Below are 44,140 nucleotides of genomic sequence, written 5' to 3'. Positions count from 1 at the left end.
GGACTGGTCGGGCTGGTCATTCATCGACTGGATGGTGTCAGGCGGCGAGAGCGGACCGAAGGCCCGGATCTCCCGGCCGGAGTGGCATCGGGCGACGCGCGACTGGTGCGAGGGCGCAGGGGTGCCGTACTGCTTCAAGCAATGGGGGGCATGGCTGCCGCGCGAGCGCGAAGGCCAATGCACCGGGTTCATCAATGTGGGCAAGCGTGCTGCCGGACGGCTGCTGGACGGCCGTCTTCACGACGCGATGCCGCTCACCGTCTGAACAGGAGAATACCGATGACGACACATGTGAAGTTCCGATTCGACGCAGCCGGATTCCGCGTCCATATCGGCGCGTCCACCCACTGAGGACCGACCATGCCGAAACCGCTTCGAATTCTGATTCCCGTCGTGGTCTTCCTGCTGATCCTGGGCGGCTTCGCGTTCCTTGGCCAGTTCGCCGCCGGTGAGCTTTTCCGGAAGATGCAGAAGCTGCCGCAGGGCAGCGTGGGCGTGTTCACGCTGTACGACTACTGGCATGCCTACGGCGACGTGCCTGCGGTGGTGCGCGCGCTCAAGGTATGCACGCTGCTGTCGGTGGTCATCACCGGCCTGCCAGTGGTCGTGATCACGATGGCGCTCGTGTCGGGCCGCAAGCGCCTCGCGCAGTTTGGCGAGGCCCGGTTCGCAACCCGTAACGACATTGTGAAAGCGGGCCTGCTGGAGAGGAAATAACGATGACCACTTCACAACATCTGTATCCGCCGTTCATTGTCGGCAAGTACAAGGGTGAATACCTGAAATACTACGGCCAGGACTTCCTGATGGCGGCCGCCGGCACCCGCTCCGGCAAGGGCACGTCACTCGTGATCCCGAACCTTCTCACCTATCCCGATTCCGTCGTGGTCGAGGACATCAAGGAAGAGAACTACCTGTACACGTCGGGCTACCGGCGGGCGTGCGGTCACGAAACCTATCTGTGGGCACCGTTCTCGGAAGACGGTCGCTCGCACGCATACAACCCGCTCGAATACATCCAGCGCCGAGCGCCCTACACGCGTGTGGGCGACGTGATGACGATCGGCGAACATCTGTATCCGTCCAACGTCGACGCGAAGCTGAAATACTGGAACGACAACGCGCGCAACCTGTTCATCGGGATCGTGCTGTATCTGCTGGAAACGCCCTCGCTGCCGTGCACGTTCGGTGAGGTGCTGCGGCAGGCCTCCGGCAAGGGCAGGGCGATCCGTGAACACATCTCGTCGATCGTCAGCACGCGCCTGAATGCGACGGACGGGCTGCCGGTGCTTACTTTCGAGTGTCTCGATGCGCTGAACCGCTTCCTGTCGCAATCGAAGGAGGCCTTCGCGAACATCGTATCGACGATGACAGCGCCGCTGAACGTTTTTAGCAATCCGGTGGTCGACGCGGCAACCAGCCGCTCGGACTTCGATCTGGTCGATGTGCGCAAAAAGCGCATGTCGATCTATGTGGGCATCAAACCGGGCGACCTGAAGGCCGGCGCGCTGCTGGTCAATCTCTTCTTCTCGCAGCTGATCGACCTGAACACGCGCGAGCTGCCCGCCGAGAATCCTGCGCTGAAATACCAGTGCGCGCTCGTGCTGGACGAATTTGCAGCGCCCGGCAAGATCGACATCATCGATACGGCCAACCCGTTCATCGCGGGCTACAACCTCAGGCTGATGCTGATTTTCCAGGGCATGTCCCAGCTGGAGGATCCGAAGCTGTACGGAAAGCACGGCGCCGAAACGCTGGCAATCAACTGCAAGATGCGCAGCCTGTATGCGCCGCGCACAGTGAAGGAATCGGAAGAGTACTCGAAGATGCTGGGGACCTTCACGCATATGGCGCGCTCGCGCAGCCGCAGCCGCGGCCGGAGTTCGTCGACGAGCACCAATGAGTCGGAGCACGGCAGGCCTCTCATGTTGCCGCAGGAGCTGCGTGCACTGAAGCACAACAAACAGATCATCACGATGGAGGGGTGCGAGCCGATCCTGTGCGAGAAGGCGTTTTTCTATGAAGACGCCGAGCTCGTCGACCGGCTCGTGCGACAGAGCCCCTACCTGCAGGGGGTGATGGCGAAGCTGGAGAAGACCAACCGCCGGCGCGCCTGGTTCGGTTTCTCCCCGAAGTTTCCGGACGAAACGCAGATGAAACACGCCGCGTTCGTCGCGCGCGAGCTGTGCGCACCCGTGCCAAAGATCGATGTCGAGCAGTGGTGGCAGACGCAGAACGCGGCCCGCCGTGCGCAGCAGGCCGCAGACGCAGTCAGGCAGTCAGCCGGTCAGGCGCGTGACGTCCGCGAGCACGAGATCGGCGTGCTCGCGCCTGTTCACTTCGCCAACCGTCACAGCATCCGCGCGTCGCTCTTCCAGCTGATGCCTTACCTGCGCGAAGTCCTGCCGGACGCGGCTGCCGCCGCTGCGTCGAGTGCGAACGCGCAAACCTCAGTCGCCCCGTCCCAACCTGAACCGCAAGGAGTCACCGTATGAACGAGATCGAATTTCCCGCCGACCTGATTGATTACCGCGAGCGTGGCGCGGCCAATGCCGACGATGCGTCGGCGATACGTGCCCGGTCGACGCTGCCGGCGAACGAGCCGGACGCGGGCACTCTGCCGGGCAATCCCGAGACCCCTGTTGACCGCGAGACGGAAGAGCGGTTGAAAAGAATCCGGGCGGCGGACCGCGAGAAAGTCGAGGCGCTGCTCAAACGCGACTCATCGACCAACACAGCGACCGACGAAGCGGTGAAACCGGCCGCTGGCACCGGCAAGCCGCTCGGCAAGAAGGGCGACGAGCCGGACAACACCATCCGGCCGAAACCGATTTTCGAGAAGACCGGATACGACGTGCCGAAGTCGGTTAGCAACCAGTACGTGGCGCACGAAGGCAAGTTTCTCGATCGAAAAAGCGAGACGGTGCACTTCGAGGACAAGGGCCGATCGTTGTCGACGGCCAGCGAGGACCGCGACGTGATCGCGCACATGGTCGAAGTCGCGAAGGCGAAGAACTGGGGTGAGTTGCAGATCAAGGGTAGCGATGAATTCCGTCGGCAGGCGTGGATTGCGGCCGAGCTTGCCGGCGTGCCGACGCGTGGGTACAAGCCCAAAGAGCAGGATCGCGCCGCACTGACCGCCGCGCGCGAGGCGATGCGTATCGGGGCAGGCGAGAAATCGAATGATGCGGACAAGGCACGCACGAATGAAATGGAGTCCGCGACCGCCGCAGGGCAAAAGCAGCCAGCTTCGCCGGAGTCGGCGAAAACGGGCACGCCGGGTCGTGAAAGCGCCGCGCCCGAAGGCGACCGGACGCCCGCCGCGCAACCGTCGTCAGCCACACCGGCCAGCCCCGTTCAGGACACGCCCGCGCCAGCCGGTGTCACGGCGGGGGTGCTGGTTGCGCACGGGCCCGCTCCTTTCAACCACGATGAAAAGCAGAACGCCAGCTACTACGCGACCGTACGTACGCAGGCCGGCGAGCGCACCGCCTGGGGACTGGACCTCGAGCGCGCCATCGCAGAGAGCGGCGTGCAGACGGGCCAGCAGATCGAGCTGGAAAAGGGCGGCAGCCGCAGCGTGACGGCCCAGCAGCGTCAGTTCGATGAGAAGGGCAAGGAGCTCGCGCCGAAGACGGTCACGAGCCGGCGCAACGAGTGGTTTGTGTCGTCTCCCGATGTGCCAGGCCTGCCCACGCGTGAGCAGCGCGAAGCGCTTGCCAGCGCACGGCGTGAAGGTGACGAGCGGCGGCGGATCGTCGAGGCGCGCGAACGGTTTCTGAAGGGCGAGTGGAAATTCTCGAAGGAACAGCAGGCGACGCTCGATGCGGCACGCGAGCGGATCAAGGCGCAGGCAGCGCGCGAGGTGCTGCGTGACGAGATCAAAAACCTGCCGGAGCAGCAGCAGGAGAAGCTGATGGGGGAGTTCGAAAGCGCCGTGGCCGCGGCGCGCGCTGCTAACCGGTCGCTCGACGTGCCAATGCCTCAAGTGAGCGAGGCGACGATCGAGGCGGTACGCGAGCAGATCGAGCGCGAGCGCGCCGGGCAGGACAGGGCATCGGAACCGCGAGAACAGACATCGGATCAGCCAACGCATGAGGCAGGGCATGACGCGCCGACGCTCGAACTCGAACCATAACGCAACGCGTGTTTGCGACAGCGTCGCGACCGCCCTGATTGATCAACAGGAGAGACACACCATGAAAATCGCAGTCATCAATTTCTCGGGCAACGTTGGCAAGAGCACCGTTGCGCGTCATCTTCTCGCGCCGCGTCTGGACGGGGCGGAAGTCATCGCGATCGAGTCGATCAACTCTGACGATCGCGAAAAGAGTGGAGCCCTTCGGGGCGCGCAGTTCGACGAACTGCAGGAACAGATGATGATGCTCAATAACGTCGTGGTCGACGTGGGCGCATCGAACGTCGAGGATTTCATCAGCCTGATGCAACGGTACGATGGTTCTCATGAGGACTTTGATCGCTTCGTGGTGCCGACCGTGCCAGTTACGAAGCAACAGGTCGACACGATCGCGACGCTCGACGAGCTGCGCGATCTTGGTGTGCCGCCTGAAAGAATCCGCCTGCTGTTCAACACGGTCAACACGAAGTCCGACCTTCGCAAGGCGTTCACGCGGATATTCGACCATCACGAGAGAAAGGGTGGTTTCGTGCTGAACAGCGAAGCTGTCATCTACGAGAATCCGATTTTCGAAAAGATCAAGCCATTCGACAAGTCGATTATCGAGATCCGCGACGATCCAACGGATTACGTCGCCTGGAACGCCAAAGCGATGGAAGAAGGCGCACCCGATAGTCAGCGGGCCTACATACGGCAGATGGTCGCTCTGAAGCGTCTGGCGAACCGGGCTGCGTCGGAACTGGACGCAGTCTTCAAAATGCTGGTGCATTGATGGGCGCTCCGGACGATTCGATCCGCGAGGAACTGATCGGCGCGGTGCTCGGCGAGCTGTCGCTGCTGCGCCGCGACGTCGGTGAACTGCGCACGGCGCTGCAGCAGGCGGGCGATCAGTTCAAGGATAGTAGCGACCTCGCGATGCTCCGGCTTGCTGCGCGCTCCGACCAGTTTCTGGCTGACTTTCGGGATAGCACTGCCGGCGTGCTCGACAAGGCCCGGCAGTTTGGCGAGGCGCGTGAGCAGCTGCTGGGCGAGATTGCAATCCGCCAGTACGACGCCGCCCATGACCGCAGCCTGGACGAGATCAGGCAGATCCTGCGCGAACCACTCGCTCGCCCGTCGCTGACCCGTCGTGAGATGGCCCTGTGGGGTATCGGTACGGCGCTGCTGTCAGCAGCACTTGCCGTCATCGTGGTCGTGGTGCTGGTGCGCTGAGACGGACATCGCCACGACTTGTGGCACACATGGACGCATGAATCATGAAACCATATTTTGCGATTACGACAACAGCGGCAATCATCGCCGCTGCATCGATAGCGCCGGCTACGGCGCGCGCAGATGACAATCCCTCGGCGTGCGGCGCGGTACTGTGTCTCGCCGGCCTGATCGCCGGTGGCAGTGCCGGCGGGGATTGCAAAAACTATATGACGGGTTACTTTTCCATCGTGAAATTTCACCACGGCCATTTCGACGAGACAGGCACGTCGAACGCCCGTAGCGATTTTACGAACCAGTGCCAGAGCGTTGGAGGGGATACAAAGAAAGGCGTCAACGATAAGTATGGAAATGTTCAATCCGGTCCATGACGCGCAGCCGGTCTCTCAGGTTCTGGCACACTTGTTCACCCTCGGACGCCAGAACCTTTTCAGCGTCGGCTCAATGCCGCCGCTCTTTTCCATCCACGGCCACGCAACATGAAACTAACTCCGACCAATCTTCTCAGCCTGCATGCAGGCCGGGTGCGCCTACTCGGCGACAGACCTTGCTCAATACTTTGATGAGCCAACGACTGTCGTTCGCGATATGTTGTGTACGCTCGCCGAAGAGGGGCGCGTCGGAATGACGAGCCAGTCCTCCCGGATCATCCGGTTCCAGCGGTCGCAGGCACATACTGCCGCCTCACCGGTCGACCTCAGCCGCGCGGCGTGTGTTAAATCTGTAGGATAACAAACCATATGTTGCAACGAACGCGCCTCGCGACAGCCTGTCTCAGTGCCGCGCTGACCGCCGTCACGCCACTTGCCTTCGGCCAGTCGTTCACCGACAGACTGGTCGATCAAGTGCGCGGCCTCGTCTCGCCGGCGTCTCAAATATCCCCCGACTACCAGCGCGCTTCCACGCCTCGATCGCGGCTGTCTGGTGCGGCAGCGCTGCGCGCTTACCCGTGCCTTCGTCTAGTCCGTCCGTATCCACGCCTTCGATTCCTTCGAGACTCACTGTTTGCAGACGTTTCTTTGCAGCCTCCGGAAAAGGGACGATCTCCACGCCCGCCACAGTTCCGGCCCACAGTCGCTCGAAATAGCTATCATGGCGCTCCACACGCTGTCCCTCAGCCCCTTCTCGCCAGCTACAGAATACCTCTATTGCCTCGTGGTTTCCCCTGTTATGCCAGCCATTCCAGGTCTCATTCGCTGATCCAAGGAAGCTGACTCGATTTCCATCTGCATCCCGAAATATTCCAATTTTCTCATGATAGAGCCCGTACCATTCCGGCCGAAGAGCCAGCCGGATATCCAGCGCACCGACGGAAATCAAAGTTGCCAGAACACGAGTGCGATAAGCGGTATTTTCGGAAGCCAGCATCCGGTCTATTTCGACCTCAAGATTCGTCGCAACGCGTTCAATACGTGCTTCGTAGCCAGCTTCGATGCTCTCCATATCCTCCGTTGTGACGGATGGCGAGCAAACCAGTCGAATCTTGCCACCCCTTCTCGCAAACTCCACGGTGGCCGGTCCAACGATGAGATAGACCGAGGAACGGAAATACCCTACCGCGCGCTTATAGTCCGTGGCATTCAGCAGGCACGGGCGATAGAACCCCTGGACTGGATCGAGATCACCCGTTCTGTATTCGGTAGAAAAGTCAAATTTGGCCAACCCCGTATTTTGACGCATGCGTGCCTCTTGTCTGGCCCTTCCGACACGGCGGAATCTCCACAAACCGATTCTCTATGTAATTATATTGAAAGGTTTTCGCCGCCTGTTAGATTATACAAATACTTGGAAAGATTCTTCAGGTCTTTACGGCAAGCGGTGACCTTCAATGTGGTTGGGGCGAACAAGGTACGCAGCTTATGCTGCAGCACATAAGCTGCGTGTCCCGGCCAACTCCCAATAGCGGCTCTGTGCGGCGAATTGTCAGTCAAATGAACTTCTGCTAGCTTTCCCCCAACGCGGACGTAACGCGGACGTGGGGAGGGAAACATTGAGCAACGTTTACAACTTCGGCATACATACAGGGCTAACGCCGCCCGAGTTGTTCTTCCTTGTTATGCTGGATGAATCAGCAAAAGAGCTTGGCGTCGAAGACATCGCATCACTCGGCGCGGTCATCGCCGGTCTTCCGCTGGTGCCCACCCGTGCGAAACCGACGGGCGCCACGAAAGGCACGTCAATCGCGTCACTGGTGTCGCGCAGGCTGCTGCCCTTTGAGATACGTCAAAGGATCTTGCCGACGCTGACGCTGGCGAGCGTCAAAAACCTCAAATTCATCTTTACCCGCAACATCGGTGCGTTCGTCGGCCGCACTATCCCGGTAGTTGGCGAAGTACTGCTCGCGCGAGACGCGTGGCTGATTTCGGTCAACACGGTTCACAGCTACAACCGGCTCGTGAAGCCTGATGACAAGGTGTTGTGATGGACAAGTTCTGGGCCGAGATCGAAGCGTTTGTGCGCAAAGAGACAGGTGCGCGGGCGAGTCATGTGATCACCCCGATGACCAGACTCGAAGACGACCTGGACGTCACGGGTGACGATGCAGACCAGTTCATGGAGCGTTTCTTCGACCACTTCCAGATCGACACGGGCGATTACAATTTCAACCGCTACTTCCTCACGGAAGGGTCGGGACTGACACTGTTGCTGACGATGTTCTCGAAAAAGCGGCGTGAAAATCTGGAACGTGTTCCGCTGACGGTCGGTATGCTCGCGAATGCGGCGCGACTGGGGCGATGGGAGTCGAGCAAGCTCGAAGATCTGAGCGGCACGTAGAGCGCCGCCGTTACGGTCGTCCGAGATGACGCGATCTCTCATGCGTCAGGATGGATGCGTCGATCGCACGCGCTTGGCAACGATTGCCGTCTATGAGTCGCAGCGCGACGTTGGCACCCGCGTCGCCTTCAGTCGCCTGCGATACCTTTCCGCCTGGTTCCAGCAGCCTGCAATTGAGCAATCTCCAGCCGCACGCGATTCACGAACGCAGTAGCAGCGGTGCAATTTGCATTCACCGCTTTTGCCCGGGTTTCCGGTAGATTTGTGCGGTTACGACGTCAACCGCGATGAGGAAGACAGTAATGAAGTTCGAATGGCTCCGGCCTGCCTGCAAGCTGTTTGGCTTGCGGAGCAAGCCAAGACGCATTTGTCGAAGAGGGTAAAGCGGCGCTTGCCGAAACTGCGGAAATATTCGCTGGCTCGTCCTGTCACTGCGATACTGCACTCATCAGTACCGAGCAGACAGGAGACGACATCGCCCACGCGATCGTTCGCCAGGCAGGTCACTGGAATGCTGACCTCCTGGTCATGGGCACGCATGGCCGACGCGGGGTAGCGCGATGGCTGCTGAGCAGTGTCGCGGGCCGTGTCGCGCATATTACGCAGACGCCGTTGCTACTCGTACATGCGAAAGACTCGTGACACAATGTGGCGACGAGGCACCGGTGTGAATGAACACGTCGGGCCACTCAAACAGATCTTGCGACTTTGCGAGAGTCTATGGCGAGCTGGGGGACTGGGCGGCTGGAAACCGGATCTCGACACCCAACCCTCGGCGATCAATGCCCGATGTATAGGTTAGATGTCCGTCAAGGCGAACCACAATCCGAGCGACGATCGAGAGACCCAATCCACTACCGCTTTGACGACTTCCTCCAGCCCGGAAAAAGCGATCGCTCAGACGCACCCGGTCCTGCTCCGTCACACCTGGACCGTTATCTCGCACAAGCAGTAGGGTCGCCTCCGACGTTCTCCGGGTGACGACCTCGACACAACCACCCGTCTCGCCATACTTGATAGCGTTGTCCACCAGATTGTCCAGCAGGATACGCACGAGTGCGGGCTCCGCTAACATCGTCACGTGTGTATCCCCGTTCAGGACTAACCCGATGCCTTTGGACGACGCATTCGCTTCGTGAGCAGCGATGCATTCGCGGGCAACGGCATCCAGTTCCACGGTCGAAGCTGGTGCGGGTACACCTTCGTCAAGTCTCGCCAGCAACAGAAGTTGATCCGCCAGATGTGTGCTCCTATCGACACCTTCAACGACCCGCTGCATCGCGAGGCGTTGTTTTGCCGGATCACGCGTGGTAAGAGCGACCTGTGCCTGAACCTTGATCGCCGCCAGTGGCGACTTGAGTTCGTGTGCAGCATCGGCCGTGAAGGCCCGCTCACGGTCGAGTGACCCTCGCAGCCGCGAGAACAGAACGTTGAGCGCATCGACCAGCGGACTCACTTCGGCTGGCGTGCGACGCATATCGATGGGGTCCAGATTGCCGGCGTTTCTGGCGCCGATGGCCCGCGAGAGTGTTTTAAGCGGCGCGAGGCTGCTGCCAATGCCCACCCAGATCAGCAGTGCGAGAACCGGCAGCGCATAAGCAAGCGGCTTCGCGATGCGACGCGCCACACCAGCGCCCAGATCGGCCCGACTATCGCTACGTTCGAATACCCGCACGCTCCGACCGTGGGCTGCGTCGTGGAGCACGTAGGTGTTCCATTTGCGTGCGTCGTATTTCGCTACATTGCCAGCAGCCGCGCCCTGGGACGAAGGTAACTCCGTCGCGGGGGTTTGTGGCAAACTGGGGCTCGCCGCAAGCAGGCGCCCTTCGGCGTCGCGCACTTCATAAAGGAGCCGGCGTGACAGGTCATCGTCACCGTCATCGTCGGACGTATGAAATCCATCTTCGGTAAGCGCCGCCAGATCATTGGTATCCACGAGCGTGAGTGTGCGAGCAGCCTGTTCGATTCGCGCGTCGTCCCATTCGCCGACTTCATGAACGGCTTGCCGGTAACTTGAAACGAGGGCTGCCACCCAGACGACCGAGACGCTTGCCAGCACCAGTAGCATCAGGCGTTGACGGATTGACCCTGTCACGATGTCTTCTCCACAACGTACCCAACACCCCTGATCGTCCTGATCAATCCAGGTCCGAGCTTCTTGCGTAGATTGGAGATGTGCACCTCGACGGCATTGCTCTCTACCTCTTCCTGCCAGCCGTAAAGACTTTCCTCGAGGCGGGCGCGCGAGAGTGGAGTACCTTGATGCGTCAGCAGCTCGATCAGCACAGCACATTCCCGCGAAGTCAATGGCTGGCGCAGACCGTTGCGTGTGACCGTGAACGTCGAGGGATCGACGCTCAAGTCCTGAAACTCGATCGTCTCGACGCTGCGACCATGCGCGCGGCGCAAAAGCGCCCGGCAGCGCGCAATCAGTTCAGTGAGATCAAAGGGCTTTCCGAGGTAATCGTCGGCGCCGGCGGTCAGACCTCCTACCCGGTCTGCTACGGTGTCCCTCGCCGTCATGACCAGAACGGGCGTATCGTCGCGACGGCCTCGCAGCCAATCCAGCAGCTCGGTTCCAGATAGTTTCGGCAGACCGAGATCGAGCACCACCAGCTCGTACTCTGTTGTAGTCAGTGCCAGCATCGCCTCCCGGCCATCGTGAGCCCAGTCGACCGTCATTCCGGCATCGCGCAGACCTTCTTCGACGCCGCTTCCTATCAAATCATCGTCTTCAACCAGTAACACACGCATTTCGTCGCACTCCAAAAGGAACCGGCAGGCAGCGGAGCCTGCTGCAAATTACCAGCCCTGATCATGGGCATCGATCGTCAAGTCTAATCCCGCTTCGCATGCCTGCGCGAGGGTGTTCTGCTTAAGATTCCCTTCAGGCTCGCGTTGCAGCATGCATCTGCAAATAGCACCGTCGATATTGAATCGACCCACCTGACCATGGAGTTCCAAGTGAAAACGATGAATGTTCGCCTCGCCGCTGCCGTTGCCCTGATTGCGCTGCCGTTTGCCGCACACGCAACCGGATCCTGCACTACCGAACCGAAAACAAAATGGATGCAGGACAAGGAAGTTTCGAACCAACTGGAGAAGCAGGGTTACCAGGTCAAACGGGTCAAGACTGAGGGGAGCTGCTACGAGGTCTATGCGTTGGACAAGAAGGGTAATCATCACGAGATGGTCGTCAATCCTGTCGATGGCAAGCCTGTCAGCGAGGAGGTCAACGAATGAGTTCCCTGAGCCGAGGGGAAGGCGACGCCTCCCGATCAACGCTCGTGTGGGACCTGTTCGTACGCGTGTTCCATTGGGGCCTTGTGGGTGCATTTGGTGGGGCATACGTTTTGAGCGAAGACGGCGGAACCGTCCATCATGCCCTCGGCTACGCAGTCCTTGGACTGGTGGCCGCGCGTATCGTGTGGGGCTTCGCAGGAACCTACCACGCCCGCTTTGCCAACTTCGTACCGACGCCGCGCGCCTTTGCGGAATACGCGAGAGCCATGGTGACGGGCCGCGAGCGGCGGTACCTCGGGCATAACCCTGCGGGCGGGGCGATGATCATTGCCCTTCTTGTGCTACTCACCGCGACGGGCGTGACAGGATGGTTGCTTACGACCAATGCATTCTGGGGTTCCGAGGCGCTGGAAACTCTACATGGGGCAAGTGCCAACGCAGTGCTGGTGTGTGCCGCAGTTCATGTCGGAGGCGTTTTGCTGGCAAGCTGGCGCCACCGGGAGAATCTGGTTCGGGGGATGCTTACCGGCCGCAAGCGCAAAGATTGAAAACCTCGCCGGCTGGTACAAGTGCACCGGCCGGCTATTCGCGGTTAGACGAGTTCGCCCGGAAATCCCCCCCACGGTTCGCCTATGGTTGCAGGTCCGATCCGGCGCTCAGGTCCGCCAGTTTCCGGCTCCTTCTTGCTGCCGCCTGAAGCGGAACCCATGCTCATTCAGAAGGTCTGCCCAGTCGAGCTTCATGAAGATGAATACCAATCCCAACAACACCAGTTGGGAACCGATGAACAGGTAGTTCGATGGAAGCTGAACGGCAGATTCAACCGGTCGATGCGACACCTCTCCAGTTCCATATTGGAACAGAGAGCCGCATCACAGGCTGTCCTTACGCGAAATCGATGTATTTGTTGCAATAGCATCCGGCAAGCCTGTTCCTGAAAAAAATCGATAGGCCAAGTCCACGGAAAGGACGTGCTTCACGGATCGCTTACCATTTTCAGAATGACGCCAGACGAACACGCAGGCGTTGACCTGTGTCAAGCAGCTGACTTCCAGGTGAAATAGCCTGAACTCAGCGATCCGTTGTTGCAGCGTTGCGCGGCCGAAGATCTGACTGTCGGATACCCGGAGGTGGATGATGATCAAGCTGATTCCAGGGCGGTGGAGCATCCTGGGTGCACTGCTGATATTTTCGTCTTCCGTTGTCGTGGCCAAGGAGCTGGCGACGATCGAAACGCATACCCAGCGATATGGTTCTCACATCGCCATTTCGGCTTACGACGATCCTCTCGTGGCGTGACCTGCTATGTGTCAGAGTCGCATTCCGACGGCGCACTGGGAAGTGGACGCATCACCCATGGGACGGACCTGACGGCTTCCTGCCATCAGACAGGCAACATCCGCATTGCCGGAACTGTTCCCAGGCAGGCGCAGGTATTCACGGCCGAGTCAGATCCAACTTTCGACTCGCTCCATATAATCCGGGTACTGGACACTGAACGTCACTCGCTTGTCTACTTCACGTACAACGAAGACGAGGTTGCGGGTGACTTGCCGGGTCGCATCTATGTGATACGGTTGCCAGCAGGTCCCAGGCTGCCCGCCAGATAGGTAAGTGCTTGCGCCGACTTCGCCGGAACGCTGGAATCAGAACTGCTGATTCACGTCGAAGCTGACCTTCACCGGTTTTGACTCATTTTTCCGTGTGACAGCGAGGCTTACGTGATACACCCCTCGCCAGCGCATGTCGAAGAAGTTTCCGTAGGTGACTGTGTCGCCGATCACCATGGGCCGGAGCTGCTTTGTGACGGGTCGTGAATGGGCGTTGCCTTTTGGCCCCTTGGGTCCCTTGACCGTAGCGAGCACGGTCGCATCCTTGATGCGTTCGTCGGTGTTGCTACGGAAGAGTGCAACCACCAGGTGATAACTGGACGATCCTGGCGTGGCCTCCGCGCCTTTTTGGGAGGCATCGGCGCCTCGCTCGACCATTTGCGCTTTCGTAGCAGGCATCACGCCGTAGTGGACCTTCAAGCCGTTTTCCGTGATGCTTTGCGTCGGCTCATCCGCATATGCCGCAGCAGTTGTTGCAGCGAGCAGGCTGATCACGCTTGCCATAATCAATGTAACGCCTCGATGCATTGCACACCTCCACAAACTTGTCGCGCCTGATTGCTGCCGACCGGGATCAACCTCACCAACCAGGATGTCTGGCTCAGCGAACCAGGCTTCGGTTTTCCGTCGCTCGTAAGAGACTTCGCTTGTGGTTGACCGGTTTGGGCCGCTCGCGAAAGTCGTTGCTCGCTGGTATTCCTGCATGGTCTTCCCCGCTTGCGTGCGCGCCCTTGATCAAGGTCAACCCTTCGCTGTGCGCGTCGCCATGAATCCGATCACGCAAATTCACACCGGAGAGATAACGACGAGTGCAGATCTGGAAGACCGGAAACAGTCCTTCAAATGGAAGGGCCGCCGAACAGGTTGATATAGATCAATCCCCTGGCCCGCGGTCACGACTACCGTAATGATCAGTTGCTGCGGGTCCGGACTGCATCGCCGTCGACGGATCCGCCGCCCCGCCAGATCTGGCATGCGAAATGCCGGTGCGAAATTGGCTCCTGCCGCGCGAACGTAACTGCCATGAACTCCACTCCGTTCGGCGTACGGGGACGCGCCCCACGGGTAAAGGCGGGGACCGCGTATGCTCTCATAGTCTTTGCGATCGGATTCGCTCTCGGAGCAATACGCGTTCTGGTGCTTGTACCACATCTCGGCGCGACGACCTCCGTGGTACTGGAAACGCCAATCATGCTTGCATTCAGCTGGAAGGTTTCGCGATGGAGTACGCGGCGGTTCAATCTGCAACCCGATAGGCGCAGTCGCCTCCTGATGGGGATCGCGGCCTTCACCGTTCTGATGGTCGCAGAACCTGGTGTCGCTGTGTTCGCGTTGGGTGAATCTCCGGCACTTTATGTTTCAGGAATCTGGTCGATCGCTGGGGGGATCGGCTTTGCGGCGCAGATCTGCTTCGCCGGATTCCCCTGGCTACAAGTCCAACGACATTGAGCAGTTACGAGGATCAACATGGAAATCAACTCGCGAGATTTTCGTGTCCCGGAAGACGGAAGGGTCAAGCTCGACAAGTGGCCGACGAAAGTGGAGCCCGTGTACAAGTCACGGGAACACTACCAGCAATTGCTCGGTGAGCACGTCGCCCGCCTGAGTTCCCTGCAGCAGTTGCTCTATGCCTTCAACCGCTATGCTGTTCTGCTTATCTTCCAGGCAATGGACGCGGCCGGTAAGGATGGCGCCATCAAGCATGTCATGTCCGGCGTGAACCCGCAGGGTTGTCAGGTTTTCAGCTTCAAACATCCCAGCCCCATTGAGCTGCAGCACGACTTTCTTTGGCGCACCACACGCGATCTGCCAGAGCGCGGACGAATCGGCATCTTCAACCGGTCATACTACGAGGAGGTCCTGATTGCCCGCGTCCATCCCGAGATTCTCCGTAACGAAAGCCTGCCGGATGCACTGCTCGGCGAGAAGACAGTGTGGCATGACCGCTATCGTTCGATCGTGGATCTGGAGTTACACCTCTGCAGAAACGGCACGCGGATCGTCAAGCTCTACCTTCACATCTCGAAGGAAGAGCAGCGCAAACGCTTCCTGCAGCGCATAGACGACCCTGAGAAGAACTGGAAATTCAGTGTTGCCGATGTCGAGGAACGGCAGTACTGGAACCAGTACATGAAGGCCTATGAGGAATGCTTCAATGCAACCAGCACCCAGCATGCTCCCTGGTACATCGTGCCGGCCGACGACAAGGAGAACGCGAGGCTGATCGTGTCGAGGATCGTACTCGAGACGCTTGACGAACTTGAAATGACCTATCCGAAGGCAAACGCTGAACGCAGAAAGGAATTGCAGTCAATTCGTGCGCGGCTCGAGAAATGAGGAATGGGAATTGAGCGACGTCAGGACTACAAGCGGGGCCCGCTCCGGGAGTGCGGTAAGTGATTGCCCATCCACCCATGGAAGTGTGTCATGCTCAACCCTCCCGACTTTAATCGACGCTCGATGACCTTGCGGTGTCGCCATGTCTAGCACGCTTACGGCAATCGTCTTGCAGGGCGGCGGCGCACTGGGAGCATACGAATTCGGCGCGATCAAAGCCATCTTCCAGCGCCAGAACTTCCGCTCGCATGTGATAACCGGCGTATCGATCGGCGCTCTGGCCGCGGCTGTCCTCGCCGGAGCAAAGGGCGATCCTCTTGAGAGCCTGGAGGACATGTGGGACAGATTTTCCGTCTCCGCTCTTCCGTCGATGCCCGGTCTGGACGCATGGTTGGCGATGTTCGGCGCGCACGGAATGATCCGCGTGGCCCCGACTTTTCTTCTGGCGCCGTTGATCGCTACCAGTATTATGGACATGGCACCGCTAAGAGAATGGCTGACGGAGTCGGTAGATTTCGACAAGCTGAACGCAAGTGCGACGCGAGTGATCATCACCGCGGTGAATGCTGCCACGGGCGCCTATGAGGAATTTGATAACAGGGACGGCTTGACTGTCGACCATGTCATCGCGAGCTCGAGTTTGCCACCGGCATTTCCGATGACTTTCATCGACGACAGGCCGTATTGGGATGGTGGCCTTGTCTCCAACACTCCGTTGCGGTGCGCCATCAACGCGCTGGAGCAGATCGACGCCGACGATCCCGACGTAAGACGCGAACTGATCGCGATGGATGCAAGTCATATCTCGCCGTCGACACCTCAGACGATGTCGGACGTAGTGGGCCGTCTGTTGCAGATCTATTTCTTTGGAAAGCTGCGGCTCGATCTCAAGCTTTTCGAACAGTTCAACGGCTATCTCGATCTGATTGAACATCTCGATCAGGAACTGCCACCAGCGAGCCAGTTGCGTCAACACCCGGCCTACAGACGCTTGATGGCGCACCGGAAAATCGACCGCTTCGTGCTGATATCCGGCGACGGGCAGGAATCGATTGGTGCGGCAACTGACTTTTCCCGTTCCTCTACGCGACGCCGGATCGAGCGCGGCTACCGGGATGCAATGCGCACCTTGCGTTCCGGCGAAACTGCATAAGTGTCCCCACGCGCACGAGGATGCGACATACACATTTGAGAGAACCGGCAAGTTCGCCAGCACGAGTTGCCGCAGCGACGAATCGTCAGATATGGCCTGTTGTGATGCCGTTCTTTGCAGACCGGGCGGGTGGCGAACGAGCCGGCCAATTACTCGCCCGGCCAGTCAATGCGATGCTGTGCGGTATAACTGCGAACGGCATCCGCCACAGTCTCGAAGAAATGTGTATCGTCAAATATTTCGAAGAGCCCATAGGCTCGCAGCCGGTCCTTCACCGGGCCTTTCATCTCTGCAAAATACAGTGCGATGCCCGCAGTTTCCAGCTCGTGATCAAGCCTGGAGAGCATGTCAGCAGCGGTAACGTCAATATCGGTGATCGGCTCCGAGGCAACGACCAGCCATTCAGGTGGCTGCGCCGCTTGTGCGATACCCCGTCGCACGTGCTGGCTAAAAATCTCCGCATTCGCGAAAAAGAGTGGCGCATCCCAGCGAATCAGCAGAAGGCCGGGGACCTGTTTTGCGTCAGGGTGCCGTACAACATCGTGATAACCAGGCCTCCCCTCGATCTTGCCCAGAATGGCGTCGTAAGGGTGCCACGCGCGCCAGACAAATGACAGCAGCGACAGGCCAATAGCAATGAAGATGCCCTGTACGACACCGACCATGAGAACGCCGGCGAAGCAAACCATAGACAGCGCGAACTCGCTGCGGCGCATTCGATAAAGACGTGTCACGTTTCCGAGATCGAAGAGCGAGAGTGCGGCAGAAACAATGACCGCGGCGAGAGCGGCGTTCGGCACGTGCGTTAGCAACGCAGGAGCCACGATCAGCAGAAAGGCGATACAGAGCGCGGACACAACGCAGGTCAACTGTGTCTTTGCGCCGGCTGCCTCGGCGACTGGCGTTCGTGACGCACTACTGCAGACTGGGACACCCTGCAGCAGACCAGCCGCGATATTGGCGACGCCAAGCGCCACGAGCTCCTGGTTCCGGTCGACCGTGTAGGCGCCACGCAGGGCAAACGCGCGCGACAACACGCTCATATCGGCGAACGAAACGAGAGCGATCGCGATCGCGGCACCACTCAACTCCCGTACGTCATGCAGCGACACGGCGGGAAGACGAACCGCCGCCAAACCTTCAGGTAGCCGGCCTACGACAGCGATACCGACACGGGCTCCCGGTTCCAGGAGCCAGACCGCCACGGTTGCCGTGGCCACGGCAATCAGGGTGCCGGGAAGCGCAGCCGCATACCGTTTGAGCAACGCAATTGCCCCCAGGCACGAAACGCCAATGGAGCAGGCAACCCAGTTTATCTGCCCGGCGACGACACCCTGGAAGACCCTTGTTACCTCGTCGAGGAACGTGCCGCCCGGAACCGCGAAACCGAGCAATCTCGGAAACTGGCTCACGAACAGCGTGAGCGCAATCCCGTTGAGATAGCCATACTGGATCGGCTTCGACAGAAGATCAGTGATAAAGCTCAGCCTGAGCAGTCCGATCAACGCACAGCAGATTCCAGACAGGATCGCCAGCGTACCAGCAAGCGCGAGTGCCGATTCTGGCCGGCCGCCGGCGAGAGGAACAACGGCAGCCGCAATCAGCGCTGTCAGCGCGGAGTCGGGGCCGAGAACGAGGATCCGGCTGGGACCGAAAATCGCGTAGGCGAGCAGAGCGGCGATGCTTGCATACAGGCCGCCGACGCCGGGCAGCCCGGCGGCTTGCGCAAAGCTCAGACCGGTTGGTACGAGTACGGCAGTCAATACGATGCCTGCGAACACGTCCTTTGCGAACCAGTCACGCTCATAAGTTCGCAACGTAGCGACAGCCGGTATCCAGCGCCATATGCCCGGGGAAGCCGGAGCCGGGTCACGCGGCGAAAGCGGAAGACGCTTCATGTTCGGATCTGTAGATCGGGCTTCAGGGCCGGCGTTCGATTGGCACAAGCGCATGCCGGCATAACCCGGCTTTCGCAGCAACCACCCCACTTGTGTGTGTCTGGATTAGGACATCGCGGGGGCGGCCTCCGTTTGACGTGAGCTACAAGGGCGCCTCTACGCTCGATCTATCTGGCACGTTAGTAGATAGTGACAGGTTTCCCCCTTCATACGTGGAATTCGTTGTTTGAACGGGGCTGGTGCGCTCATTGCGAGTGGAGGTCGCGGAAACTCCGCTTCGTCGCCTCCACCTTGACCGATGTCAACGACTGGCTCCACTGCAGTGCCACCATGAGCTGTAAAACGCGGCCGCAGCTTTGCCGCACGAACGGGTCTACCCGCAGGAGCGAAGATGAGCAAGCTTGAAGTGTTTGAACCGGCGATGTGTTGCCCGACCGGCTTGTGCGGGGTCGACGTCGATCCGGTACTGGTTCAGTTCAACGCCGACCTTCAATGGCTGGCGCACCACAGTGTCGAAGTTGTCAGGCACGGCCTCGGACACGATGCGGCGGCGTTTGCTGCCAATCCGGAAGTGGTCCGGGAAATGCAGGCCAGTATGGACCGTCTGCCCATCGCGATGGTGGATGGCAAGATCATCTCGATCGGTGCCTATCCATCGCGTGCCCAATTGATTCAGAAAATGGGCCTGAAGATTTCCGCCGCCGAAAAGCCGCACATCAGAGCGGGGGCCTGTGGCTGCAAGCCCGGCGAATGTTGAGGGACACACTGACATGACGCTACCTGTCGCTAAGACTCGCCATCTCTTCTTTACCGGGAAAGGCGGTGTTGGTAAGACATCACTTGCCTGTGCAACGGCCCTGCGATTGGCCGAGGACGGAAAGAGCGTGCTGCTGGTCAGCACCGACCCGGCATCCAATCTCGACGAGGTTCTCGAGACCCCGCTCTCCGGGCAGCCAACGCCCGTCAGTCAGGTCCCCAACCTCCATGCGCTGAACATCGACCCGGAGCGTGCTGCAAGCGCGTACCGCGAGCGCATGGTCGCCCCCTATCGAGGCGTACTCCCCGATGCCGCCATCCGCAGCATGGAAGAACAGTTTTCGGGCGGCTGCACCGTTGAGATTGCCGCGTTCGATGCGTTTGCCAACCTGCTCGCAGGCAGCGTCATCACGAAAGCCTATGACCACGTCATCTTCGACACGGCGCCTACTGGGCATACATTGCGTCTGCTGACGCTGCCGTCGGCGTGGAGCAATTTCCTGTCGACGAACACGACAGGAAATTCATGCCTTGGACCGCTTGCAGGTCTCGAGCCCAACAAGCAACTGTACGCAGCGGCAGTTGCCGAACTGACTGACCGCGACCACACCACGGTGGTCCTTGTCGCCCGTCCAGATACGTCTGCATTCCGCGAAGCCGAGCGCACCCGTATCGAACTGGCGGACCTCGGCGTCAGGAACCTGGTACTCGCTGTCAACGGTGTGTTCAAAGCGACTTCACCTGACGACGTCATCTCCCGCGCGATGGAAGCGCAGCAGGCTGCCGCCATCGAGGCCATGCCGCGGGGGCTCGCAGCACTGGAACGAAGTCAGACAGGCTTCATTCCGATGGGACTGGTTGGCCTGCGCGCGCTAAAGGCCTATTTGCACCCGGAGCAGATTGCCGCCTCGCAGACGGTTGCCAGCTTAAGCGTGGAGTTGCCCGGCGGCCTTCTGCCACTCATCGACGACCTCGAGAAGGCCAGACATGGCCTGATCATGACGATGGGCAAGGGCGGCGTCGGCAAGACGACGGTGGCAGCTGCGATAGCGCTTGAACTCGCCCAGCGCGGCCATAACGTCCTGCTTTCAACGACAGACCCCGCTGCTCATGTGGCATGGACACTGCAGGAGTCGCTGCCTGGCTTGAGCGTGGATCACATCGACGCAGCGCTAGAAGTCGACCGTTACCGCGATGAGGTTCTCGCCAGGGCCGGCGCTTACCTCGATGCGCAGGCGAAGGCAATGCTCAAGGAAGACCTGCGCTCGCCATGCACTGAGGAGATCGCGGTGTTTCGTGCCTTCGCTCGCACGGTGGACGAGGCTCGGGACTCTTTCGTGATACTGGACACGGCCCCGACCGGACACACCATTCTGCTGATGGACTCAGCGGAGGCCTACCATCGCGAAGTCATGCGTACACAGGGTGATATGCCGGAAGCCGTCCGCCAGCTTCTGCCGCGGCTGCGTGACCCTGAGTTCACGCACGTGCTGATCGGACGCTCGCAGAAGCGACGCCGGTGCATGAAGCGGAGCGCCTGCAAGCCGACCTCCGCCGGGCGCAGATTGAGCCGTATGCGTGGGTCATCGACCAAAGCCTGCTTGCAAGCGGAACCCACGACCCGGCACTCGCTGAGCGAGGGCGTTATGAAGCGCCGTTCATCGAGCGAGTGATCAAGCAGGACGCAAAGCGGTCGGTGTTGCTGCCGTGGCAGGCCACCCCACCCGTTGGCCTTCACGGGCTCGAAGAGTTGTCACGCGGACATTGACGGGTTTGCAAGCCCGGCCCGACCGTTACTGCGCAGTATTGGATGCTACAACGCATTCAGCGGAATCTTCAGATAGCTGATGCCATTTTCCTCGGCGGGTGGAAATTCGCCGGCCCGTATGTTGACCTGTACAGATGGCACGATAAGGACGGGCATTGCTAGCGTTGCGTCGCGTGCCTCGCGCATGCTGACGAACTGTTCTTCCGTTACGCCGTCGTGCACATGGATGTTATGCGCACGCTGCGCGAGCACCGTGGTTTCCCACTTGGGTTTCCGGCCCTCGGGGGGATAGTCGTGACACATGAAGAGCCGGGTGGTGCCCTGCAGGTCCAGCAGCTTTCGAATCGACCTGTATAGCCTGTGCGCATCGCCGCCGGGAAAGTCACAGCGTGCGGTACCGACATCCGGCATGAACAGCGTGTCTCCTACGAACACCGCGTCTCCAATCTGGTAGGCCGTGTCGGCAGGGGTATGGCCGGGAACATACAGCGCCTTTGCTGTCAGGCCACCTATGGAAAACTCCTCGTCTTCGCGGAAAAGATGGTCGAACTGGGAGCCGTCAAGCCGGAATTCGGGCTCCAGATTGAAGAGCTTCTTGAAGACGCCCTGAACGGTGCGAATGTGCTCTCCAATCGCAATCCTGCCGCCAAGCTCGCCGCGCAAATAATGCGCTGCGGACAGGTGGTCCGCATGCGCGTGCGTTTCCAGAATCCACTGCACCCGCAGGCCGCGCTGGCGAACGAACTCGATGACCTTGTCGGCATTCGTCGTTGAAGTGCGTCCCGCCTTGGAGTCGTAGTCAAGGACCGGGTCAATGACTGCGCATTCCTGATGCCCGGACTGGAACACCACGTAAGTGACCGTGCCGGTGACCGGGTCGAAGAACGGTTGAACGATGGGCTGCATCCTGACCTCCTCAGATGTTACTCATTCTATTCACAAATACTCTATAGTTCAATATAATGTTTATGTGTAAATTATAGAATGGTGAGATGAGGAAGAAGTCCGTCCCAATCGACCTTTCGGTGATGCAGGCCTCGGCAGAGAAAGCCTGTGCGCTGCTGAAGGTGCTGGCCAATCCCGACAGGTTGCTGCTGATGTGCCAGTTGTCCCAGGACGAGTTGTGCGTGAGCGACCTAGAAGAACAGTTGGGGATACGTCAGCCCACACTCTCCCAACAGCTCGGCGTACTTCGCGATAACGAGCTCGTTGCGACACGGCGAGAAGGGAAAAGTATCTTTTATTCCATCGCAAGCAAGGAAGCGATTGCGGTCATGACCGTGCTGTATGACCAGTTTTGCGCCCAATGAAGATGAGGAGAGGCCATGTCGATTGATATTGCGAGTTTCACGCCGGGCCTGTCACTGACTGGCGGCCTGGTGATTGGCGCCGCGGCTGCCGTGCTTGTTTTCTTCAACGGACGTATCGCTGGCATTAGCGGCATTCTCGGTGGCCTGCTGGGCACGCCACAGAAAGATGCGGGATGGCGTGTCGCTTTTCTTGCAGGACTAGTCGGGGCACCTGTGCTGGCAGGCTTGCTGGGTAAGCCGATAGCGCCCGATATCCAGTCCGGATGGAGTGAAATACTCATAGCAGGCTTTCTGGTGGGCATCGGCACGCGTTACGCGAGCGGTTGCACAAGCGGCCATGGTGTCTGTGGCATCTCGCGTGGCTCCATCCGTTCGCTTGTCGCGACGGCAACATTCATGGCAAGCGGTTTTCTGACCGTGTTCGTGTCCAGACATCTGCTGGGAGGCTGAGATGGGTTTGCTCGCCGCTTTAATTTCCGGGCTTCTGTTTGGCGTCGGCCTGATGATGTCCGGCATGGCCAATCCAGCAAAGGTGCTGGGATTTCTCGATATTGCAGGACGATGGGACCCGTCACTTGCATTCGTCATGGCCGGGGCGATAGTCATCGGTTCTGTCGCGTTCCTGTTTGCAAAACGCCGCAAAAAATCCCTGCTAGGTCTGCCCATGCAGATTCCGGCCAGCACCGACGTGACGTTGAGACTTGTACTGGGAAGCGCGGTGTTCGGCGTCGGCTGGGGGCTTTCAGGATTTTGCCCGGGGCCCGCGCTGGTCGCAATGGGCGCTGGCTTTCCGAAGGCGTGGGGTTTTGTGGCCGCGATGCTCGGCGGCATGATGGTGTTCGAGTTCCTCGAGCGCGCGAACCTGGGTCGGCAGCATGCCTGACCCGCTGCGCACTGGTTGGTGGGCCGTCCGCGCAAATCCGGCGGTTTTTTTATAGAGCAGACGAATGGAGAGCATGACTACAGTCAGTATGTTCCTGGGAGGTGTTGTCGGTCTGATTCTGGCGCTTACGGGTGCTGGGGGCGCTATCGTGACAGTAACCTTGCTGCTCTTTGTTCTTCACCTGGATGTGGCCGAGGCTGCGCCGCTAGCCTTACTTGCGGTCGGCCTGTCAGCCGGAATGGGAGCAATCATCGGGCTGCGTGCAGGTGCCGTCCGTTATCGGGCTGCGGGGTTTATTGCCCTAACCGGCATCGTGAGTTCGCCGATAGGACTGTGGCTCGCACACCGGTTGCCGAACGGCCCCCTGGCTCTTCTGTTTGCGGCGGTGCTCGCCTTCGTGGCGATTCGCATGTTCATGCAGGCGCGGGGGTCGGACGCAAAGGCATCTGGTCACGCCGGCGGTTGGCGAACACGTAAAGAGCCCGGGCCATCGGGTTCAGGGACATCGCCTGCTCGACGAGAATCGACAGCCCATTGATCCCCATCCGGAAGTCCACGGGCTCGCGATGCAGATACACCTTCAGGCTTTCGTCGAACCGGAACACGGCATCCTCCCGAGCATCTGGATGATCGTCGTCAGTTCGTCGAGACTTGCATCGACGAAGTCGAATTCCACTCCGTTCGGTAGCCGTACGTGTATCGAAAGCGCCATCGCCGATACCGGGGACGAACCTGGCCGATCCACCAGCGATACTGTTGATGGCGCAGAAACAACCGGCACAAACGCCGGTGTTATGCCCGCAGTCATGGGACTCATGGACGTCGGTGCGGGAACCTCGATGGGAACATCATCGATGACCATCGGGTCCTCGCCTCCTGACGTCGGCAAACTTTGACGCTGCTGATAGCGTGTGAACGAGGCTCATCGATCAGATGCTCGATATGGCGCGCGCGGCCGCGCTCGACATCCCGGTCGATGCGCGGGCGAATCTGGGGCAAATTGCATGCGACGTCGTCGCTGCCGTGGCGCCGCTCGTTTACACACGCGATCGAACGATCATCTACGACGATCGGGGCGCGGCGACGGTACATGGACGGGCGGACGCGATCGGCCGGGCGCTGCGCAATGTCGTCGACAACGCGATCGCACATACCCCGCCAGGCAGTGCCGTGACCGTGACAAGCGGTCCGGGGCCGATCATGTCGGTCCGGGACCACGGCCCCGGCATCCCCGCCTCGCAACGCGACGACGTGTTCGACCGGTTCTATCGCATCCGGGCCGACGCCCCCGGTGGTGCTGGGATGGGATTGGCTATTGCGCTCGCGATCATGCAGGCGCATGGCGGAACGATCCGAATTCTGGATGCGAAAGGCGGTGGCGCGCTGGTCGAGCTTCGCTTCGGCGAGTAGCGCGACCAGGATCCGGGGTTTGCGCCCGCCTGCCGAAGCACCCAAGTTGACGCTCCGATTAGCGATCCTACTTCAGGATCCTGAAGTACGACTTAAGTTGTTTTGACTGGGCCATTGCAGGCGGTTTGTCTGGAATGCTTCAGATTTCAGATTTCCCTCAGTTATTTGCAGTAGATTAGACGACTTTAGGTCATTTTTCGGACAACTTTGTGTCGTTTGACATCTGGTTCCCGTGCTTGCTCAAGCCCGCTCGTACCAACCCTTGGACTGGTTGACGATGCGCACCACCAGCAACATCACCGGCACTTCGATCAGTACACCCACGACCGTCGCCAGCGCTGCGCCGGAGTTGAAGCCGAACAGGCTGATCGCGGCCGCGACCGCCAGCTCGAAAAAGTTGGACGCACCGATGAGCGCCGACGGGCAGGCGATATTGTGCTTTTCGCCGACGGCGCGGTTGAGCCAGTAAGCGAGGGCGGAGTTGAAGAACACCTGGATCAGGATCGGCACGGCGAGCAAACCGATCACAAGCGGCTGCTTCAGGATGGCTTCGCCCTGGAACGCGAACAGCAGTACCAGTGTTGCCAGCAGCGCGGTAATTGACCAGGGGCCAATCTTTGCCATGGCCGCATCGAACGCTGCCTGTCCCTTGGCTAGCAGCGCCTTTCGCAAGATCTGCGCGAGAATCACCGGGATGACGATGTAGAGCACCACGGACGTGAGCAGCGTCGCCCACGGCACGGTAATGGCGGAAATGCCCAGCAACAGGCCCACCAGCGGCGCGAAGGCGATCACCATGATGCTGTCGTTCAACGCGACTTGTGACAACGTGAACAGCGGATCGCCGCCAGTCAGCCGGCTCCAGACGAACACCATCGCCGTGCACGGTGCGGCGGCCAGCAGGATCAGGCCGGCAATGTAGCTGTCCAGTTGGTCCGCGGGCAGCATCGGCGCAAAGAGGTGCTTGATGAACAGCCAGCCGAGAAACGCCATCGAAAACGGCTTGGACAGCCAGTTCACGACAAGCGTGACGCCGATGCCCTTGATGTGCTGACGGACTTCATGCAGCGCGCCGAAGTCGACCTTGACGAGCATCGGGATAATCATCACCCAGATCAGCAGCCCCACCGGGAGATTGACCTGTGCGTACTCCATCCGGCCGATGCGCTGGAACACCTCGGGCAAAGCCTGGCCGAGGGCGATGCCGACGACGATGCACAGCGCCACCCAAACGGTCAGATAGCGTTCGAAGAAGTTGATGGCGGGCTTTGCGGCGGCTTTTCCCGGAGGGACTACATTTGATGTGTTCATTCGACTGCTCGATATGAAGGGGGTTTGATTGACGGACAGGCGGCCTGTCGGCCCGGCTTGCTGCAGCGAAGATAATCAGGAGCGCGAGATAAGAGTCAGGACATCCTGAAGGTCAGCGTTATCAAGCCGGTCGAGCGGCTGCATCAGCAACTGCAGCATGCGATAGCCGATCGCCTGGCGCGTGAGCTCGAATGCCATGCGTTTGCCTTCGTCACCACCCGGCGCGTTCGAAGGATCGGCGTAGCCCCAATGCACCTTCACAGGACTGCCTGGCCAGTACGGGCACGTCTCCGAGGCCGCACTGTCGCACACCGTAATGACGACGCGCATCTGCGGTGCGCCGTCACCCGCGAATTCATCCCAGCTTTTGCTGCGGTAGCCGCTCACGTCAACGCCGGCGCGGCTCAGCGCTTCCAGCGCGAATGGATTGAGCCGGCCGCTCGGTGCGCTGCCGGCACTGTGGGCTCGCACGTCCTTACCGAGCTTCGCGGCCCAGTGATTGAGCATTCCTTCGGCCAATACGCTGCGCGCCGAGTTGTGGGTGCAGAGAATCAATACGTTCGTCGTCATAGGTGGAAGCCTCAGCGTTGTCCGATGTCGCGCACGGTTTGCTGGAGCGCGATGTTGTCGAGTTTTGCGATCGGTACCGACAGCAGCAGGTCGATGCGGCGCTTCAGCGTCAGTGCAACCTCGTGCATCGCCTGCTGCTTGCGTTCGTCGGAACCTTCCACATCGGCCGGGTCGGGTACACCCCAATGCGCGGTCATGGGCTGGCCGGGCCATACAGGGCAGACTTCGCCCGCAGCCTTGTCGCATACGGTAAAGACGAAATCCAGCGCAGGCGCCCCCGGCTGTGCGAACTCGTCCCAGCTCTTGCTCCGGTACCCATCCGTTGGCAGATGCCAGCGCGCGAGTTCACGCAATGCGAACGGATTCACCTCGCCCCGTGGATGGCTGCCTGCCGAAAAGGCGGCGAAGCGCCCATCCCCAAGATGGGTCAACAGCGCTTCGGCCAGGATCGATCGAGCCGAATTGCCGGTGCACACGAACAGCACGTTATAACGCTTGTCGGTCATGGTCGGATCTCAGCAGCAGGAAGAAGATTTCACCGGCACGCCGACCGGCTTGCCGCGAACTGGCGAGCAGCAAGTAGAAGCGTCGGCACCCGGTCCACCCGCCGGCGCAGCATGGGACTCGCCGAAAGTCGGAATGTCGGCAAGTGTCTGGTACGTCTCCCACGCGACGCCCTGGGGATCGACCGTCCAGTATTTGTCGGAACGCGCATAGCAGCAGGCCGTCCCGATCTGCGCATCGACCGGCAGGGCCGCGTCCTGAAGGCGCGCGTGCATTTGCGCAAGCTCGGCCTCGTTCTCGACCTGCACGCCGAAATGATCGAGCCCCAGCGCCGCACCGCGTTGCGAGATGGCGAAATTGACGCGTGGATCGTCGAGCATCCATTTCGCGTAATCGGCCTTCTCGACCGTGGGCTGATTCGCAAAGAGCGCCGAATAAAACCGGATGCTGGCCGCCAGATCTTCGACGGAGAGATGGATGTGCAGACGTTTCACGACTCGTTCTCCAGTTGGGTCTTGCAAGAACCGGCGCAGACGGGCGTGCAGGGATTTCCGCCGCAGCAGTTCTCGGTCAGAAAGGGGTCGTCTCAGAAAACGGAAAATAAAGCACGTTAAGCTGGTTGCAGCGGCCGTAGCGACCTGAACTTGCCCGCGCCGATCTTGGCGTTGCTGCGCCAGAGGTAATCGCCAGTCAGGTTGATGTGCTCCCAACCCAGCGGCGACAGATACTGCAATAGAGAATCATCAACGGGCTTGCCGTGGCCNTAAGGACGCGACCGTCCCGCGCTGACTGACCACGTTGACCTGTCTGCATGCCGACGCGCAAGCGGACGCGATAGCTCAGGGACGCATTCACGGCCCGAGTTCCTTATTCCATCAAAGCATAGAGATCCGTCGCTTCATAACTTTCAGGCTTATGATAGCAATTTGACCGGATCTTGGTCAGATCCCTATCAGCTCATTGCGTTCGAGAAGCTGACGTCGGGGTGTAGGAGGTACCTCAATCTCACAGATCAGGGATATATGATCCTAAGAGCGGCGGCCCGGCAGAGCTGAATCTACCTCCGCCGTGGTCGTCATGCATTCAACTGAACTACAAGCGGCGGGCCGAGGTTCCTTCGCATGAGGTTTTCGTGAATCGAAAGTTGCATCGTTATTAAAAGCTATCCGCAGAGAGTGTTCCTATGCCCGTCTCCGGTCAAATGCAATTTTGCCGTCGCAATCTGGCGAGGGATGTGTGATGTTGGAACTCGACGAACACGATGCCAGGACGAATATATGGCGGGCCCGTGAGAATTCCGGCACATTCACCGAGGAGAGCCTGCGACGCACCGAAACATCTCCGTGTTCAGGGTGCGCACTGCATCATCTTTGCATACCGGCTGGTATCGACCGGGCCGATGTTGACAAGCTCGGCGCTGCGATCCGGGGCGTCCGCTCAGTCAGGCGTGGCCAGCCTTTGTATCGTATGGGCGACACATTCAGGAGCCTCTATTCCGTTCGCGCGGGCTCGTTCAAGTCTATGGTCATGCACCGCGATGGACGGGAGCACGTCACCGCATTCCACCTCGTCGGCGAGACGCTCGGTGTCGACGGAATATGCACGAACCGACATGCATGTGACGTAATCGCGCTCGAAGACAGTCTTGCCTGCATCATGCCTTTCGACTTGATCGAGCTCCTGTGCAGGGAAGTCTCATCCGTACAACGCCATGTACATAAAATCATGAGTGCGGAGATCGTTCGGGAGTCGGGCCTGTTGATGTTGCTTGCCTCGATGAATGCCGATGAGCGCCTCGCGGCATTTCTGCTGAACATCTCCGCGCGGCTGCAGCGGGTTGGCTATTCACCCGCGGAGTTCCATCTCCGTATGACGCGCGAGGAAATGGGCAACTACCTGGGTCTGCAACTTGAGACGGTTAGCCGCGCTCTCTCGAAGTTCCAGAAGGCTGGATTCATCGAGGTGAAGGGCAAGCAGATACACATTGTCGACCGCGGCGGACTCGAACGCATCTGAACCTGTCAGAAGGACATCCGCGGTAACGTGGCATGTGACTGTGGCCGCCCCATCGGCAATTGTTGCAATCTCTCGACGATGCCCACACACAATCAGTTGCCGCTTGAGACATCTACCTCATTCGAAGCGACTGACGCGGATGACGTCATGCAGCACTATCTCTCGCCACCGTGGCGAGCGGCGGATTTTTCCTCCTCGACACGCGCGGTGAAGTCCCGGGCTATTGCGACCGAGCCAAGCACCTCACCCTCGTGATTCTTCACCATCGCGAACGTCATTTCGACGTAAAGCTTCTGACCTGTCTTGCTGATCGCACGAGTCAACGTCGCGCGGCCATGCAGTCTTGTACGACCACTTGTCATCGACGCTTCGAAGCCGCGCCAGTGTGCGGCTCGCAGATGTTCCGGGATGATCAGATCGAGGTTCTGACCTAGCGCCTCAGCGGCACTGTAGCCGAACAGCGCTGCTGCAGTGTGGTTCCAGCGCGCGATGGCACCGGAACGGTCGGCATAGATGACGGCGTCAGCCGTCTGTTCGATTATCCATTCAGCGAGCGCGGACGTTTCTTCCATGATGTCACTCCTGGGCGCTTCAAGGGCGGTGGAACTTTGAGCGGGGACCTGGTCGAGCAATAGGGCATTCACTCGATGCGCAATGGCAACGCAGAAAAGCCAGCCGCTGGATACACGGCGTTCCTGGGGAGGTTTCCCGGGACGAGCGCAATCCAGGCAGTTCGCGCGAGCAGTTCTTCCATGCCAATACGCAGTTCGAGCCGGGCGAGCGGCGCACCCGGACACTCATGAATGCCGGAGCCGTATAGCAGGTTGCTGGCCGGATCGCGGTCGAGCCGGAATTCATCAGGGTCTCCGAAAACCGTCTCGTCCCGGTTCGCGGATGCCCAGATGAGCGTGATACGCTGGCCGGCGGGTACCTCGCGACCGCCGATTCCCGCCGGCCTGGTACTGATGCGGCGGTTGGCGATGAGCGGTGCGCGGATCCGGAGTATTTCGTCGATGGCCTTTGGCAACAATGACGGCTGCGCCCGCAACCGTTGCTGGACATCAGGATGCTCGGCGAGGTAATGAGCGAGAATTCCCACGCACGCCGCAATCGTGCCGAGTTCGCCGACGGTCCAGTTGCGCAGGATGCTGACAATTTCCTCGTCGTGCAGCAGGCGGTCCCCGATCCGCTCACGCAACAGGCTGGTCGTGATGTCGTCTGGTGCGTCCACGCCCGATTCCCGTCGTTGCACCAGCAAACCCTTGATGTAGGTATCAAATTCGACGGCCACCCGGTCGAGAGCCCTTCTGTTGCCCGTCAGTGTAGCTTCCCGGTTTTTGCGGATCCAGCGAAGAAGCGGCGTGCGTAATTCCTCTGGCCAGCCCAGAAATGCGCACTGGATGTTCATCGCAAAGTCCTGCGCGAACCGGGCGATAAATTCGACTTCGTCGCCTCTCGAAAGTCCATTTACCAGACTGGCAGCTATCTCCCGGCACACCGGTTCAAAGACCGCCATCCGCTGCGGGCTGAAATAAGGCTCGATAATGCTTCTGTACTGGCTGTGCTCGGGAGGATCAATGCCATTGGGCACAGAGAGATAGCTCGAGACTGCATTACTGAAAGTTTCAGGATCGTTGAGCACGCGCATGACATCGTCATGGCGGAACAGGGACAGGTTCAGGTAGTCACTATGCGCAACGGGACAGCGGTGTCGCATATCATCATACGCCGCACTCTGATCGTGCATGACATCCTCGGACCTCGGATCCCAATCGTTGGGTGGCTTTTCGTCCATGCTCGTTTCTTCCCTGCTCGTTTCTTCCCTGCTCCCGGCATCAGACGCGGGCAGCTTTGTGGCTTCCCGGGGCGTGGCTTGAACCCGGTCAGCTGCGGGGTGTCCCTCGATTCCGCAACCGCGCAGCTGAACCAATCGTTTCGTGGTGCTCTGAACCGCTTAATGTGAGACACGTCATTGGCGAGGCCCTCACAGTCAATGAGAAATCTGTTCAGGACGGCCCAAATAGCACGGGCTGACCGTGCGAATCAAATGGAATGAACATACCGATGGACCCAGCCTTGATCGATTCCACCATCGAGTTCAACGGCGCCTCGGCGTCTTCAGTCCGGGGCACACACCCGTTTTTTCCCGACAGCGCTGCGACGAAGACGATTTCCCATTCCTGAAGAACCTGTCGCGATTCTTCGAGCAGATCGCTAAACGTGCCGATTTCTTCGGGCGTTTTGTCCACGCACATCAGAGGCGTCAACGCGCCACCCTGACCTGCGTGAAAGCGGGCCTGCTGTTCGGGTGTGCAGTCGTCGGGCAACTCAACCGTGGTAAAGACGAATAACAATCGCTGAGGTTCGGGTTGTTGCCGCGCGACGCGAATCAGCTCATCAAAACTTGAAATACCCATCATCAATCATCCATGTGATGCCGTGTCGGTAGGACACAGTACGTCGGTTGTTCATCCAGTCACTGCGGAGCTGTTCCGTCGATGCGGACCTGTCGCACGCTGGATTGATACAGCAGAATCAGCGACACCCAGACGATGCCATACAGAAACATGAAGCAACTCGAGCGAACGCCAAGCCAGTCGAGAACCACACCGAAAAAGATCGGTAGCAGGAAGCCACCCAGTCCGCCAGCCAGTCCAACGATGCCGGTGACGACGCCCATCTGCTCCGGAAAATCGTCGGCAACGTACTTGAACGTCGACGCCATACCGAACGCGAACACCACGCCAAGAATGAACAGAAGTCCGATGAAAACCGGGACGCCCAGATGGATGTGAAAGCTGCGCGGGCCGTTGACCGTGCTCACCAGGAAAGAGGTGTCCGGGTACGACAACAGGAATAAACATATCCACGCGACCCACAATCCCCACCACGTTACCTTATGCGCACCGAAGCGGTCGGACAGGGTGCCACCCAGCGCGCGCAATACCGATCCGGGCAGCGAAAAGCCGGCGGCTAACGCCGCGGCAGTGACGACCGAAAAGCCGAATTCGCCCTTCAGATATTGTGGAATCCACAGTGATAACGCGGTGAACCCGCCGAAGCAGATCGAATAGTACTGGCAGTACTTCCATATCTTGGGGTTCTTCAGAACCTGGAACTGCCTGTACCATGGCCCCGCCGATTTACCTGCGCCCGGGTCGGTCGCGGAGCCCAGCCAGAATATCAGCGCAGTGACGAGGAGCGCCAGCGCATAGATCTTCGGGACGGCCCGCCAGCCCCATGCTGCCTCCAACGAAGGCGTGACGAAAAGATTCACCGCGGCGCCGACGGTGCCGGCCCCAAAGAAACCCATCGCAAAACCACGTTTTTCGGGCGGAAAGAACCGCGCGACATACGGTGTTCCCACCGCGAACGATGCGCCGACGGCGCCGAGGCACAGGCCAATCGCAAGAAATTGCCAGAACGCCGTCGCGTATGCGATCAGAAAGACCGGGATGGCACAGAGGACGAGCAGTAGCGTCATCACGACGCGACCGCCAAAGCGGTCCGTCCAGACGCCCAACGGCACGCGCAGGAGCGCGCCAGTCAGAACCGGCGTGGCCGTCAGCATGCCGAATTCGGTACTGTTCAGTCCAAGTTCGGTTCGAAGCCCGATGCCGAGTACGCCGAACATCATCCAGACGACAAAGCAGACCAGAAATGCCAAAGTCGTGACACATAGAACCAATATGGGACTTCTTTGTGAACTCATAACGGCTCCATGGCAGGACAAGGCTGACGGTTGCACGCGGACGTCATCGATCAATGTGGGGGCGATGGGCGCGTGCCGAATGCAGATGCCCAGCGTAGATACGCTGCAATCGGCACGGCAAATCACTATTGCAGCAACAGGCCCGGGCGCACATCCAGAGCGATGCCGCCCAGTTCGGCGCTGGATGCCAGCAGGTTCAAATATTGCTGGATCGACTTGTGCCGGACATGCTCGGAGAGATAGCGTTCGATGGTCGCTTTCACCGCTTCAAACGGAAGGGATTCACCCGCGATGCGACGCTCTATCCAGACAATATGGAAGCCATAACGCGTATTGACGAGCCCCGGTAACAGGCCGATGTGCTGGCTGCCGAAAATTGCCGCCTCGAATTCCGGCACGCTCTCGCCGCGGGTCAACTGCCCCAGATTTCCGCCGACCTGCCCGGACGGACAATTGGATAACGTCCGGGCGAGCGCGTCGAACCGGTCGTGGTGCTGCGCGAGCTCACGGTGCGCTTCTTCGGCGCGTGCGCGGACCCGTGTCATCGCTGCCTTTTCGGTCAACGCAAAGAGGATGTGGCGCGCAAAGGCCAGGTCCGGACTGCGGAACTTCTGCATGTTCGCTGCGTAGTAGCGCTGGCATTCTTCGGTGGACGGGACTGGCGTCGTGCATTCCAGTTCCAGCAGATGGTCAATGGTCTCATCGTCGAGATCGGCGCCGTTCGCCAACAGACCTGTTGCAACGGCGCGCTGGGCCAGCAGTTCACGTACGACCAGCGCCCGTCGCGCAGCGTGGTCGGGATCGGGCTCGTCCGCGTGCAACGCGGATTCCGCTGCAATGGCGGCGACTTCGATCACGGCATCGTTGACGCTAAGTACGTCAAGGGTGTTAGGCACGGGTGAAATATCGCGGTTTGCCGACATGGGAAATTCCTCGAGTTAGCGCTTACGGACGATCTGGTGAGGCCGAACCAGGAAACCCAGCGTGGCCATGCCACTCCAGATATGGACGAGGCGGGTGAACGGGGAAATGAGGAAAATCGTAAAGCCGAGCGCGATATGGACTTTGTAGACGAGCGGTGCCTGGATGATGAGATCGGCGGCACCTGGTTGAAACGTGACGACGCCTTTCACGTAGTCGCTCAGAATTTCGAACATCGCGCCGTCCATATGAGCCAAAGACAGTGGAATGGTGGCCAGCCCGAGTGCCAGTTGTAACCACAGTATCGCCAGCACCAGGATGTCCGCATGGGCGCTATTGATGCGAATGCGCGGATCGGACAGGCGTCGGTACAGCAGGATCGACAGTCCGACGATCGCGACGATACCCGCGATGCCGCCCGCCATCACCGCAAGCCATTGATGCTGGGAGGCGTTCAGGAATGGCGACACCATCCAGTGAGGCGCAAGGAATCCTGCGAAGTGGCCGCCGATCACAATCAATACGCCGACGTGGAACAGATTGCTTCCAAGGCGCAGTTGACGGCGTCTGAGCAGTTGCGACGAATCGCTCTTCCAGGTGTACTGCTCGCGATCGAAACGGATCAGGCTGCCGAGCAACCAGATCGCGAGACACACGTACGGATAGATGCCAAACAGCAGTGCGTTGACGAAGTGCTGACTCATGAGGTTTCTCCAGCCGGGATCCTGTTCTCTAATGCGCGGAATGTGAGCATGGAAGTCCGCCGTTTCTGGTTAACGTGACGGTCTTTTGTCATAAAACTGGATTGGCTGGGGCTCCCTGGATAAAGGCGCTTGCGCACCCAGGAAGCTCACCGGCTCCTCCTGCCACTCGCGATCGAGCGCTTCGCCGTCGACCTCGCGCGTCATGGTGGTGTCGCACACGGTCGTATTCGCGTTCGCCAGCGGCGGCTCGCCGGCGAGTGGCAACAATGCCGCAACGGCTGCGAAATACGGTGTTCCGCGCTCAGCCAGACTGGTCGCAATCTGCCGGTTGATATCGGCAATTTCGCCAAGCAGCGCGTGCGCTTGCGCGGGCGTTTCATGAGACAGAAACTCGAGGAAAACCGGCAGGTAGTCGGGTAATTCACCGGCGCCGAGATACAGATCCTTCGCTTCGTACATGGCGAGCAGATCCACCATTGCCTGCCCACGTTCGCGCGACTCGCCGTGAACGTGTTCAAACAGATAGAGCGAAGTGGCCCGGCCACGGTCGAAGATTTCGACGTAGTCTTCCTGCAGATCCAGCAGCGGCCGCGCCGACAATCGGTCGACCAGATCGATCAAGGCCGCGCGCGTGTCCGACGGCAAGCCGGCATGCCCGGCCAGCGCGGCGCGAATCTCGTCGAGCGCTACGATCAGTGTTTGATCGGGATAGTCCAGCAGCGCGCCCAACATGCTGAAAATCAGAAGGTTGTCTTCCATTTATTCACCCGCCGCGCGAATTGGGATTGTCTTGCGTGTCTTGTTGATGCCCTTGCGTCCGCCGAACAGGCTGGTTTCCGTGGTGCCGTCGGAACAGCCGTTGCCGAACGAGAAGCCACATGATGCGCGCAGGTCGAAGGCATCTTCGGCATATTCGCGGTGAGCGGTCGGGATCACGAATCGATCTTCGTAATTGGCAATCGCCAGATACCGATACATCTCGTCGACTTGCGCGCTGCTCAGATCGACTTCGCTGAGCAATTCCGGGCTCTCGCGACGTTCGACATGACGCTCGCGCATGAACGCCCGCATCGCCAGCATTCGCTTGAGGGCAAGCCGAACCGGCGCTTCGCGACCGGCTGTGAGCAGATTGGCCAGATAGCGCAGCGGGATGCGCAGCGAATCGACGTCAGGCAGCAAGCCCTTCATGCCAAGCCGGCCGTCGTTGGTGGCCGAGTTGATCGGCGACAGCGGCGGGACGTACCAGACCATCGGCAAGGTGCGGTATTCGGGGTGAAGCGGGAAAGCGATCTTCCACTCCATCGCCATCTTGTACACCGGTGAATGGCGCGCCGCTTCGAGCCAGTTCTCCGGTACGCCGTCGCGAGCCGCCTGTTCACGCACGGCCGGGTCGTTCGGATCCAGGAAGATCGACAGTTGCGCTTCGTACAGATCCTGTGGGTCCTTGACCGATGCGGCTTCCTCGATCCGGTCGGCGTCGTACAGTAGAACGCCGAGATAGCGTATCCGGCCGACGCAGGTTTCCGAGCACACCGTCGGCTGGCCCGCCTCGATACGCGGATAGCAGAAAATGCACTTCTCCGACTTGCCGCTTTGCCAGTTGTAATAGATCTTCTTGTAAGGACACCCGGACACGCACATCCGCCAGCCGCGGCACTTGTCCTGGTCGATCAGAACGATGCCGTCTTCCTCCCGTTTGTAGATAGCGCCGGAGGGGCAGGAGGCCACGCACGCGGGATTCAGGCAGTGCTCGCAGAGGCGCGGCAGGTACATCATGAAGGTGTTCTCGAACTCACCAAAGATGTCGGTCTGCACCTGATCGAAGTTGTAGTCCTGCTTACGCTTTTCGAATTCCCCACCGAGAATTTCTTCCCAGTTCGGGCCCCACTGGATTTTCTCCAGACGTTCGCCGGTAATCAGCGAACGCGGTCGGGCGACCGGCCCGACCTTGACGTCGGGTGCATCGTGCAGATGCGCATAATCAAACGTGAACGGCTCGTAGTAGTCGTCGATCTCCGGCAGGTTCGGGTTGCCGAAAATATTGGCGAGCACACGCCACTTGCTACCCGCACGAAGCTCGATCTTGCCATTCGTCTTGCGCTTCCAGCCGCCGTTCCAGCGATCCTGGTTTTCCCAGTCCTTCGGATAGCCGACGCCGGGTTTCGTTTCGACATTGTTGAACCACGCGTACTCCATGCCCTCGCGCGAAGTCCAGACGTTCTTGCAGGTGACGGAGCAGGTATGGCAGCCGATGCATTTATCCAGATTCATCACCATACCGATCTGCGCGCGGATTTTCATGGCTTCTCTCCAGTCTCATCATCGGCCATCGCAAGTGTCGGCGCGCCGTGGGCGAGTGTGTGCTGATGACGCGCGGCTTCGGCCGCCGACAGCACCGACGCGGGCGTCGACTCATCCTTCCAGTCGATTATTTGCATCTTGCGGACGATCACAAATTCGTCGCGATTGGAGCCGACCGTGCCGTAATAGTTGAAACCGTACGAGAGCTGCGCATAGCCACCGATCATGTGGGTTGGTTTCGGCATGACGCGCGTGACGGAATTGTGAATTCCACGGACCCCGGAGACTTCGGAGCCCGGTGTATTGATAATCTTTTCCTGCGCGTGATACATCATCACGGCACCCACCGGAATGCGCTGGCTGACCACGGCGCGAGCGGTCAGTGCACCGTTCAGATTGAACGCCTCGATCCAGTCGTTATCGACCACGCCAATCTTTCTGGCATCGATCTCGGAGATCCAGACGATCGGGCCGCCGCGCGACAGCGTCAGCATCAACAGGTTGTCGGTGTAGGTGCTGTGAATGCCCCACTTCTGATGAGGGGTCAGGAAATTCAGCGCGATTTCCGCGTTTCCGTTTGAGCGGCTGCCGGCCATGCCGGTGGTGCTGCGTGTATCGATCGGCGGCTTGTAGACACAGAGCGACTCGCCAAAGTCGCGCATCCACGCGTGGTCCTGATACAGCTGTTGGCGTCCGGACAGGGTGCGCCAGGGAATCAGCTCATGCACATTCGTGTAGCTGGCGCTATAGGACACGTGTTCGGATTCGATCCCGCTCCATGTCGGCGACGAGATGATCTTGCGCGGCTGCGCCTGAATATCCCGGAACCGGATTTTTTCGTCCTCGCGAGCGCGAGAGAGATGCGTGTGATCGGTGCCCGTGAGCGCCGACAAGGCTTGCCATGCTTTGGTCGCGACGGCACCGTTGGTTTCCGGGGCGAGCGACAGAATCACTTCGGCCGCATTGATCGCCGAAAGAATCTGCGGTCGCCCGTGCGAAACGCCCGCGTCGGTAACCGGGTAATTCAATTCTCGAAGCTGTTCGATTTCCTCGCCGGTTTGCCACGTAATGCCTTTACCGCCGTTGCCGAGCGAGTCGAGCAGCGGTCCGAGCGAGGTAAACTTGCGCCAGGTATTCGGATAGTCCCGTTCGACCACCGCAATGCTTCCCATCGTTTTTCCGGGAACCGGATCGCACTCGTCGTGACCCCAGTCGGCAATGCCGTCGGTCTGGGCGATTTCGCCGGCGCTGTCGTGTTGGAGCGGCGACATCACGATGTCGCGCTCCACGCCGAGATGGCCTTCGGCCAGTTCAGAGAACTTTTGCGCGATGCCTTTATAGATTTCCCAGTCGCTTCTGGATTGCCACGCTGGGTCGACGGCCGCCGACAGCGGGTGGATGAAGGGGTGCATGTCGGACGTGTTCATATCGTCCTTCTCGTACCAGGTGGCGGTCGGCAGCACGATGTCCGAATACAGGCAGGTGGTGGACATTCTGAAGTCGAGCGTGACGACGAGATCGAGCTTGCCCTCAGGCGCTTTCTCGTGCCACTTCACCTCTTTGGGCAGGATGCCGGCGCCTGCGCCCAGATCTTTTCCCTGCACGCCATGCTCGGCGCCGAGCAGATGTTTGAGGAAATACTCATGTCCCTTACCCGACGAACCGAGCAGGTTCGAGCGCCAGACAAACAGGTTTCTCGGAAAATTTTCCGCTGCGTCGGGATCGACGCACGACATCTCAAGCGAGCCGTCCTTCAGACCCTTCGCGACATAAGCGGCGGGGTCGGAGCCGACCGATGCCCGGCCGAGTTCGAGCGGATTGGTCCTGAACTGTGGCGCGGACGGCAGCCAGCCCATCCGTTCGGCACGGACGTTGTAGTCGATCGGGCTGTCGGCGAACCCGCTGCCATCGGCGAGCGGCGATAGCAGTTCGGTGACTTTCATCGTTTCGTAGCGCCATTGATCGGTATGCGCATAGAAAAACGACGTGCCGTTCATGACGCGCGCCGGCCTGTACCAATCGGTCGCGAATGCCAGCGGCAGCCAGCCGGTTTGCGGCCGGAGCTTTTCCTGGCCGACATAGTGAGACCAGCCGCCGCCGGATTTGCCGACGCAGCCGCACATGACGAGCAGGTTGATGATCGAGCGGTAGCTCATGTCCATATTGAACCAGTGGTTCAAGCCGGCGCCGACGATCACCATCGACTTGCCTTCGGTCTTTTGGGCGTTATCGGCGAATTCGCGCGCAACGGCGATGACTTCGTGCCGTTTGACGCCGGTAATTTTCTCCTGCCACGCGGGCGTGTACGGAATGTCATCGTCGAAATCGGCCGCGACGTTCGGGCCGCCGAGTCCCTGGTCCACGCCATAGTTGGCAAGGAACAGGTCGTAAACTGTCGCAACCAGAATTTCACCGGCGCGGGTGGCGATTTTGCGTACGCCAATACGGCGCGGCAATACGCCCGCATGACCGGTATGAGTGAAGTGAGTGTGTTCGACATTGCCGAAATAGGGGAAGGCCACGTCGATCGTCTCGTCGTGCTTCTCCACGAACGACATGACCGGACGGATCGGATTGCCGTGGACATCCTCTTCTTTCAGATTCCATTTGCCGGCGTCGCCACCTTCCTTCTGCCCCCAGCGAAAGCCGATAGATCCGATTGGTGTGACAAGCTTGCCACTCAATTCGTCGAACGCGACAGTTTTCCAGGCGGCGTTGTTCCCCTGGCCGGACACATCATCGAGCTCGTCTGCTCTCAGGAGTCGTTCGGGCACATAGTGTTCGCCCTGTTTGACGATGCGCACGAGCAGCGGCATGTCGGTATAACGCCGGCAGTAGTCGGAGAAATACGCGCTCCTGCCGGCGACGTGAAACTCTTTCAGCACGACGTGACCCATCGCGAGACCGAGCGCTGCGTCCGTGCCCTGTTTGGGGTGCAGCCAGATGTCGCCAAACTTCGCGCCCTCGGCATAATCGGGGAAGATCGATACGACCTTGGCGCCGCGATAGCGTACCTCGGTCATGAAGTGAGCGTCGGGGGTGCGCGTTTGCGGCACGTTAGACCCCCACAACATAATGAAAGTGGAGTTGTACCAGTCGGCCGATTCGGGAACGTCGGTCTGTTCGCCCCACGTCTGCGGCGACGCGGGCGGCAGGTCGCAGTACCAGTCGTAGAAGCTCAGACTGACGCCGCCGATCAATGACAGGTAGCGACTGCCTGCCGCGTAGGACACCATCGACATTGCGGGTATTGGTGAAAACCCGATAATCCTGTCCGGGCCGTGTCGTTTGATGGTGTGGATGTTTGCCGCCGCAATCATCTCGTTCACTTCATCCCAGCTTGAGCGAACGAAGCCACCCAGTCCGCGGCGATGCATATACGAGGCGCGGGCTTCCTGATCATCCACGATCGCGCTCCACGCTTCCACCGGCGCGAGCGTCAGGCGCTTGGCGCGCCACTGCCTGAGCAGTGCACTGCGAATCAGCGGATATTTAAGGCGATTTGCGCTGTAGAGATACCACGAATAGGACGCACCGCGGGCACAGCCACGCGGCTCGTGATTCGGCATATCCGGACGGGTGCGGGGATAATCGGTCTGCTGGGTTTCCCAAGTGACGATGCCGCTTTTGACATAAATCTTCCACGAACACGAACCTGTGCAGTTGACGCCGTGGGTCGAGCGCGCGATCTTGTCATGCTGCCACCGTTGCCGGTAGGCGTCCTCCCATCCACGGTCTTCATGGGTTGTCATCCCATGGCCTTCGGAGAAGGTTGGCCTCGATGTGGAGAAGTACTTCAGGCGATCGATAAAGTGGCTCATCTGATCGACTCCATGGCGCTCGATGCTCGAAGTCTACGCGGGTTGTCCAGAATTGTGGGCACTCTGATTGTTTTCATGACACTCGCCGATAGATTGAAATCTGGAAAGCCTACGTCTGGATTCTTGTGGTCTCTGGAACGGGGACAATTTTTCTCGACCACGCCCGGCACTCTCTTCATGCACATTGCATAACAACAATCCTCGGAATTCGCCACGCACCTAATTTGACTCAGCACGGTGATAACCTGTCAGCCTGCTTTGCCATCGATACGGGACGCCGTCAGGAAGGGCACATATTTGACCAGGTAGGTGATCAACGTGACAGACCAGCATATGCCGGCTATGTCGATCCAGACGGCTGTGGCGCCGCTGGCGAACCAGGGGCCGAAAACCCGCACGATTGCCGCGGCGATCATCAGCCAGTAACTCGCTATCTCGGCTCGTCCCGCAACGAGCGGGCGCCCGGTGTGTCCAAGCGCGGTGCGGGTAATCATCGCGATAATGGCGCACCCTATCGCTCCGATCGTCAGGGCATGAATCGCAAGCGAATGCGGGACGGCGCCTGCGGCCGCCAGGGCAAGCAACGCAAAACCGATCGGAATCCACGCATAGGCGACATGCAGGATCCAGAGAATCGGCCGAGGCCCCACTCGCCACGAATGCCATCCGGCAATTCTGATTCCATGGACAGTCGCTGCGGCGCAGGCGCATGCCACGATGAACCACGGCGCGGCATTTGTTGCATCCGCAACAAATGCCAATATGACGGTCGGCACTGCGAGTTTCTCGATCACCTTCCAGCGCGTCATCCGGAATCCGGGAATGGCGTTCGTGGTAAACATCGGTACCACGCGGCCCGAAATGACAGTGACGAACATCACCACGAGTCCGATTGCTGCGTAAGACGCCCGTATTGCAAGGTCGGGACGTTCCTGCCACGCCCACCAATGAAAACAGACGTTCAGCAAACCAAAGAGTCCTAGTGCCACGGGCAGAAAAATGTTGTGACGGTTGCGTGCCGTGATCAGCACCCGTAACAGCACAATCGCGACAACCGGAAGGAAGGCGCAATCGACGATGGCTGCGATGGGTTCCGGGCCTGTCCAGACCAGCACGCGTCCCGCTACCCACAGAAGCCACAGTCCCGCGAGCGCTACGCCTCGTGGCGTTTCGAGGGTTGTCCAGGCACGCACGGCAGTAAGCAGAAATCCCACCACGATCGCGGCGATGAAGCCGAAGATCATTTCGTGAGCGTGCCAGAGCACACCATTCATGGCAGGCGAAGAGCCTGCGATCGGGTAGCCACGCAACGCGATCAGCCAGAGCGCTACTGCAATAAAGCCAAAAAGTGCACCGCTGAGATAGAACGGTCGGAAGCCCAGGCGCAGAACGGAAAGACCCAAATCGGCTGTTGGTCGCGGTTCCGTGACAGGTTCTGTAATCCTCAACATGGTCTCCCAAATATGCGCCCCTGAGGAATCGCAACATGCCTTCGCGAGTGGCAGACAGCGTCGAGGTTGAATCGTGCACGCTGCGCCATCCTCCCGTCCCATCGTAGTATGAAAAGCCATTAATGGCATGGTCGGATTGATGCAGATCAATGACTCAGCTAACGCGCCTGCTCAATCTGGATTGCAACGAAATTCACCTGAAATCCAGGTGTATTCCCCAATATATCACGTTATGATGTACAGCATATCGCAACAGATCATTGGAAGTCCGCGAGTGCCAGAGACGCTTCCCTGGCATTCGCATTCGTCGGGTACGGGTGTTCTCTGCCGGAAGGCTGGGAACCATGGTGCTGACTGCTACGGGGCAGAACGGCAGTCACGCAGCGTCTGAATTCACCGATTGACGGAGCAGGACATGATGTTCAGAGTCGGGCAGATGAAGGGGGACAACGATGCGGCTGTCCTTACCCGGGCCATGCGCACAGTCGAACCAGATGCAAAGGTCGACGTTGATGTCGATGCGAGGACCGTAAAAGTTGACTCATGGCTGTTTGCCGAAGAGTTTCTGGTTGCGTTCGCTGACGCCGGATACGACGTCAAGTTAGTCGAACGCTAATGGTGCGTCGCGGCCAGTCACTCGTGGTCGGGTTCCGCGATCCGGTGACGGTTCGTTAACGTATCGGATAGCGCACGGCAGCTACCTTCATCTGGCTATCGGTCAAACGGGAGCCGGCAGCAAGGCGGACCATTTCGATCACAGCACGGAGCTCTTCGATATCGCGCCTTTTTCCGGCGGTAGCCGACACACAGTGTGGGCTGACGATGGCAGCAACTGGATTACGATGCATGCAATGACTTCTGCGAGGTGTTCGCTCGATGTCTGATAGCCGTCTAAGCATGCTATGGCGAGTAACAGATCGACGCAACAGCAACGTCGGCCAACCGTCCGGTGCTGCGCAGCCTGCCACCTGATTGGAGAGACGTTGTGAGTGATACAAGAACATTCGAGATCTACCGATACGATCCAGATACGGATGCCACGCCTCATGCGCAGGTCTTTAAGATAGAGGTGACGGTGAATGACCGGATGCTACTGGATGTACTAATTCGCCTGAAAGCGCAGGACGAGACGCTCAGCTTCCGGCGTTCCTGTCGTGAGGGAGTATGCGGCTCTGACGCTATGAACATCAATGGCAAGAACGGACTCGCCTGCACGACCAATCTCAACAATCTGCCCAGCCACACGGTGTTGCGACCGTTACCCGGCTTACCAGTCGTACGCGATCTGATCGTCGATATGACCGCATTTTTCAAGCAGTACCATTCGATCATGCCGTACCTGATCAACGATACCCCGCCCCCCGAGCGAGAGCGGCTCCAGTCGCCGGAGGAACGTGATCAACTCGACGGTCTCTATGAATGTATCCTGTGCGCATGTTGCTCGAGCGCGTGCCCTTCGTACTGGTGGAACCCGGATAAATACGTCGGTCCGGCAGGGTTGCTACAGGCTTATCGCTTTCTGGTCGATTCCCGCGACGAAGGAACTGCCGCACGGCTGGATAATCTCGATGACCCCTACCGTCTGTTCCGATGTCGCACGATCCTGAACTGCACGGATGTTTGCCCCAAAGGACTGAATCCGGCAAAAGCAATCGGGGAGATCCGCACCATGCTTGCGCGCAGAATTATCTGATTGATGCATTGTGATCGTACAGGAAGGCTGGGGTGGCAATTCAACGTGAATCACGAGGTGAGCCAATTGAAGATCGTTCACGTATCGAGTTTCTCATCGCGCGTGACGGATTGCCGGCAACTGTCGAATGGGTTCACACCACGATGAGAATCTATCGGAAAGCAGTGTTTTCAAATCGACATTTCGCGCATTCCGAACCCTATCGATCTCGTTTTATTGTCGCGTATCTTGAGTTCAAGCAGTGGTTGCGATCAGCCTCCATACTCTGACGAGCGCATTGACAGGAACCTTAATGGTGTCGAAGTGCGATCCACAGCGAACACGTTTCGGCGTACCGAGCCAGGCACTGTCGATGGGACTCATCTTACCAGGCACCTTCCTTGAGAAGTTTGCGCTGGCGCCTTGTGCAAGGTTGGCTATCCTCAGGCGGACGCAATCAATTGCGCCAACGACGGACAGATCTTTTGCTTTGGATCAGCGTGCACGAGCCAGAGAGTCAGGAACATCCTGCGGTGGGACAAGGAATCGTTGACGATCAACAAATCGTATAATGATTGAATCCGGTTCAGAGACCATCCGACGGTTGCGACCGCGTGGGTACCCGAATGTCCGAAACGGGCGGAGGTGCGATAGTTCGAAGCTA

Annotated in this window: 48 protein-coding genes and 3 pseudogenes; 27 read left to right on the top strand and 24 right to left on the bottom strand. The window is 59.4% G+C overall.

Going from position 1 to position 44,140, the window contains the following annotated elements; translation table 11 throughout:
• From AC57B6_RS10780 to AC57B6_RS10750, 7 genes are all read left to right on the top strand, one after another.
• A partial coding sequence (locus AC57B6_RS10780) for a DUF5131 family protein (protein WP_496421288.1) occupies window positions 1-265 on the top strand: 265 nt, incomplete at its 5' end.
• Between the two features lie 95 nt (window positions 266-360).
• Window positions 361-717: a hypothetical protein gene (locus AC57B6_RS10775; RefSeq protein WP_496421287.1), complete on the top strand. Its 357-nt coding sequence runs from the start codon at window positions 361-363 to the stop codon at window positions 715-717.
• A 2-nt stretch (window positions 718-719) separates the two neighbouring features.
• A complete protein-coding gene (locus tag AC57B6_RS10770) occupies window positions 720-2,495 on the top strand; it encodes a type IV secretory system conjugative DNA transfer family protein (RefSeq protein WP_496421286.1) in 1,776 nt (591 codons plus the stop codon).
• On the top strand, window positions 2,492-4,138 hold the full coding sequence (locus tag AC57B6_RS10765) for an LPD7 domain-containing protein (RefSeq protein ID WP_496421285.1): 1,647 nt from the start codon (window positions 2,492-2,494) through the stop codon (window positions 4,136-4,138). The genes AC57B6_RS10770 and AC57B6_RS10765 overlap by 4 nt, the downstream gene beginning before the upstream one ends.
• A 61-nt stretch (window positions 4,139-4,199) precedes the next feature.
• Window positions 4,200-4,910, top strand: a complete 711-nt coding sequence (gene stbB, locus AC57B6_RS10760) for a StbB family protein (protein ID WP_496421284.1) — start codon at window positions 4,200-4,202, stop codon at window positions 4,908-4,910.
• Entirely contained in the window at window positions 4,910-5,350 is a 441-nt protein-coding gene (locus AC57B6_RS10755; RefSeq protein WP_496421283.1) for a hypothetical protein, read from the top strand. Before stbB ends, AC57B6_RS10755 begins: the two co-directional genes overlap by 1 nt.
• Before the next feature lie 44 nt (window positions 5,351-5,394).
• Window positions 5,395-5,721: a TrbM/KikA/MpfK family conjugal transfer protein gene (locus tag AC57B6_RS10750; RefSeq protein WP_496421282.1), complete on the top strand. Its 327-nt coding sequence runs from the start codon at window positions 5,395-5,397 to the stop codon at window positions 5,719-5,721.
• A 451-nt stretch (window positions 5,722-6,172) separates the two neighbouring features.
• On the opposite strand, the gene AC57B6_RS10745 is transcribed toward AC57B6_RS10750, so the two are convergent.
• Window positions 6,173-7,030 carry a phospholipase D-like domain-containing protein gene (locus AC57B6_RS10745; RefSeq protein ID WP_496421281.1) on the bottom strand — a complete coding sequence of 286 codons (858 nt, stop codon included), beginning with the start codon at window positions 7,028-7,030 and terminating at the stop codon, window positions 6,173-6,175.
• A 310-nt stretch (window positions 7,031-7,340) separates the two neighbouring features.
• Here AC57B6_RS10745 and AC57B6_RS10740 point away from each other — a divergent pair, with 310 nt between their 5' ends.
• The 3 genes from AC57B6_RS10740 to AC57B6_RS10730 all read left to right on the top strand — a co-directional run bounded on the left by AC57B6_RS10740 (window position 7,341) and on the right by AC57B6_RS10730 (window position 8,767).
• Entirely contained in the window at window positions 7,341-7,772 is a 432-nt protein-coding gene (locus AC57B6_RS10740; RefSeq protein ID WP_496421280.1) for an STM2901 family protein, read from the top strand.
• Window positions 7,772-8,125, top strand: coding sequence for a DUF1493 family protein (locus tag AC57B6_RS10735; protein WP_496421279.1), 354 nt, complete (start codon window positions 7,772-7,774; stop codon window positions 8,123-8,125). The genes AC57B6_RS10740 and AC57B6_RS10735 overlap by 1 nt, the downstream gene beginning before the upstream one ends.
• 339 nt (window positions 8,126-8,464) lie before the next feature.
• On the top strand, window positions 8,465-8,767 hold the full coding sequence (locus tag AC57B6_RS10730; protein WP_496421278.1) for a universal stress protein: 303 nt from the start codon (window positions 8,465-8,467) through the stop codon (window positions 8,765-8,767).
• Window positions 8,768-8,843: 76 nt separating this feature from the next.
• Here AC57B6_RS10730 and AC57B6_RS10725 read toward each other — a convergent pair whose 3' ends face one another.
• The gene (locus tag AC57B6_RS10725) at window positions 8,844-10,193 is read right to left on the bottom strand and encodes an ATP-binding protein (protein ID WP_496421277.1); all 1,350 of its coding nucleotides are present in this window, start codon (window positions 10,191-10,193) and stop codon (window positions 8,844-8,846) included.
• 23 nt (window positions 10,194-10,216) lie between these two features.
• A complete protein-coding gene (locus AC57B6_RS10720; RefSeq protein WP_496421276.1) occupies window positions 10,217-10,879 on the bottom strand; it encodes a response regulator in 663 nt (220 codons plus the stop codon).
• A gap of 219 nt (window positions 10,880-11,098) precedes the next feature.
• Here AC57B6_RS10720 and AC57B6_RS10715 point away from each other — a divergent pair, with 219 nt between their 5' ends.
• Both AC57B6_RS10715 and AC57B6_RS10710 read left to right on the top strand, forming a co-directional pair.
• Window positions 11,099-11,368, top strand: a complete 270-nt coding sequence (locus AC57B6_RS10715; protein WP_496421306.1) for a PepSY domain-containing protein — start codon at window positions 11,099-11,101, stop codon at window positions 11,366-11,368.
• Window positions 11,365-11,916 (top strand): cytochrome b/b6 domain-containing protein, encoded by a 552-nt coding sequence (locus AC57B6_RS10710; RefSeq protein WP_496421275.1) that lies wholly within the window; start codon window positions 11,365-11,367, stop codon window positions 11,914-11,916. The genes AC57B6_RS10715 and AC57B6_RS10710 overlap by 4 nt, the downstream gene beginning before the upstream one ends.
• Before the next feature lie 324 nt (window positions 11,917-12,240).
• On the opposite strand, the gene AC57B6_RS10705 is transcribed toward AC57B6_RS10710, so the two are convergent.
• Window positions 12,241-12,513, bottom strand: coding sequence for a hypothetical protein (locus tag AC57B6_RS10705; RefSeq protein ID WP_496421274.1), 273 nt, complete (start codon window positions 12,511-12,513; stop codon window positions 12,241-12,243).
• Here AC57B6_RS10705 and AC57B6_RS10700 point away from each other — a divergent pair.
• Both AC57B6_RS10700 and AC57B6_RS10695 read left to right on the top strand, forming a co-directional pair.
• Window positions 12,503-12,667, top strand: a complete 165-nt coding sequence (locus AC57B6_RS10700; protein WP_496421273.1) for a hypothetical protein — start codon at window positions 12,503-12,505, stop codon at window positions 12,665-12,667. The genes AC57B6_RS10705 and AC57B6_RS10700 overlap by 11 nt on opposite strands.
• Entirely contained in the window at window positions 12,664-12,978 is a 315-nt protein-coding gene (locus tag AC57B6_RS10695; protein WP_496421272.1) for a CreA family protein, read from the top strand. Before AC57B6_RS10700 ends, AC57B6_RS10695 begins: the two co-directional genes overlap by 4 nt.
• Before the next feature lie 36 nt (window positions 12,979-13,014).
• Here the strand turns inward: AC57B6_RS10695 and AC57B6_RS10690 are convergent, their stop codons facing one another.
• Window positions 13,015-13,506 carry a hypothetical protein gene (locus AC57B6_RS10690; RefSeq protein ID WP_496421271.1) on the bottom strand — a complete coding sequence of 164 codons (492 nt, stop codon included), beginning with the start codon at window positions 13,504-13,506 and terminating at the stop codon, window positions 13,015-13,017.
• Window positions 13,507-14,169: 663 nt separating this feature from the next.
• On the opposite strand from AC57B6_RS10690, the gene AC57B6_RS10685 reads away from it, so the two are divergent.
• The 3 genes from AC57B6_RS10685 to AC57B6_RS10675 all read left to right on the top strand — a co-directional run bounded on the left by AC57B6_RS10685 (window position 14,170) and on the right by AC57B6_RS10675 (window position 16,468).
• Window positions 14,170-14,427 (top strand): hypothetical protein, encoded by a 258-nt coding sequence (locus AC57B6_RS10685; RefSeq protein WP_496421270.1) that lies wholly within the window; start codon window positions 14,170-14,172, stop codon window positions 14,425-14,427.
• A gap of 18 nt (window positions 14,428-14,445) precedes the next feature.
• Window positions 14,446-15,315 carry an ADP-polyphosphate phosphotransferase gene (locus AC57B6_RS10680; protein WP_496421269.1) on the top strand — a complete coding sequence of 290 codons (870 nt, stop codon included), beginning with the start codon at window positions 14,446-14,448 and terminating at the stop codon, window positions 15,313-15,315.
• Between the two features lie 142 nt (window positions 15,316-15,457).
• Window positions 15,458-16,468 carry a patatin-like phospholipase family protein gene (locus tag AC57B6_RS10675; RefSeq protein WP_496421268.1) on the top strand — a complete coding sequence of 337 codons (1,011 nt, stop codon included), beginning with the start codon at window positions 15,458-15,460 and terminating at the stop codon, window positions 16,466-16,468.
• Between the two features lie 149 nt (window positions 16,469-16,617).
• Here the strand turns inward: AC57B6_RS10675 and AC57B6_RS10670 are convergent, their stop codons facing one another.
• Window positions 16,618-18,366, bottom strand: a complete 1,749-nt coding sequence (locus AC57B6_RS10670) for a SulP family inorganic anion transporter (RefSeq protein WP_496421305.1) — start codon at window positions 18,364-18,366, stop codon at window positions 16,618-16,620.
• Between the two features lie 391 nt (window positions 18,367-18,757).
• Here AC57B6_RS10670 and arsD point away from each other — a divergent pair, with 391 nt between their 5' ends.
• Both arsD and arsA read left to right on the top strand, forming a co-directional pair.
• A complete protein-coding gene (gene arsD / locus AC57B6_RS10665) occupies window positions 18,758-19,123 on the top strand; it encodes an arsenite efflux transporter metallochaperone ArsD (protein WP_496421267.1) in 366 nt (121 codons plus the stop codon).
• 13 nt (window positions 19,124-19,136) lie between these two features.
• Window positions 19,137-20,890: pseudogene (gene arsA / locus AC57B6_RS10660) on the top strand (arsenical pump-driving ATPase).
• 45 nt (window positions 20,891-20,935) lie between these two features.
• On the opposite strand, the gene AC57B6_RS10655 reads toward arsA, so the two are convergent.
• Entirely contained in the window at window positions 20,936-21,796 is an 861-nt protein-coding gene (locus AC57B6_RS10655; protein WP_496421266.1) for an MBL fold metallo-hydrolase, read from the bottom strand.
• 86 nt (window positions 21,797-21,882) lie between these two features.
• On the opposite strand from AC57B6_RS10655, the gene AC57B6_RS10650 reads away from it, so the two are divergent.
• From AC57B6_RS10650 to AC57B6_RS10635, 4 genes and pseudogenes are all read left to right on the top strand, one after another.
• Entirely contained in the window at window positions 21,883-22,200 is a 318-nt protein-coding gene (locus AC57B6_RS10650) for a metalloregulator ArsR/SmtB family transcription factor (RefSeq protein WP_496421265.1), read from the top strand.
• 15 nt (window positions 22,201-22,215) lie between these two features.
• Window positions 22,216-22,650: a YeeE/YedE family protein gene (locus AC57B6_RS10645; protein WP_496421264.1), complete on the top strand. Its 435-nt coding sequence runs from the start codon at window positions 22,216-22,218 to the stop codon at window positions 22,648-22,650.
• A 1-nt stretch (window position 22,651) separates the two neighbouring features.
• Entirely contained in the window at window positions 22,652-23,083 is a 432-nt protein-coding gene (locus AC57B6_RS10640) for a DUF6691 family protein (protein WP_496421263.1), read from the top strand.
• A gap of 64 nt (window positions 23,084-23,147) precedes the next feature.
• Window positions 23,148-23,516, top strand: a pseudogene (locus AC57B6_RS10635) (TSUP family transporter); the annotation flags it as partial.
• On the opposite strand, the gene tnpB reads toward AC57B6_RS10635, so the two are convergent.
• Together tnpB and AC57B6_RS10625 are read right to left on the bottom strand one after the other, a co-directional pair.
• Window positions 23,497-23,628 (bottom strand): IS66 family insertion sequence element accessory protein TnpB, encoded by a 132-nt coding sequence (gene tnpB, locus AC57B6_RS10630; RefSeq protein ID WP_496421304.1) that lies wholly within the window; start codon window positions 23,626-23,628, stop codon window positions 23,497-23,499. The pseudogene AC57B6_RS10635 and the gene tnpB overlap by 20 nt on opposite strands.
• Window positions 23,629-23,663: 35 nt before the next feature.
• Window positions 23,664-23,945 (bottom strand): hypothetical protein, encoded by a 282-nt coding sequence (locus AC57B6_RS10625; protein ID WP_496421262.1) that lies wholly within the window; start codon window positions 23,943-23,945, stop codon window positions 23,664-23,666.
• A 71-nt stretch (window positions 23,946-24,016) separates the two neighbouring features.
• On the opposite strand from AC57B6_RS10625, the gene AC57B6_RS10620 reads away from it, so the two are divergent.
• Window positions 24,017-24,493, top strand: a complete 477-nt coding sequence (locus tag AC57B6_RS10620) for a sensor histidine kinase (RefSeq protein WP_496421261.1) — start codon at window positions 24,017-24,019, stop codon at window positions 24,491-24,493.
• A gap of 240 nt (window positions 24,494-24,733) precedes the next feature.
• On the opposite strand, the gene arsB is transcribed toward AC57B6_RS10620, so the two are convergent.
• The 5 genes and pseudogenes from arsB to AC57B6_RS10595 form a co-directional block, all read right to left on the bottom strand.
• Window positions 24,734-25,804 (bottom strand): ACR3 family arsenite efflux transporter, encoded by a 1,071-nt coding sequence (gene arsB, locus AC57B6_RS10615; RefSeq protein WP_496421260.1) that lies wholly within the window; start codon window positions 25,802-25,804, stop codon window positions 24,734-24,736.
• Window positions 25,805-25,879: 75 nt separating this feature from the next.
• Window positions 25,880-26,374 carry an arsenate reductase ArsC gene (locus AC57B6_RS10610; RefSeq protein WP_496421259.1) on the bottom strand — a complete coding sequence of 165 codons (495 nt, stop codon included), beginning with the start codon at window positions 26,372-26,374 and terminating at the stop codon, window positions 25,880-25,882.
• An 11-nt stretch (window positions 26,375-26,385) separates the two neighbouring features.
• Window positions 26,386-26,880 carry an arsenate reductase ArsC gene (locus AC57B6_RS10605; RefSeq protein ID WP_496421258.1) on the bottom strand — a complete coding sequence of 165 codons (495 nt, stop codon included), beginning with the start codon at window positions 26,878-26,880 and terminating at the stop codon, window positions 26,386-26,388.
• A gap of 9 nt (window positions 26,881-26,889) precedes the next feature.
• Entirely contained in the window at window positions 26,890-27,372 is a 483-nt protein-coding gene (locus AC57B6_RS10600) for an ArsI/CadI family heavy metal resistance metalloenzyme (RefSeq protein WP_496421257.1), read from the bottom strand.
• 116 nt (window positions 27,373-27,488) lie between these two features.
• Window positions 27,489-27,641, bottom strand: a pseudogene (locus AC57B6_RS10595) (Tn3 family transposase); the annotation flags it as partial.
• Window positions 27,642-28,117: 476 nt separating this feature from the next.
• Here AC57B6_RS10595 and AC57B6_RS10590 point away from each other — a divergent pair.
• The gene (locus AC57B6_RS10590; protein WP_244142796.1) at window positions 28,118-28,894 is read left to right on the top strand and encodes a helix-turn-helix domain-containing protein; all 777 of its coding nucleotides are present in this window, start codon (window positions 28,118-28,120) and stop codon (window positions 28,892-28,894) included.
• A gap of 155 nt (window positions 28,895-29,049) precedes the next feature.
• Here AC57B6_RS10590 and AC57B6_RS10585 read toward each other — a convergent pair whose 3' ends face one another.
• The 10 genes from AC57B6_RS10585 to AC57B6_RS10540 form a co-directional block, all read right to left on the bottom strand.
• Window positions 29,050-29,466: a PAS domain S-box protein gene (locus AC57B6_RS10585; protein ID WP_035479273.1), complete on the bottom strand. Its 417-nt coding sequence runs from the start codon at window positions 29,464-29,466 to the stop codon at window positions 29,050-29,052.
• Between the two features lie 68 nt (window positions 29,467-29,534).
• Window positions 29,535-30,689: a cytochrome P450 gene (locus AC57B6_RS10580; protein WP_035479272.1), complete on the bottom strand. Its 1,155-nt coding sequence runs from the start codon at window positions 30,687-30,689 to the stop codon at window positions 29,535-29,537.
• A 211-nt stretch (window positions 30,690-30,900) separates the two neighbouring features.
• Window positions 30,901-31,311 (bottom strand): hypothetical protein, encoded by a 411-nt coding sequence (locus AC57B6_RS10575; protein ID WP_035479281.1) that lies wholly within the window; start codon window positions 31,309-31,311, stop codon window positions 30,901-30,903.
• A 59-nt stretch (window positions 31,312-31,370) separates the two neighbouring features.
• Entirely contained in the window at window positions 31,371-32,606 is a 1,236-nt protein-coding gene (locus AC57B6_RS10570; RefSeq protein ID WP_051224019.1) for an MFS transporter, read from the bottom strand.
• A gap of 125 nt (window positions 32,607-32,731) precedes the next feature.
• Complete coding sequence (locus tag AC57B6_RS10565; protein WP_051224018.1) at window positions 32,732-33,529, bottom strand: peptidylprolyl isomerase; 798 nt, start codon at window positions 33,527-33,529, stop codon at window positions 32,732-32,734.
• 15 nt (window positions 33,530-33,544) lie between these two features.
• Window positions 33,545-34,231: a respiratory nitrate reductase subunit gamma gene (narI, locus tag AC57B6_RS10560; RefSeq protein WP_035479270.1), complete on the bottom strand. Its 687-nt coding sequence runs from the start codon at window positions 34,229-34,231 to the stop codon at window positions 33,545-33,547.
• A gap of 69 nt (window positions 34,232-34,300) precedes the next feature.
• Window positions 34,301-34,990: a nitrate reductase molybdenum cofactor assembly chaperone gene (narJ, locus tag AC57B6_RS10555; protein ID WP_035479269.1), complete on the bottom strand. Its 690-nt coding sequence runs from the start codon at window positions 34,988-34,990 to the stop codon at window positions 34,301-34,303.
• Window positions 34,991-36,532, bottom strand: coding sequence for a nitrate reductase subunit beta (narH, locus tag AC57B6_RS10550; protein WP_183804549.1), 1,542 nt, complete (start codon window positions 36,530-36,532; stop codon window positions 34,991-34,993).
• Entirely contained in the window at window positions 36,529-40,353 is a 3,825-nt protein-coding gene (locus AC57B6_RS10545; protein WP_183804547.1) for a nitrate reductase subunit alpha, read from the bottom strand. Before AC57B6_RS10545 ends, narH begins: the two co-directional genes overlap by 4 nt.
• 248 nt (window positions 40,354-40,601) lie before the next feature.
• Window positions 40,602-41,804 carry an NnrS family protein gene (locus tag AC57B6_RS10540; protein WP_035483081.1) on the bottom strand — a complete coding sequence of 401 codons (1,203 nt, stop codon included), beginning with the start codon at window positions 41,802-41,804 and terminating at the stop codon, window positions 40,602-40,604.
• A 415-nt stretch (window positions 41,805-42,219) separates the two neighbouring features.
• Between AC57B6_RS10540 and AC57B6_RS10535 the strand changes: the two genes are divergently transcribed.
• Window positions 42,220-42,420 (top strand): heavy-metal-associated domain-containing protein, encoded by a 201-nt coding sequence (locus AC57B6_RS10535; RefSeq protein WP_028229409.1) that lies wholly within the window; start codon window positions 42,220-42,222, stop codon window positions 42,418-42,420.
• Window positions 42,421-42,789: 369 nt separating this feature from the next.
• The gene (locus tag AC57B6_RS10530; protein ID WP_035483077.1) at window positions 42,790-43,497 is read left to right on the top strand and encodes a succinate dehydrogenase iron-sulfur subunit; all 708 of its coding nucleotides are present in this window, start codon (window positions 42,790-42,792) and stop codon (window positions 43,495-43,497) included.
• Window positions 43,498-44,140: the final 643 nt, after the last annotated feature.

Source organism: Paraburkholderia sp. BGA-UO-ETr-F12, from assembly GCF_059567945.1.
The sequence above is the reverse complement of the archived record's forward strand: the minus strand, read 5'-3'. Positions and strand labels throughout refer to the sequence as shown.

Excerpts from the sequence above, each read along its gene's own strand:
- AC57B6_RS10775 (WP_496421287.1), top strand. The coding sequence starts at position 361 with ATGCCGAAACCGCTTCGAATTCTGATTCCCGTCGTGGTCTTCCTGCTG.
- AC57B6_RS10770 (WP_496421286.1), top strand. The coding sequence starts at position 720 with ATGACCACTTCACAACATCTGTATCCGCCGTTCATTGTCGGCAAGTAC.
- AC57B6_RS10765 (WP_496421285.1), top strand. The coding sequence starts at position 2,492 with ATGAACGAGATCGAATTTCCCGCCGACCTGATTGATTACCGCGAGCGT.
- stbB (WP_496421284.1), top strand. The coding sequence starts at position 4,200 with ATGAAAATCGCAGTCATCAATTTCTCGGGCAACGTTGGCAAGAGCACC.
- AC57B6_RS10755 (WP_496421283.1), top strand. The coding sequence starts at position 4,910 with ATGGGCGCTCCGGACGATTCGATCCGCGAGGAACTGATCGGCGCGGTG.
- AC57B6_RS10750 (WP_496421282.1), top strand. The coding sequence starts at position 5,395 with ATGAAACCATATTTTGCGATTACGACAACAGCGGCAATCATCGCCGCT.
- AC57B6_RS10745 (WP_496421281.1), bottom strand. The coding sequence starts at position 7,030 with ATGCGTCAAAATACGGGGTTGGCCAAATTTGACTTTTCTACCGAATAC.
- AC57B6_RS10735 (WP_496421279.1), top strand. The coding sequence starts at position 7,772 with ATGGACAAGTTCTGGGCCGAGATCGAAGCGTTTGTGCGCAAAGAGACA.
- AC57B6_RS10725 (WP_496421277.1), bottom strand. The coding sequence starts at position 10,193 with ATGCTACTGGTGCTGGCAAGCGTCTCGGTCGTCTGGGTGGCAGCCCTC.
- AC57B6_RS10720 (WP_496421276.1), bottom strand. The coding sequence starts at position 10,879 with ATGCGTGTGTTACTGGTTGAAGACGATGATTTGATAGGAAGCGGCGTC.
- AC57B6_RS10715 (WP_496421306.1), top strand. The coding sequence starts at position 11,099 with ATGAATGTTCGCCTCGCCGCTGCCGTTGCCCTGATTGCGCTGCCGTTT.
- AC57B6_RS10710 (WP_496421275.1), top strand. The coding sequence starts at position 11,365 with ATGAGTTCCCTGAGCCGAGGGGAAGGCGACGCCTCCCGATCAACGCTC.
- AC57B6_RS10700 (WP_496421273.1), top strand. The coding sequence starts at position 12,503 with ATGATGATCAAGCTGATTCCAGGGCGGTGGAGCATCCTGGGTGCACTG.
- AC57B6_RS10690 (WP_496421271.1), bottom strand. The coding sequence starts at position 13,506 with ATGCATCGAGGCGTTACATTGATTATGGCAAGCGTGATCAGCCTGCTC.
- AC57B6_RS10685 (WP_496421270.1), top strand. The coding sequence starts at position 14,170 with ATGCTTGCATTCAGCTGGAAGGTTTCGCGATGGAGTACGCGGCGGTTC.
- AC57B6_RS10680 (WP_496421269.1), top strand. The coding sequence starts at position 14,446 with ATGGAAATCAACTCGCGAGATTTTCGTGTCCCGGAAGACGGAAGGGTC.
- AC57B6_RS10675 (WP_496421268.1), top strand. The coding sequence starts at position 15,458 with ATGTCTAGCACGCTTACGGCAATCGTCTTGCAGGGCGGCGGCGCACTG.
- AC57B6_RS10670 (WP_496421305.1), bottom strand. The coding sequence starts at position 18,366 with ATGAAGCGTCTTCCGCTTTCGCCGCGTGACCCGGCTCCGGCTTCCCCG.
- arsD (WP_496421267.1), top strand. The coding sequence starts at position 18,758 with ATGAGCAAGCTTGAAGTGTTTGAACCGGCGATGTGTTGCCCGACCGGC.
- AC57B6_RS10655 (WP_496421266.1), bottom strand. The coding sequence starts at position 21,796 with ATGCAGCCCATCGTTCAACCGTTCTTCGACCCGGTCACCGGCACGGTC.
- AC57B6_RS10650 (WP_496421265.1), top strand. The coding sequence starts at position 21,883 with ATGAGGAAGAAGTCCGTCCCAATCGACCTTTCGGTGATGCAGGCCTCG.
- AC57B6_RS10645 (WP_496421264.1), top strand. The coding sequence starts at position 22,216 with ATGTCGATTGATATTGCGAGTTTCACGCCGGGCCTGTCACTGACTGGC.
- AC57B6_RS10640 (WP_496421263.1), top strand. The coding sequence starts at position 22,652 with ATGGGTTTGCTCGCCGCTTTAATTTCCGGGCTTCTGTTTGGCGTCGGC.
- tnpB (WP_496421304.1), bottom strand. The coding sequence starts at position 23,628 with ATGGGGATCAATGGGCTGTCGATTCTCGTCGAGCAGGCGATGTCCCTG.
- AC57B6_RS10625 (WP_496421262.1), bottom strand. The coding sequence starts at position 23,945 with ATGGTCATCGATGATGTTCCCATCGAGGTTCCCGCACCGACGTCCATG.
- AC57B6_RS10620 (WP_496421261.1), top strand. The coding sequence starts at position 24,017 with ATGCTCGATATGGCGCGCGCGGCCGCGCTCGACATCCCGGTCGATGCG.
- arsB (WP_496421260.1), bottom strand. The coding sequence starts at position 25,804 with ATGAACACATCAAATGTAGTCCCTCCGGGAAAAGCCGCCGCAAAGCCC.
- AC57B6_RS10610 (WP_496421259.1), bottom strand. The coding sequence starts at position 26,374 with ATGACGACGAACGTATTGATTCTCTGCACCCACAACTCGGCGCGCAGC.
- AC57B6_RS10605 (WP_496421258.1), bottom strand. The coding sequence starts at position 26,880 with ATGACCGACAAGCGTTATAACGTGCTGTTCGTGTGCACCGGCAATTCG.
- AC57B6_RS10590 (WP_244142796.1), top strand. The coding sequence starts at position 28,118 with ATGTTGGAACTCGACGAACACGATGCCAGGACGAATATATGGCGGGCC.
- AC57B6_RS10585 (WP_035479273.1), bottom strand. The coding sequence starts at position 29,466 with ATGGAAGAAACGTCCGCGCTCGCTGAATGGATAATCGAACAGACGGCT.
- AC57B6_RS10580 (WP_035479272.1), bottom strand. The coding sequence starts at position 30,689 with ATGGACGAAAAGCCACCCAACGATTGGGATCCGAGGTCCGAGGATGTC.
- AC57B6_RS10575 (WP_035479281.1), bottom strand. The coding sequence starts at position 31,311 with ATGGGTATTTCAAGTTTTGATGAGCTGATTCGCGTCGCGCGGCAACAA.
- AC57B6_RS10570 (WP_051224019.1), bottom strand. The coding sequence starts at position 32,606 with ATGAGTTCACAAAGAAGTCCCATATTGGTTCTATGTGTCACGACTTTG.
- AC57B6_RS10565 (WP_051224018.1), bottom strand. The coding sequence starts at position 33,529 with ATGTCGGCAAACCGCGATATTTCACCCGTGCCTAACACCCTTGACGTA.
- narI (WP_035479270.1), bottom strand. The coding sequence starts at position 34,231 with ATGAGTCAGCACTTCGTCAACGCACTGCTGTTTGGCATCTATCCGTAC.
- narJ (WP_035479269.1), bottom strand. The coding sequence starts at position 34,990 with ATGGAAGACAACCTTCTGATTTTCAGCATGTTGGGCGCGCTGCTGGAC.
- narH (WP_183804549.1), bottom strand. The coding sequence starts at position 36,532 with ATGAAAATCCGCGCGCAGATCGGTATGGTGATGAATCTGGATAAATGC.
- AC57B6_RS10545 (WP_183804547.1), bottom strand. The coding sequence starts at position 40,353 with ATGAGCCACTTTATCGATCGCCTGAAGTACTTCTCCACATCGAGGCCA.
- AC57B6_RS10540 (WP_035483081.1), bottom strand. The coding sequence starts at position 41,804 with ATGTTGAGGATTACAGAACCTGTCACGGAACCGCGACCAACAGCCGAT.
- AC57B6_RS10535 (WP_028229409.1), top strand. The coding sequence starts at position 42,220 with ATGATGTTCAGAGTCGGGCAGATGAAGGGGGACAACGATGCGGCTGTC.